At 63.7% G+C, this 56,204-nt stretch carries 55 protein-coding genes and 1 riboswitch (2 of these 56 only partly in view); of the genes, 33 read left to right on the top strand and 22 right to left on the bottom strand.

Annotation, left to right across the window (positions count from 1 at the left end; genetic code table 11):
• The 6 genes from SLT36_RS07710 to SLT36_RS07685 form a co-directional block, all read left to right on the top strand.
• Positions 1-300: the 3' portion of a glycosyltransferase family 25 protein gene (locus SLT36_RS07710; RefSeq protein WP_432286651.1), read on the top strand. Its footprint begins 159 nt before the window's first position; 300 of the gene's 459 nt are visible here — the last part of the coding sequence; the start codon falls outside the window, past its left edge; the stop codon is at positions 298-300.
• Positions 301-437: 137 nt separating this feature from the next.
• Positions 438-1,232 carry a polysaccharide pyruvyl transferase family protein gene (locus SLT36_RS07705; protein WP_432286650.1) on the top strand — a complete coding sequence of 265 codons (795 nt, stop codon included), beginning with the start codon at positions 438-440 and terminating at the stop codon, positions 1,230-1,232.
• A 50-nt stretch (positions 1,233-1,282) separates the two neighbouring features.
• Positions 1,283-2,026, top strand: coding sequence for an SGNH/GDSL hydrolase family protein (locus tag SLT36_RS07700; protein WP_432286648.1), 744 nt, complete (start codon positions 1,283-1,285; stop codon positions 2,024-2,026).
• A gap of 91 nt (positions 2,027-2,117) precedes the next feature.
• On the top strand, positions 2,118-2,309 hold the full coding sequence (locus SLT36_RS07695) for a hypothetical protein (RefSeq protein ID WP_432286646.1): 192 nt from the start codon (positions 2,118-2,120) through the stop codon (positions 2,307-2,309).
• Positions 2,310-2,968: 659 nt separating this feature from the next.
• On the top strand, positions 2,969-4,705 hold the full coding sequence (locus tag SLT36_RS07690) for a hypothetical protein (protein ID WP_432286644.1): 1,737 nt from the start codon (positions 2,969-2,971) through the stop codon (positions 4,703-4,705).
• A 79-nt stretch (positions 4,706-4,784) separates the two neighbouring features.
• Positions 4,785-6,139, top strand: a protein-coding gene (locus SLT36_RS07685) for an IS3 family transposase (RefSeq protein ID WP_432286643.1) whose coding sequence is annotated in 2 segments (ribosomal slippage) — positions 4,785-5,261 and positions 5,264-6,139 — 1,353 coding nt in all. Because the reading frame shifts where the segments join, the coding sequence is not laid out codon by codon here.
• A gap of 60 nt (positions 6,140-6,199) precedes the next feature.
• On the opposite strand, the gene SLT36_RS07680 is transcribed toward SLT36_RS07685, so the two are convergent.
• The 5 genes from SLT36_RS07680 to SLT36_RS07660 form a co-directional block, all read right to left on the bottom strand.
• A complete protein-coding gene (locus SLT36_RS07680; RefSeq protein ID WP_432286641.1) occupies positions 6,200-6,949 on the bottom strand; it encodes a F0F1 ATP synthase subunit A in 750 nt (249 codons plus the stop codon).
• Positions 6,950-7,242: 293 nt separating this feature from the next.
• Entirely contained in the window at positions 7,243-8,640 is a 1,398-nt protein-coding gene (gene lpdA / locus SLT36_RS07675; protein WP_432286640.1) for a dihydrolipoyl dehydrogenase, read from the bottom strand.
• Positions 8,641-8,644: 4 nt separating this feature from the next.
• Positions 8,645-9,946 (bottom strand): dihydrolipoamide acetyltransferase family protein, encoded by a 1,302-nt coding sequence (locus SLT36_RS07670; protein ID WP_432286639.1) that lies wholly within the window; start codon positions 9,944-9,946, stop codon positions 8,645-8,647.
• Between the two features lie 2 nt (positions 9,947-9,948).
• A complete protein-coding gene (locus tag SLT36_RS07665; RefSeq protein ID WP_432286638.1) occupies positions 9,949-10,962 on the bottom strand; it encodes an alpha-ketoacid dehydrogenase subunit beta in 1,014 nt (337 codons plus the stop codon).
• Between the two features lie 3 nt (positions 10,963-10,965).
• Positions 10,966-12,201, bottom strand: a complete 1,236-nt coding sequence (locus SLT36_RS07660) for a 3-methyl-2-oxobutanoate dehydrogenase (2-methylpropanoyl-transferring) subunit alpha (protein WP_432286636.1) — start codon at positions 12,199-12,201, stop codon at positions 10,966-10,968.
• 188 nt (positions 12,202-12,389) lie between these two features.
• A riboswitch (TPP riboswitch) is annotated at positions 12,390-12,506 on the top strand.
• A 109-nt stretch (positions 12,507-12,615) separates the two neighbouring features.
• On the opposite strand from SLT36_RS07660, the gene thiC reads away from it, so the two are divergent.
• The 6 genes from thiC to SLT36_RS07630 are packed head-to-tail and all read left to right on the top strand — an operon-like array spanning position 12,616 to position 17,731.
• Entirely contained in the window at positions 12,616-14,442 is a 1,827-nt protein-coding gene (gene thiC / locus SLT36_RS07655) for a phosphomethylpyrimidine synthase ThiC (RefSeq protein WP_432286634.1), read from the top strand.
• Positions 14,439-15,428 carry a glycine oxidase ThiO gene (gene thiO / locus SLT36_RS07650; protein ID WP_432286632.1) on the top strand — a complete coding sequence of 330 codons (990 nt, stop codon included), beginning with the start codon at positions 14,439-14,441 and terminating at the stop codon, positions 15,426-15,428. Before thiC ends, thiO begins: the two co-directional genes overlap by 4 nt.
• A complete protein-coding gene (gene thiS / locus SLT36_RS07645) occupies positions 15,412-15,609 on the top strand; it encodes a sulfur carrier protein ThiS (protein ID WP_192314237.1) in 198 nt (65 codons plus the stop codon). Before thiO ends, thiS begins: the two co-directional genes overlap by 17 nt.
• Positions 15,610-15,612: 3 nt before the next feature.
• The gene (locus SLT36_RS07640) at positions 15,613-16,386 is read left to right on the top strand and encodes a thiazole synthase (protein WP_432286631.1); all 774 of its coding nucleotides are present in this window, start codon (positions 15,613-15,615) and stop codon (positions 16,384-16,386) included.
• On the top strand, positions 16,383-16,988 hold the full coding sequence (locus SLT36_RS07635; protein ID WP_432286630.1) for a thiamine phosphate synthase: 606 nt from the start codon (positions 16,383-16,385) through the stop codon (positions 16,986-16,988). Before SLT36_RS07640 ends, SLT36_RS07635 begins: the two co-directional genes overlap by 4 nt.
• Positions 16,958-17,731: a hydroxymethylpyrimidine/phosphomethylpyrimidine kinase gene (locus SLT36_RS07630; protein ID WP_432286629.1), complete on the top strand. Its 774-nt coding sequence runs from the start codon at positions 16,958-16,960 to the stop codon at positions 17,729-17,731. Before SLT36_RS07635 ends, SLT36_RS07630 begins: the two co-directional genes overlap by 31 nt.
• A 7-nt stretch (positions 17,732-17,738) precedes the next feature.
• Here SLT36_RS07630 and fghA read toward each other — a convergent pair whose 3' ends face one another.
• The 6 genes from fghA to SLT36_RS07600 all read right to left on the bottom strand — a co-directional run bounded on the left by fghA (position 17,739) and on the right by SLT36_RS07600 (position 24,295).
• Complete coding sequence (gene fghA / locus SLT36_RS07625) at positions 17,739-18,572, bottom strand: S-formylglutathione hydrolase (RefSeq protein WP_432286627.1); 834 nt, start codon at positions 18,570-18,572, stop codon at positions 17,739-17,741.
• A 258-nt stretch (positions 18,573-18,830) separates the two neighbouring features.
• The gene (locus SLT36_RS07620; protein WP_432286626.1) at positions 18,831-19,958 is read right to left on the bottom strand and encodes an S-(hydroxymethyl)glutathione dehydrogenase/class III alcohol dehydrogenase; all 1,128 of its coding nucleotides are present in this window, start codon (positions 19,956-19,958) and stop codon (positions 18,831-18,833) included.
• Positions 19,959-20,026: 68 nt separating this feature from the next.
• Positions 20,027-20,674, bottom strand: a complete 648-nt coding sequence (locus SLT36_RS07615; protein ID WP_432286625.1) for a glutathione S-transferase family protein — start codon at positions 20,672-20,674, stop codon at positions 20,027-20,029.
• A gap of 9 nt (positions 20,675-20,683) precedes the next feature.
• Positions 20,684-22,450: a Rieske 2Fe-2S domain-containing protein gene (locus SLT36_RS07610; RefSeq protein ID WP_432286624.1), complete on the bottom strand. Its 1,767-nt coding sequence runs from the start codon at positions 22,448-22,450 to the stop codon at positions 20,684-20,686.
• Positions 22,451-22,491: 41 nt separating this feature from the next.
• A complete protein-coding gene (locus SLT36_RS07605; RefSeq protein WP_432286622.1) occupies positions 22,492-23,397 on the bottom strand; it encodes an aromatic ring-hydroxylating dioxygenase subunit alpha in 906 nt (301 codons plus the stop codon).
• Positions 23,398-23,428: 31 nt separating this feature from the next.
• Entirely contained in the window at positions 23,429-24,295 is an 867-nt protein-coding gene (locus tag SLT36_RS07600; RefSeq protein WP_432286620.1) for an aromatic ring-hydroxylating dioxygenase subunit alpha, read from the bottom strand.
• Positions 24,296-24,539: 244 nt separating this feature from the next.
• Here SLT36_RS07600 and SLT36_RS07595 point away from each other — a divergent pair, with 244 nt between their 5' ends.
• The 5 genes from SLT36_RS07595 (at position 24,540) to SLT36_RS07575 (ending at position 30,160) form a co-directional block, all read left to right on the top strand.
• On the top strand, positions 24,540-25,310 hold the full coding sequence (locus tag SLT36_RS07595) for a GntR family transcriptional regulator (protein ID WP_067957483.1): 771 nt from the start codon (positions 24,540-24,542) through the stop codon (positions 25,308-25,310).
• A gap of 46 nt (positions 25,311-25,356) precedes the next feature.
• Entirely contained in the window at positions 25,357-26,451 is a 1,095-nt protein-coding gene (locus SLT36_RS07590) for a BMP family ABC transporter substrate-binding protein (RefSeq protein ID WP_432286618.1), read from the top strand.
• A 196-nt stretch (positions 26,452-26,647) separates the two neighbouring features.
• Complete coding sequence (locus SLT36_RS07585; protein WP_432286617.1) at positions 26,648-28,189, top strand: ABC transporter ATP-binding protein; 1,542 nt, start codon at positions 26,648-26,650, stop codon at positions 28,187-28,189.
• On the top strand, positions 28,173-29,240 hold the full coding sequence (locus tag SLT36_RS07580; protein ID WP_432286615.1) for an ABC transporter permease: 1,068 nt from the start codon (positions 28,173-28,175) through the stop codon (positions 29,238-29,240). Before SLT36_RS07585 ends, SLT36_RS07580 begins: the two co-directional genes overlap by 17 nt.
• Complete coding sequence (locus SLT36_RS07575) at positions 29,240-30,160, top strand: ABC transporter permease (RefSeq protein ID WP_432286612.1); 921 nt, start codon at positions 29,240-29,242, stop codon at positions 30,158-30,160. Before SLT36_RS07580 ends, SLT36_RS07575 begins: the two co-directional genes overlap by 1 nt.
• 34 nt (positions 30,161-30,194) lie before the next feature.
• Here SLT36_RS07575 and SLT36_RS07570 read toward each other — a convergent pair whose 3' ends face one another.
• The 4 genes from SLT36_RS07570 to SLT36_RS07555 form a co-directional block, all read right to left on the bottom strand.
• Positions 30,195-31,670 (bottom strand): M81 family metallopeptidase, encoded by a 1,476-nt coding sequence (locus SLT36_RS07570; protein ID WP_432286611.1) that lies wholly within the window; start codon positions 31,668-31,670, stop codon positions 30,195-30,197.
• A 41-nt stretch (positions 31,671-31,711) separates the two neighbouring features.
• The gene (locus tag SLT36_RS07565) at positions 31,712-32,539 is read right to left on the bottom strand and encodes a carbohydrate ABC transporter permease (RefSeq protein ID WP_432286610.1); all 828 of its coding nucleotides are present in this window, start codon (positions 32,537-32,539) and stop codon (positions 31,712-31,714) included.
• Positions 32,536-33,405 (bottom strand): carbohydrate ABC transporter permease, encoded by an 870-nt coding sequence (locus tag SLT36_RS07560; RefSeq protein WP_432286609.1) that lies wholly within the window; start codon positions 33,403-33,405, stop codon positions 32,536-32,538. Before SLT36_RS07560 ends, SLT36_RS07565 begins: the two co-directional genes overlap by 4 nt.
• 74 nt (positions 33,406-33,479) lie before the next feature.
• Positions 33,480-34,715 (bottom strand): ABC transporter substrate-binding protein, encoded by a 1,236-nt coding sequence (locus SLT36_RS07555; protein WP_432286608.1) that lies wholly within the window; start codon positions 34,713-34,715, stop codon positions 33,480-33,482.
• A 191-nt stretch (positions 34,716-34,906) separates the two neighbouring features.
• Here SLT36_RS07555 and SLT36_RS07550 point away from each other — a divergent pair, with 191 nt between their 5' ends.
• From SLT36_RS07550 to SLT36_RS07510, 9 genes are all read left to right on the top strand, one after another.
• The gene (locus SLT36_RS07550; protein ID WP_432286606.1) at positions 34,907-35,677 is read left to right on the top strand and encodes an SDR family oxidoreductase; all 771 of its coding nucleotides are present in this window, start codon (positions 34,907-34,909) and stop codon (positions 35,675-35,677) included.
• Positions 35,678-35,682: 5 nt separating this feature from the next.
• On the top strand, positions 35,683-36,747 hold the full coding sequence (locus tag SLT36_RS07545) for an ABC transporter ATP-binding protein (RefSeq protein ID WP_432286605.1): 1,065 nt from the start codon (positions 35,683-35,685) through the stop codon (positions 36,745-36,747).
• Positions 36,744-37,625, top strand: a complete 882-nt coding sequence (locus SLT36_RS07540) for a MurR/RpiR family transcriptional regulator (RefSeq protein WP_432286604.1) — start codon at positions 36,744-36,746, stop codon at positions 37,623-37,625. Before SLT36_RS07545 ends, SLT36_RS07540 begins: the two co-directional genes overlap by 4 nt.
• Positions 37,626-38,099 carry a hypothetical protein gene (locus SLT36_RS07535; protein WP_432286603.1) on the top strand — a complete coding sequence of 158 codons (474 nt, stop codon included), beginning with the start codon at positions 37,626-37,628 and terminating at the stop codon, positions 38,097-38,099.
• Between the two features lie 155 nt (positions 38,100-38,254).
• Entirely contained in the window at positions 38,255-39,094 is an 840-nt protein-coding gene (locus SLT36_RS07530; protein ID WP_432286601.1) for a MurR/RpiR family transcriptional regulator, read from the top strand.
• A gap of 31 nt (positions 39,095-39,125) precedes the next feature.
• Positions 39,126-40,235 carry an ABC transporter substrate-binding protein gene (locus SLT36_RS07525; protein WP_432288275.1) on the top strand — a complete coding sequence of 370 codons (1,110 nt, stop codon included), beginning with the start codon at positions 39,126-39,128 and terminating at the stop codon, positions 40,233-40,235.
• Positions 40,236-40,342: 107 nt separating this feature from the next.
• Complete coding sequence (locus tag SLT36_RS07520) at positions 40,343-42,088, top strand: ABC transporter permease (RefSeq protein ID WP_432286599.1); 1,746 nt, start codon at positions 40,343-40,345, stop codon at positions 42,086-42,088.
• The gene (locus SLT36_RS07515; protein WP_432286598.1) at positions 42,085-43,179 is read left to right on the top strand and encodes an ABC transporter ATP-binding protein; all 1,095 of its coding nucleotides are present in this window, start codon (positions 42,085-42,087) and stop codon (positions 43,177-43,179) included. The genes SLT36_RS07520 and SLT36_RS07515 overlap by 4 nt, the downstream gene beginning before the upstream one ends.
• Complete coding sequence (locus SLT36_RS07510) at positions 43,179-43,784, top strand: histidine phosphatase family protein (RefSeq protein WP_432286596.1); 606 nt, start codon at positions 43,179-43,181, stop codon at positions 43,782-43,784. The genes SLT36_RS07515 and SLT36_RS07510 overlap by 1 nt, the downstream gene beginning before the upstream one ends.
• 344 nt (positions 43,785-44,128) lie before the next feature.
• Here the strand turns inward: SLT36_RS07510 and SLT36_RS07505 are convergent, their stop codons facing one another.
• From SLT36_RS07505 to SLT36_RS07475, 7 genes are all read right to left on the bottom strand, one after another.
• Positions 44,129-44,524 carry a c-type cytochrome gene (locus SLT36_RS07505; protein ID WP_432286595.1) on the bottom strand — a complete coding sequence of 132 codons (396 nt, stop codon included), beginning with the start codon at positions 44,522-44,524 and terminating at the stop codon, positions 44,129-44,131.
• A gap of 140 nt (positions 44,525-44,664) precedes the next feature.
• Positions 44,665-45,045, bottom strand: a complete 381-nt coding sequence (locus SLT36_RS07500; RefSeq protein ID WP_432286593.1) for a cytochrome C oxidase subunit IV family protein — start codon at positions 45,043-45,045, stop codon at positions 44,665-44,667.
• 9 nt (positions 45,046-45,054) lie between these two features.
• Positions 45,055-45,777, bottom strand: coding sequence for a heme-copper oxidase subunit III family protein (locus SLT36_RS07495; protein WP_432286592.1), 723 nt, complete (start codon positions 45,775-45,777; stop codon positions 45,055-45,057).
• A gap of 12 nt (positions 45,778-45,789) precedes the next feature.
• Entirely contained in the window at positions 45,790-46,494 is a 705-nt protein-coding gene (locus SLT36_RS07490; protein WP_432286591.1) for a cytochrome c oxidase subunit 3, read from the bottom strand.
• Complete coding sequence (gene ctaD / locus SLT36_RS07485) at positions 46,491-48,263, bottom strand: cytochrome c oxidase subunit I (protein WP_154385645.1); 1,773 nt, start codon at positions 48,261-48,263, stop codon at positions 46,491-46,493. Before ctaD ends, SLT36_RS07490 begins: the two co-directional genes overlap by 4 nt.
• 70 nt (positions 48,264-48,333) lie before the next feature.
• The gene (locus tag SLT36_RS07480; RefSeq protein WP_432286589.1) at positions 48,334-49,179 is read right to left on the bottom strand and encodes a cytochrome c oxidase subunit II; all 846 of its coding nucleotides are present in this window, start codon (positions 49,177-49,179) and stop codon (positions 48,334-48,336) included.
• 238 nt (positions 49,180-49,417) lie between these two features.
• Positions 49,418-49,615 carry a heavy-metal-associated domain-containing protein gene (locus tag SLT36_RS07475; protein WP_067957421.1) on the bottom strand — a complete coding sequence of 66 codons (198 nt, stop codon included), beginning with the start codon at positions 49,613-49,615 and terminating at the stop codon, positions 49,418-49,420.
• Here SLT36_RS07475 and SLT36_RS07470 point away from each other — a divergent pair.
• The 7 genes from SLT36_RS07470 to cueR form a co-directional block, all read left to right on the top strand.
• A complete protein-coding gene (locus SLT36_RS07470) occupies positions 49,590-49,823 on the top strand; it encodes a hypothetical protein (RefSeq protein ID WP_432286587.1) in 234 nt (77 codons plus the stop codon). The genes SLT36_RS07475 and SLT36_RS07470 overlap by 26 nt on opposite strands.
• A 63-nt stretch (positions 49,824-49,886) precedes the next feature.
• Positions 49,887-52,409 (top strand): heavy metal translocating P-type ATPase, encoded by a 2,523-nt coding sequence (locus tag SLT36_RS07465; RefSeq protein ID WP_432286586.1) that lies wholly within the window; start codon positions 49,887-49,889, stop codon positions 52,407-52,409.
• Positions 52,410-52,516: 107 nt separating this feature from the next.
• Positions 52,517-52,780 carry a glutaredoxin family protein gene (locus SLT36_RS07460; protein WP_182573799.1) on the top strand — a complete coding sequence of 88 codons (264 nt, stop codon included), beginning with the start codon at positions 52,517-52,519 and terminating at the stop codon, positions 52,778-52,780.
• 2 nt (positions 52,781-52,782) lie between these two features.
• Complete coding sequence (locus tag SLT36_RS07455; protein ID WP_432286584.1) at positions 52,783-53,796, top strand: 2Fe-2S iron-sulfur cluster-binding protein; 1,014 nt, start codon at positions 52,783-52,785, stop codon at positions 53,794-53,796.
• 41 nt (positions 53,797-53,837) lie between these two features.
• Positions 53,838-54,272, top strand: coding sequence for a hypothetical protein (locus tag SLT36_RS07450; RefSeq protein ID WP_432286583.1), 435 nt, complete (start codon positions 53,838-53,840; stop codon positions 54,270-54,272).
• Between the two features lie 71 nt (positions 54,273-54,343).
• Complete coding sequence (locus SLT36_RS07445; RefSeq protein WP_432286581.1) at positions 54,344-55,903, top strand: multicopper oxidase family protein; 1,560 nt, start codon at positions 54,344-54,346, stop codon at positions 55,901-55,903.
• 118 nt (positions 55,904-56,021) lie between these two features.
• Positions 56,022-56,204, top strand: the 5' end (the start) of a protein-coding gene (cueR, locus tag SLT36_RS07440; RefSeq protein WP_067957402.1) for a Cu(I)-responsive transcriptional regulator. 213 nt of this gene lie beyond the right edge of the window; only the first 183 of its 396 coding nucleotides appear in the window; it begins with the start codon at positions 56,022-56,024; the stop codon falls past the right edge of the window.

The following is a 56,204-nucleotide window of genomic DNA, read 5'->3' as shown; positions in this document are numbered from 1 at the left end:
ACCGGCGGGGAACTCGGGTGCTTCCTAAGTCACATCGAGGCGTGGAAGGTAGTTGCCAGTGGCACCGATGAATTCGGGTGCATATTTGAGGATGACGTTCATCTCGCCCCTGACGCGACGCGGTTTCTGAAGGATTCCAACTGGATCCCTCAAGGGCTCGACCTGATCGAGCTCGAAACAACGTTAAACCCTATAGTGCCGCTATCGCCTCGAACTTGGCAGGACTGGTTTTATGCCGCTGTGATGATCACTGCGCTGCTAGTTGTCGCCTGCCTGACAGCGACAGCGCTGCTTGGATAGCGCAATTGCGCTTGTGGAGCGCGACCATGAAGCCGTGGACCTGCTCGAGGCAATTTGCGCCAAGCGGAACGGGAGCAGGCTGACGAAGACATTCAAAAGGGTGGAACTACAGCTTCGGCTTATGTATGGACTTCCTAATGAAACGAAGGCCGCTAAAACTGTACTGGGACGGTGCGCTCGTCCGCCCCAACTTTGGGGACACCCTCTCACCCAAGCTGATCGAGATGCTCTCAGGCAGAGATGTTGCCTACGCAAGCATATCCCGATGCGATATGGTTTCAATTGGTAGCATCCTTGATGACGTCATTGCTGGCCACCGCAAGCGCTTGGCGAAGCTTCGTCTCAACCGAATTGTTGTCTGGGGATCGGGGTCGTTCGGAACAGAGCGAACCACCGGCTGGCGGTGGTTGGACATTCGCTCTGTTCGCGGTCCTAAGACGCGCGACTTGCTCGGGCTCGGGAAACAGGTTCCGATGGGCGATCCAGCGATACTCATTGATCGACTTACTCCCTCAACAGCGAAGGCGCATCGATGGGGCATAATTGTGCACCCCGAAGATGGTGACTACGCCATGGTGCGAACCATGTTGAATGAGACACCGAACTCAACGGCTATCAATCTTGGGACAGAAGACGTCATCGGCACCGCACGAGAAATCGCCTCATGCGACTTCATAATGTCGTCCAGCCTTCACGGCCTGATCGCCGCCGATGCTCTAGGCGTTCCAAGCGTGTGGATGCACCTACGCGATATAGGCGGGCATTGGAAGTTCTACGATTATTTCGCGAGTGTTGGCAGAGCTGAGAGGGCGCCAATTCTATCAGCAGCGGATCTGCGCAACTTTGAAGACCAGGCCGACATCGCCGATCAGTCCGTGCTTGTCCAACGGCGGCTAGACCTGGATGCTTCGTTCGCTTCGCTGAACCTGTGAGGGTGGTGGAACGCGCGTCAGCGACTGTGCTATGAGGCGCTATGGTTCTAATGACGCTCGGCGACAGCCACTCTCTATTCAGCTTTGCCGGTATTGCTGAGGCCAAGATTTATTGGCGTGGGCCGAGGACAATGCATCGGGCCGCTCGCGATGGCATCGCGTCATTGGTTCCTAAGAACTGCCGGCCGGTTAGCGGTGATGTACTTGTGTTGTCGTTTGGTGAAATTGACAGTCGCGTTCATGTAGCGCGGGTCGCACGTCGAAACGGTCGATCTTCTGTCGAGGAAGCCGATGCACTTTGCGACAGGTTCCAGGCGGCGCTGGATCAATTTAAGGCAAGGTGCCCGGCGCGTTTGGCATTGGCATGCATCGGCCCGTTCAATCCGGCCTATCTGGAGTATGAGGGGTACGAAAATGAAGAGGCATGCCGGGCCAACGCGAAGGCGATCCGCGACAGGATGAACGACCGCATGGCAATGATGGGCGTTGCTTTCGTGGATTTCCGGGCGGGCTACAGCAACCCAGATGGCTCAATCATCCCGTCGCTCTCGGACAATAACGTCCACATTGACCCTCGGCATTCTGAGCCGGTCCTGGCAGCTTTGAAGCAAGCCCTAGGAGTCCAGTTCAATCTTCGGCAACCGCCGTGGCCGCCGGACAGTCTCGCTGAGAAGCCTTATCAGTCGTCGTGGAAGCGGTTCCGCCGTGCCGTGCGGGCTAAGGTGAAGGGATGGTTCTTCAGAGTTTTCCCGCATTTCGGAAAAACTCATCGACTGCCGCCGCAGGGAAACTGAGCGCAGCGAACCCTGACTGCTCCCATTTATTTCCCCGGGTCGATGACGCCTCCGAATTGGAGTCCGCCGAGGCAGCGCTACTGAGGAATTGATGACGGACGAAGAACAAGAGAAGGTAACAAGCGAATTTCTCGCCATGATTGGCCAGTACGTCATCGTTTTTCAGTGGATTGAATCTAAAATAGAGCAAAGCTTGCTACTCTGGTGGGATCATGACAACTGGGCGCAGTCAAAACAACGGCTAGCAGATATGACGAACAACCAGAAAGTTGACGCTGTCTAGAAGGAATTTAAAGAAAATCCCACCAATGCAAGGGGACGAAGTCGAGAGATTGGGTCAAACGATTTGGCGAACTTGTTGCTCGGCTTCACGCCGAACGACAGCGCCGCAATCGATTAGTCCACTCCCATTATCTGTTCGACTTCCTTAAGATCGGTCATCCTGTTCTTCAGGTCGACCCGAAAAGCGGAAATTCCGATATTGGCCCCGACGCCCAGAGCAAGATATTGGGAGAGCTGGCACAACTGAGTATCGACATCAGCCGTGCGCATCTCCAAGTGGTTCACGACTACCGTGCGGACGAACCAATCTAGATGAGCGACGCGACATAGACGCAACATGGACGCCTACGCGCCCTGCATGACAAGGGATTGAGGAAGCTTCCTAATCTGTAGGTCACAGGTTCGATTCCTGTCGGGATCACCACTCCATTCTCTCCCAATATCGCAGATGTGTTTGAGTGCGGCGCAATCGCATTTTGCATGCCCTTGGCGATCTGTGTATCCAAATTCATTCACCTCAATACTCATCTATGCCAACTGCTCATAGCTGTGTGCTGAAAATTCACTTTTCTGACTGACCGAACTTTCCTCAACTGACCACTCCGCCATAGGCCCTAAGCGAGGAACGCGGGCTGGCGGCCAACCGTCGGGAGGGACGTCATGACACCTAGGATTATCGCGATCGGCTGTTCGGTGCTGGCGCTGACGGCCGGCGTGGCTCGGGCCGCCGACTGGGGCAGCAAGGTGCCGACGGAGATCAACATTGCCGACCCCTACCTCAAGCAGTGGAACGCGTTGACCTACGACAAGGCGCCGCCGGCGCTGGAGCCGGGCAAGGATTATGGCATGGCGGAGGACGGCACGTTCCGCGCGCCACGCGCCACGCCCTTGGGCGACAGCCCGGCCTTTCCCGGCCAGCTCGAGGCCTGGGACGACAACAGCTACAGCCACAATGTCGAGGAGATCGCGTTTTATCCTGGAGTAAGCTCGCCCTGGCATGCCTGGCCCGACGTCGCCGACTTCGACGGCAAGCGCTACATGTATGTGCATGACCGCGACTATATGCGCGTGCTCGACATCACCGACCCGGCCAAGGCCAAGGTCGTCTATTCCAAGGGCGGCGTGTGGGGGCCGGAGGGCTCGAGCGAGGATTGGGACGCCAAGACAGTCCAGGACTATTTCGGCGGCATCACCATCGCCTGGAGCGAAAAACTCCAGAAGAACGTCGTCGTCGCCTCCTACGAGATCGGCCGCTTCGGCATTCTCGACAACAAGCGCACCCAGCCCGACATCGTCGAGACCTTGCGCAAGTACAATTCGCTCAAGGGCTTCAAGGTCTACGAGATGAACGGGCCGACGCCCGACGACTGGAAACTGATCGCCACACGCACCACCGACACCAAGAACCCCGATGCGCCGATCGGGGAGCAGGAGGGTTCGGGCTCGCTCGACGCGCCGGCCTGGTTTGGCGGCAAATACATGTATTTGTCGGCTGCACCCGACGATTCCTACGCGCTGACCGAATATCCCGATTACCTGCATTCGCCGGGCTACCAGGTCTGGGACATGTCGGACCCGGCCAATCCGGTCTTTGTCAGCCAGGTGACGGTGCCCGGCCAGGTGGTCGGCGACAAGGCGAGCGAAGACGCGTACCTCATGAACCCACGCGCGGGAAACCGGACGTCGTGGATGGGTTCGCGCATGCCGCCGTTCCTGCCGACCCCGGTCGAGAAGGGTGGCAAGGTGGCCTTCGGCGCCATGGGCGGCCTGGGGCTCTACACCTTCGATCTCGCCAATCCCGACAAGCCCGAGATCAAGGGGCATGTGAGTATTGCGCCGAGCTTTGCCGGCACCGAGTTCGACAATGTCGACACCAGCCAGTACGCGCGCACCGGCTACGTCTTCGCCAATGGCTATCCGATGAACTCGAACTGCTACGAGCCCTACAAGGACGTGCTGGTGATCGACGCCAAGGACGTCGCCGCACCCAAGGTGGTGGCGACCTTGCCGCGGCCTGTCCCGCCGAAGGAAGCCAGGTTCACCGACTATTGCCAGCGCAAGGGCAGCTTCGGACCGAAGCGCTCGGGCACCACGCACCAACCGGGCCATGGTCGCAACGGCATCGTGCCTTACGCCTTCTATAATGCCGGGCTGCAGATCTTCGACGTCGAGGATCCCGCACAGCCGAAGATATCAGGCTATTTCGTGCCGCGTTCCCCGACGACATCTGAAATGCCCGACTACACCTTCGACAATGCCAGCTTCGCGGTGTTCACCGAATATGACCGCAACATCATCTGGCTGTTTTCGGTCAATGGTGTGCATGCGCTGAAAACGCCGCTGCTGGGCGAGCCCAAGATGGGGATGAGCGACCAGGTCTGGCCGCCGCGCAACTGAGCCGGCAGACGATCCAGAACAAAACCCCGGTCTCATGAACTGACCCCCGAAAGTTGGACACAACCTTCGGGGGTTTTGCATGTCCAAACACAGTGCGCGTTTCAAGCGCTCGGTTGTCGATAGCTATTTGTGCGGGGATGAAAGCTACGCGAGTGCGGCGTCGAAGCGTGGAGTTGACGCGGCGACTGTCCGCAAGTGGGTGGCTTTGTACCAGGCGCATGGCTGGGCGGGCCTGTCGGGCAAATACGATCATTACGACGCGACGTTCAAGCTGTCAGTGCTCGAGCGGATGTGGCGAGAAGGTCTGTCGTATCGCCAGACGGCGGCGTTGTTCAATATCCGCAATGCCAGTTGCCTGGCGGGCTGGGAGAAGCGCTATCATGCGGGTGGGATAGAGGCACTCGGCCGACGTCCCGGAGGACGCCCCATGTCGAAGCCGCCGGCCCCCGCAGTGCCTGTTGCACCCAGTGACGAAGCCAAAAGCCGGGAAGAACTGCTGGCCGAACTGAAGCAACTGCGGATGGAGAACGCCTACCTAAAAAAACTGGAGGCCTTAACGCAGGGACACGCGCCCAAAAAGCACAAGCCGTCCAGGCGTTAAGGCCGTTGCATCCGCTTGAGGGCCTGCTCGATCTGGCGAAGCTGCCGCGCAGCACGTTCTATTACAGGCAAAAGGCGGCCTCGCGCCCGGACCGCCATGTGGCGCTGAAGGAGGCGATCAAGGCCATCTTCGACCGCCACAAGGGCCGCTACGGCTATCGCCGGGTGACCGCGCAACTGCGCCAGTTGGGTCAAGGCGTCAACCACAAGACCGTCCAGAGCCTGATGGCCGAGATGGGATTGAAGTCACTGGTCAGGCCGAAGAAGTATCGTTCCTACAGGGGCGAGGTTGGGCGGACCGCTCCCGATCTGTTGCAGCGCAAGTTCAGCGCCGACCGCGCCAACTGCAAATGGGTGACCGACGTGACGGAGTTCAGCGTGGCCGGCGACAAGCTCTACCTGTCTCCCATCATGGACCTCTACAATGGCGAGATCGTCGCCTTCGAGACGGCGCGCCGCTCGCGCTTCAAACTGGTGGACAATATGCTGACCAAAGCCTTCGCCCGGCTCAATGAGGACGAACGGCCGACCCTGCATTCCGATCAGGGATGGCAGTACCAGATGTCGGCATTCCAGCGCAGGCTGGAAACCAGAGGCCTTGCACAAAGCATGTCACGCAAAGGCAATTGCCTCGACAACGCACCGATGGAGAGCTTCTTCGCCACGCTCAAGTCCGAGCTCTTCCACCCGGAAAGGTTCGAAACTGTCCAAAGCCTCGATAAGGCCATCGAGCGCTACATCGACTATTACAACCACCGCCGCATCAAACTGAAACTGAAAGGGCTGGCCCCTGTGCAATACAGGACCCAGCCCTTAAATCTACCAGCTCAATGAACCGTCCAACTTTACGGGGTCAGTTCACTCAAGCCGGGGTTTTTGTTTGGCAGCGCCCGTTCAGTGCCCGGGGTGCAGGGCGTCGTTGAGATACATGCAGGTCAGCATGGTAAAGATGTAGGCCTGGATCACCGCCATCAACAGTTCGAGCGCTGTCAGCGCGACAGTCATGGTGAGCGGCAGCACGGCGGCGAACATGCCGAGCGTGCCCATGCTGCCGAGGCTGACGACAAAGCCGGCAAAGACCTTGAGCGTGATGTGCCCGGCCAGCATGACGGCAAACAGGCGCACCGAATGGCTGATCGGCCGCGAGATATAGGAGACGATCTCGATCGGCACGATGATCGGCGCCAGTGCCAGCGGCACGCCGGATGGCAAAAACAGCCGGAAGAAGCCGAGCCCGTTTTTCCAGATGCCATAGAGCGTCACCGTGCCAAACACGATCATCGCGAAGGAAAAGGTGACGATGATGTGGCTGGTCACCGTGAAGGCATAAGGAAACATGCCGGCCAGATTGGCGATCAGAATGAAGACGAACAGCGAAAACACCAGCGGGAAAAATGTCATGCCGCCTTCGCCGGCATTTTCGCGCAAGGTTTTGGAGACGAATTCGTAGATCAGCTCGGTGACCGACTGTAGCCGCGTCGGCACGAGCGCGCGGGCGCTGGTCGACAAAAGCAGGAACAGCCCGCCGAAGACCGCGACCCCGACCATATAGGCGGCGGAGTTGGTGAAGGCGATCTCCTGGCCGGCAAACTCGAACAGGGTGAAGATCGGCTTGATTTCAAATTGCTCTATTGGTCCCGCCACGGCGCCTCTCCGGTCTGGTCAATGCGAAAGCGCGCCCCGGAACTGAATCCGGAAGCCTGATAGAGGTGAGCGCACAGCGTATTCCGCCGTGCGGAGGCTGCATGTTTTCGCTGTTTCAAGGTGTGAATAGGTTCGGGTGACAAATCTGCGGCGCCATCTCTTGGATGGGGCCGTCCCCGAACGTACTAGGCACTGGTCGTCCAGTGCGTGGGCTTGTTAGCCCAGCTTGGCTGATTGGGCAAGGCCGGAAGGGACGCGGCGCAAGGCCGCGTCCCCGATATCAAGATTGGGCATCAGATGTGCAGCGCATGGCCCAGCGTGCGCAGTGCTGCCTCCAGGAACGCCTCGCCCTGAGTCGGGTGGGCATGGATGGTGCCAGCGATATCCTCCAGCCGCGCGCCCATCTCGATCGCCAGGCTGAAGGCCGCGGAAAGCTCTGAGACGCCGGTGCCGACCGCCTGGATGCCGAGCACCAGATGGTTGTCCGCGCGGGCAACGATACGCACGAAACCGTCCTCGCCCATGAGCGTCATTGCCCGGCCATTGGCCGAGAACGGGAACTGCGCGGTCTTGATCTCCATGCCCAGTGCCTTGGCCTCGTCGGGCGAGAGACCTGCGGTGACGACCTCCGGATCGGTGAAGCAGACGGCGGGGATCGAACGCTTGTCCCAACTGCGCTTGTGGCCGGCAACGATCTCGGCGACCATTTCGCCCTGGGCCATGGCGCGGTGCGCCAGCATCGGCTCGCCGGTGACATCGCCGATGGCGTAGATGCCGCGCATCGAGGTGCGGCACTGCTCGTCGATGCGGATGAAGCGGCCGTCGCGGTCGAGGTCGATCTCTTCGAGGCCCCAGCCTTCGACCAGCGGCTTGCGCCCGACAGTCACCAGCACCTTGTCGGCCGCAATCTTCTGCTCGCTGCCGTCGGCGGCCTCGACCAGCAGCGCATCGCCCTTGGCTGAAAGCCCCTTGGCCTTGGCGCCTGTCAGCACCTTGACGCCGAGCGCTTCAAGCCTCTTGGCGACGGGCCGGGTCAGCTCGGCATCATATTGCGGCAGGATGCGCGGCAAGGCTTCGACGACTGTGACTTTCGAACCGAGCTTGGCAAAGGCAGTGCCGAGCTCAAGGCCGATGTAACCGCCGCCGACGACGGCGAGCGCTTGCGGCACCTGCTTGAGTGCCAGCGCCCCGGTCGACGAGATCACCGCACCGCCGAAGGGCAGGAACGGCAATTCGACCGGCACGGAACCGGTGGCAATAACAATGGTTTCGGCGCGGATCACCTGCAGGCCGGTTTCGGTGTCGACCTCGACGGTCTTGCCGTCGCGGAAGCGCGCCCAGCCCTGCACCGACTTGACCCGGGCCTTCTTGAGCAGGCCGGCAACGCCTGTCGTCAGGCGGCCGACGATGCGATCTTTCCAGGCAACGGTCCTGGCGAGATCGAGTGCCGGCGCTGACAGGCTGATGCCGAGCGGGCTTGTGCCCGACGCCATCTCCGAGACCTTGAGATATTCGTCGGCGGCATGGATCATCGCCTTGGAGGGGATGCAGCCGACATTGAGGCAGGTGCCGCCGGGCTTGACGGCTTCGACGATGACGGTGTCGATGCCGAGCTGGCCGGCGCGGATGGCGCAGATATAGCCGCCGGGGCCGGCGCCGATGACGAGAAGCTTGCAGGAGATTTCCTTCACAGCCTCAGCCCTCCACGAAGATCATTGCCGGCGCTTCGAGCAGCGCCTTGAGGCGCTGGACGAAGACCGCTGCGTCCCAGCCGTCGATGACGCGATGGTCGAAGCTGGAGGACAGGTTCATCATCTTGCGCGGCACGAACTGGGTGCCGTCCCACATCGGCCGGATCATGATCTTGTTGACGCCGACGATCGCCACTTCCGGGTGGTTGATGACGGGCGTGGTGGCGACGCCGCCCATCGCACCCAAGGAAGTGATGGTGATGGTCGAGCCGGTCAGCTCCTCGCGCGTTGCCGTGCCCGCCTTGGCGGCGTCGGCGAGGCGGTTGACCTCAGCGGCACAATCCCAGAGGTCGCGCGCCTCGGCGTGCTTGACGACTGGCACCATAAGGCCGCCGGGGGTCTGCGCCGCCATGCCGATATGCACGCCGGCATGGCGATGGATGATGCCGGCATCGTCGTCATAGATCGCATTGAGCTGCGGCTGCTCCGCCACCGCCTTGACCAGCGCCCGCATCAGGAACGGCAGGATGGTCAGCTTGGCGCGGTCAGGTTTCTTCGAGGCGTTGAGCTTGGCGCGCAGCTCCTCGAGTGCGGTGACGTCGACCTCCTCGACATAAGTGATGTGCGCGATGCGCGACTTGGCCAGCGCCATCTTTTCGGCGATGCGGCGGCGCAGGCCGATGACCTTGATTTCCTCGACGCCGGTCTTTTCCTGAAGGCCGGCGACGACGACGGCAGCACCACGGGCGGCGAACGCATCGAGATCCTCGTGGGTGACGCGACCGGCGGGACCGGTACCCGGCACCTGGCGCAGGTCGATGCCTGCCTCCCTGGCACGTAGCCTGACGGCAGGAGAGGCTAGCGGACGCTCGCCTTCCGGACGCGGCAGGCCGGTCGTGGCACGCGGCACAGGCTTGAGGGCTGCTGTGGCAGCGGCAGGCTTCGGGGTGGTCGGCGTTTTTTCTTCTTCTTTCTTAGCCGGCTCAGAAGAGGCTTTGGCAGCTTCTGGCGCCTTGGCCTCCGGCTTGGATTCGGCGGCCGGCTCTGCGGTCGACGGCGCATCACCGGCGACCTTTATCCTGACAATCGGCGAGCCGACCGGAACCGTGTCGCCGATCTCGGCGCCGAGCCAGACAATTTCGCCGTCGACCGGCGACGGGATCTCGACCGTCGCCTTATCGGTCATGACGGCGGCAAGCACCGCGTCCTCGCGCACGAGGTCGCCGATCTTGACGTGCCATTCGACAAGCTCAGCCTCGGCCACGCCTTCGCCGACATCGGGAAGCTTGATGACATGTTCGCCCATGCTCAGGCCTCCATCGTTTCGATCAAAGCTTCGCCGACACGCTTGGGTCCGGGGAAGTAGTCCCATTCCTGGGCATGCGGATAGGGCGTGTCCCAACCGGTGACGCGGGCGACGGGTGCTTCGAGATGGTAGAAGCAGTTTTCCTGCACCAGCGACACGAGCTCGGCGCCGAAGCCGGAGGTTAGCGTCGCCTCATGCACCACCACGCAGCGGCGGGTTTTCTTGACCGAGGCGACGATGGTCTCGAGATCGAGCGGCAAAAGCGTCCGGAGGTCGATGACTTCGGCATCGATACCTGTCTCCTCGGCCGCCGCCTGGGCGACATAGACCATGGTGCCATAAGCGAGAACGGTGACGGCGGAACCCGGCCGGCGGATCTCTGCCTTGCCGAGCGGGGTGGTGTAGTGCCCATCGGGCACCTCGCCCAACTCATGCTTCGACCATGCCGTGACGGGACGGTCGTGACGGCCATCGAAGGGGCCGTTGTACAATCGTTTCGGCTCCAGAAAGATCACCGGATCCGGGTCTTCGATCGAGGCGATCAGCAGGCCCTTGGCGTCGAGCGGATTGGATGGCACGACCACCTTGAGACCGGAAACATGGGTGAACAGCGCTTCAGGGCTCTGGCTGTGGGTCTGGCCGCCGAAGATGCCGCCGCCTGTCGGCATACGGATGACGATCGGACAGGTGAACTCGCCATTGGAGCGGTATCGCAACCGTGCCGCTTCCGAAACGATCTGGTCATATGCTGGATAGACGTAGTCGGCGAACTGGATTTCGATACATGGCTTGAGGCCATAGGCAGCCATGCCGACGGCGGCGCCGACGATGCCAAGTTCGCTGATCGGCGCGTCGAAACAGCGCTCCCGACCGTATTTCTGCTGAAGACCCTGGGTGCAGCGGAAGACGCCACCGAAATAGCCGACGTCCTCGCCGAAAACGACGACGTTGTCATCGCGGCCCATGGCGACATCCATGGCGCTGCGGATGGCCTCGATCATTGTCATGCGCGGCATCGGCTACACTCCCGCCTTCTGGCGCTGGCGACGGAGATGCGGCGGCATCTCGGCATAGACGCCCTCGAACATGTCGCGCGTCGACGGCTTGCCGCCGGCATGCAGCGTGCCGTGGCTCTCGGCTTCCTTCTGCGCCGTGATCACCGCCTCGAGGATTTCCGCCTCGGTCTGCTTGTGGCGCTCGTCCGACCACAGGCCGCGCTTGATCAGGTGGTTCTTCAGCCGGATCACCGGGTCACCCAGCGGCCAGGCATCGGACTCGGTCTTGGGCCGGTAAGCGGATGGATCGTCTGAAGTGGAATGTGCGCCGACACGGTAGGTGACATATTCGACCAGCGTCGGCCCGAGATTGAGCCTAGCCCGCTCGGTCGCCCATTTCGCCACCGCGTGGACGGCGAGATAGTCGTTGCCGTCGACACGCAGGGCAGCGATGCCAAACCCAAGCCCACGCGCCGCAAACGTGCCGGAGCCGCCGCGGGCGATGCCCTGGAAGGTCGAGATCGCCCACTGGTTGTTGACGATGTTGAGGACGACGGGCGCCTTGTAGGTCGAGGCGAAGACAAGTGCGGCGTGGAAGTCGCTCTCGGCGGTGGCGCCGTCACCGACCCAGCCGACAGCGATCTTGGTGTCACCCTTGATGGCGGATGCCATTGCCCATCCCACCGCCTGGATATACTGGGTGGTCAGGTTGCCGGAAATCGAGAAGAAACCGTGATCCTTGGCCGAATACATGATCGGCAGCTGGCGGCCTTTCAGCGGATCCATTTCGTTGGAATAGATCTGGTTCATCATGTCGACCATCGGATAGCCGCCGGCGATCAGCAGGCCGGCCTGGCGGTAGGTCGGGAAGTTCATGTCGCCCTGAATGAGCGCCTTGCGGAAGGCACAGCTGACCGCCTCTTCGCCCATATGCTGCATGTAGAACGAGGTCTTGCCCTGGCGTTGCGCCATCTGCATGCGCGCGTCGAAGGAGCGCAGCGTCATCATGTGGCGCAGCCCTTCGAGCTGCTCCTCGTCGGTCAGCGTACCGGCCCATGGACCTACGGCATCGCCTTCGCGATTGAGCACGCGGATGATCGAATAAGCCAGGTCGCGGATCGTCCTGGGATCGACGTCGACCGGCGGCCTGTCGACCGAACCCGCCTTGGGGATCGGCACATTGGAGAAGTCGGGGGTGCCGCCCGGGCGCACTTCCGGCTCGGGCACATGGAACTTCAGCGGCGCGGGATTGTCCGTCACGGATGCTCCTCCTGTCGCGTGCGCAGGCCAATTGGTCCTCCCTGCGCGGCAGACAATTTATGTCAGTAACGCTGACCTATTATCCGATCGTCTTCGAAACCGCAATGGGTCTCGATGCCCCCGACTTTGGCATTCTCTCGGCCTCGGCGAAAGGCCGTTGACACGACGCCGGTTCCGCCTCCATGCTTAGGGCTCACCAGGGGGGTCCCGACAAGGGGCTGAGATTCTGCTGGCTCGCGCAGCGCAGTGACCCGTTGAACCTGATCCAGTTCATACTGGCGTAGGGACGGTGCGAGGCGCAGCAGGCCGGATATCCGGCTCAGGCATTCGGGCTCATTCTTGCCCGAAGTCCCCAGGCAAAACCTCTCCTCCTTCTCATCGCATGGACTGGGTCTCCAACAAGGAGGCTCACTCATGAATGCCCACACCCCATCCGTCACTGTTGGCGAACTTCCCGCGTCGCGGAAGGTCTACAAGCCAGGCAAGCTCCATCCCGACATCCATGTGCCGATGCGCGAGATCTCGGTTCATCCGAGCGCCGGCGAGCCGCCGGTCACCGTCTATGATTCGTCAGGCCCCTACACCGACACGTCGGTGACAACAGACATAGAGCGCGGCCTGCCGCGGCTGCGCGAAGACTGGATCATCGCCCGCGGCGACGTCGAGCGTTATGAAGGCCGCGCGGTCAAGGCTGAGGACAATGGCTTCGTCTCGGGCGAAAGGCTGACGCCGGAATTCCCGGTTCGCAACGCCCCGCTGCGCGCCACCGGCGGCCGCGCCGTCACCCAGCTCGCTTATGCCCGCGCCGGCATCGTCACGCCCGAAATGGAATTCGTCGCCATCCGCGAGAACCTCGGCCGCGAGCAGATCCGGGCCAAGCTTCAACGCGACGGCGAGAGCTTCGGCGCCGTCATTCCCGATTTCGTCACCCCGGAATTCGTCCGCGACGAGGTCGCCCGCGGCCGCGCCATCATCCCCTCCAACATCAACCACCCGGAGAGCGAGCCGATGATCATCGGCCGCAATTTCCTGGTCAAGATCAACGCCAATATCGGCAATTCCGCCGTCACCTCGTCGATGGCCGAGGAGGTCGAGAAGATGGTGTGGGCGACGCGCTGGGGCGGCGACACGGTGATGGACCTGTCCACCGGCCGCAACATCCACAACATCCGTGACTGGATCATCCGCAACGCGCCGGTGCCGATCGGCACGGTGCCGCTCTACCAGGCGCTGGAGAAGGTCGGCGGCATCGCCGAGGACCTGACCTGGGAGGTGTTCCGCGACACGCTCATCGAGCAGGCCGAGCAGGGCGTCGACTATTTCACCATCCATGCCGGCGTGCGGCTCGCCTACATCCACCTGACCGTTGACCGCGTCACCGGCATCGTCTCGCGCGGCGGCTCGATCATGGCCAAATGGTGCCTGCATCACCACAAGGAGAGCTTCCTCTACGAGCATTTCGAGGAGATCTGCGACATCTGCCGAACCTATGACGTCGCCTTTTCGCTCGGCGACGGCCTGCGCCCAGGTTCGATTGCAGACGCCAACGATGCCGCCCAGTTCGCCGAACTGGAGACGCTGGGCGAACTTACCAAGATCGCCTGGGCCAAGGACTGCCAGGTGATGATCGAGGGCCCCGGCCACGTGCCGATGCACAAGATCAAGGAAAACATGGACAAGCAGCTAGAGGTCTGCGGCGAAGCGCCCTTCTACACGCTTGGGCCTTTGACCACCGACATCGCGCCCGGCTACGACCACATCACCTCTGGCATCGGCGCTGCAATGATCGGCTGGTTCGGCACGGCCATGCTCTGCTACGTCACGCCCAAGGAGCATCTTGGCCTGCCCGACCGCGACGACGTCAAGGTGGGCGTCATCACCTACAAGATCGCAGCACACGCCGCCGACCTCGCCAAAGGTCATCCGGCCGCCAAGGTCAGGGACGACGCGCTGTCGCGGGCACGCTTCGAGTTCCGCTGGGAGGACCAGTTCAACCTGTCGCTCGACCCGGAGACGGCGCGTTCCTACCACGACCAGACCTTGCCCAAGGAAGCACACAAGGTGGCGCATTTCTGCTCCATGTGCGGCCCCAAATTCTGCTCGATGCGGATCTCCCACGACATCCGCGCCGAGGCGCAGAAGGAAGGGCTGGCAGCGATGGCGGCGAAGTACCGCGACGGCGGCGACCTCTACATGCCGGTGGAAAGCGCCGAACCCGCGGAGACGGCAGGCCAGCCATGAAGGTGCTGATCCGTGGCGCGGGCGTCGCCGGGTTGACGCTCGCGCATGAGCTGGCGACACGCGGCGCAAGCGTGACCGTGGTCGACATCAGAAGGCAGATCGCCGGCAATGCCTCATGGCAGGCCGGCGGCATGCTGGCGCCGTGGTGCGAACGCGAGAGCGCCGAAGAAACGGTGCTTTCGCTCGGACGCGGTACCGCCGACTGGTGGTCCGCCGCCCTGCCCGAGCATGTCATGCGCAACGGCACGCTGGTCGTGGCGCCGGCTCGGGACGTGGCCGAACTCGACCGCTTCGGCCGCCGAACGTCCGGCTTTCGCAAGGTTGACGCCGATACGATCGCAGCACTCGAGCCCGACCTCGAAGGACGTTTCGGACGCGCACTGTTCTTCACCGAGGAGGCGCATCTCGATCCGCGCAAGGCGATGCTCGGGCTGCAGCAAAAGCTGGTGCAATTGGGCGTGCGCTTCGAGTTCGGCTACGGCGCCGTGCAGGCACCCGGCGAGCCTGACATCGAGGCCGACTGCACAGGCCTGGCAGACCCGAGGCCGGGCCTGCGCGGCGTGCGCGGTGAGATGCTGATCCTCAGGACGTCTGACATCTCGCTGGCACGCCCGGTGCGGCTCTTGCATCCGCGCGTGCCCGTCTATGTCGTGCCGCGCTCCGGCAACCTGTTCATGGTCGGCGCGACGATGCTCGAAAGCGACGTGACCGGGCCGACTACCGCGCGTTCAGTGATGGAACTGCTCAACGCCGCCTATGCGCTGCATCCGGCTTTCGGCGAAGCTGAACTCATCGAGACCGGTGTCGGTGTGCGGCCAGCCTTTGCCGACAATTTGCCGCGTGTCGAGCGCGACGGCAACACGATCCGCATCAACGGCCTCTACCGCCACGGCTTCCTGCTCGCGCCTGAGATGGCGCGGCAGGCCACCGACATGATCCTGGGCCACAAGACGAAAAGGGAGCTCGCCCATGAAGCTCACCGTTAACGGCGAAAGCCACGAGGTCGCGGCCGGCACGCTGGCGGCGCTGCTGACTGAGCTCGACTACGAGGGCAGTTGGCTGGCCACCGCGCTGAACGGCGAGGTGGTCCCGGCAAGGGAGCGCGACGACTGCGCCCTGGCCGACGGCGACCGCATTGAGATTCTTGCGCCGATGAAGGGAGGCTGACCCGTGCTCGAACTCTACGGACAACAGGTTTCGTCCCGCCTGCTCCTCGGCACCGCACTTTACCCCTCGCCCGCGATCATGGCGGACGCAATCAAAGCGTCGGGCGCCGATATCGTCACTGTCTCGCTGCGCCGCGAGACTTCCGGCGGCAAGACAGGTGGAAAATTCTGGTCGCTGGTCCAGTCGCTCGGCGTCCGGGTATTGCCCAACACCGCCGGCTGCCATTCGGTCAAGGAGGCGGTGACGACGGCGCGCATGGCCCGCGAGGTGTTCGGCACCAATTGGATCAAACTTGAGGTCATCGGCAACCACGACACGCTACAGCCCGACGTGTTCGGCCTGGTCGAGGCGGCCAAGATCCTGGCTGCCGAAGGCTTCGACGTCTTCCCCTACACGACCGACGATCTGGTCGTCGCCGGGCGCTTGCTCGATGTCGGCTGCAAGCTGCTGATGCCCTGGTGTGCGCCGATCGGGTCCGCGCGCGGGCCGCAGAACCTCGATGCCCTGCGCAGCCTGCGCGGTCATTTCCCCGATGTGCCGCTCATTGTCGATGCCGGCATCGGCCGCCCGTCACATGCGGCCACCGTCATGGAGCTCGGCTACGACGCCGTGCTGCTCAACACGGCAGTTGCCAAGGCAGGTGATCCAGTCGCCATGGCCGCGGCTTTCGGCAGGGCAGTCGAGGCCGGTCGCCAGGCATTCCTCGCCGGCCCGCTCGAAGCGCGCGACATGGCCGTTCCCTCAACCCCCGTCATCGGCATGGCAGCATTCTCATGAAGCTCGACCCGTTTTACCTGATCGTCGATTCCGCAGCGTGGATCGAGCGGCTGGTGCCGCTGGGCGTCAAGCTGGTGCAACTGCGCATCAAGGACATGGACGAAGCCGGCCTGCGCCGCGAAATCCGCACGGCGAAGGCCGTCTGCGAACGCCACCGCTGCCAGCTCGTCGTCAACGACCACTGGCGCCGCGCCATCGACGAGGGCTGCGACTTCGTTCATCTCGGCCAGGAAGACCTCGCAGAAGCGGATGTCAAAGCGATCCGCCACGCCGGCATGAAGCTCGGCCTCAGCACCCATGACGACGCAGAACTCGACACAGCACTTGCCGCCGCGCCCGATTATGTCGCGCTTGGTCCCGTCTATCCGACCATCCTCAAGGCGATGAAATGGGCGCCGCAAGGGCTCGACCACATCGCCCTCTGGAAACGGCGCGTGGGCGCGACACCGCTGGTCGCCATCGGCGGACTCAATGTCGACCGCATAGCAGGCGTCTTCGCGCACGGCGCCGACGTAGCTGCCGTCGTCACCGACATCACGCTCAACGCTGATCCCGAAGCGCGGACGCGCGAATGGCTGGCAGCGACGGCCCAGTGGCGATGACCTCGCATGTGCTCATTGTCGCCGGCTCGGATTCGAGCGGCGGCGCCGGCATCGTCCGCGACGTCGAAACGGTATCGGCTTTCGGCCTGCGTAGCAGCGTCGCCGTCACCGCAGTCACGGTGCAGACCCATGCCCGCGTCGAGCGCATCGAGCAGATGCCGCCCGACCTCGTTGCCCAGCAGATGCGCGCGGCCTTTGCCGCCAACCCAATTGCAGCGGTCAAGATCGGCATGCTGGGAACGGCGGCGACGATCGACACCGTCGCCTCGGTGCTGGCAAGCAGCCTGCCGGTCCCCATGGTGCTCGACCCGGTGCTCGCCTCGACCTCGGGACGTAAGCTGCTCGCAGGGAACGCCATCGACGCGCTCAAGCGCAAGCTTGTGCCGCTTTGCACGTTGGTGACGCCCAACCTGCCCGAGCTGGCACTGCTGACCGGCCGACCGCTCGCCGCGAGCGAAGGCGACATCGCCAGTCAGGCCGCAAAGCTGTTCGACACCGGCGCGCCCGCGATCCTCGTCAAGGGCGGTCACGCAACGGGAGCGACAGCGACGGACCTTTTGTTCCTGCCGGGACGCGAGCCGATCCGCTTCGAGGCGTCACGCATCGCGGTCGCCATGCGCGGCACCGGCTGCATGCTCGCAAGCGCGATAGCAGCCCATCTGGCACAATATGAGACGCTGGAGATCAGCATCGGCAAGGCGAAGCGGCACGTCTTCGCCAAGCTGCTTGCGTCAAGGCCGTGACGGCGGCTCAGCCCAGACGGGCCGCGTGCCACGTCAAATGATCGTCCATGAAGGTCGAAATGAAGTTGTAGGAATGGTCGTAGCCGTCCTGCATGCGCAAGGTGAGGCCGATGCCTGATGTCTTGCAGGCCTCTTCAAGCAGCCAGGGGCGCAGGCCCTCCTGCAGGAAGCTGTCGGCCGAGCCCTGGTCGACAAGGAATTCCGGAAACCGCTTGCCGTCCTCGATCAGAAGCGTCGTGTCATAGGCGCGCCATGCAGCTTCATCAGCACCGAGATACTTCTCCAGCGCCGGCTTCGACCAGCCGGCGGTCGACGGCTGTGCGATGGGTGCGAAGGCCGAGCAGCTCTTGAAGCGCTCCGGGTTCTTGAGTGCGATGGTCAGCGCGCCGTGCCCGCCCATCGAGTGGCCAAAGATCGCCTGGCGCGACATGTCGGCCGGGAAGTTCGCCGCGATCAGCGCCGGCAGTTCCTCGGTGATATAGGAATACATCCGGTAGTTCGCGGCAAAGGGCTGCTGCGTCGCGTCGACATAGAAGCCGGCGCCCGAACCGAACTGCCAGTTGTCCTTTTCGTCGGCCACGCCGTCGCCGCGCGGGCTGGTATCGGGACAGACGATGATCAGGCCAAGCTCAGCGGCGAGGCGACGGTATTCGCCCTTGTCCATGACATTGGCATGGGTGCAGGTGAGACCCGAGAGATACCACAGCACCGGCACGGGTCCGTTCTTGGCTTGCGGCGGCACGAACACCGCAAAGGTCATGTCGCAGGCGCAAGCCTCGGAGGCGTGGGAATAGACGCCCTGGATGCCGCCATGCGACTTCGACGTGGAAACGGTCTTCATCTGCTCTGCCTTCTCGTCAAGAATTACTGCCCCGGCATAACCTCGGGGGCGGCGACCTGCAACCGTTCAAAGAGATGCCGGCGGCGCGGCCGAGGGGTTGTGGAAACCTCGGACGCACCGCCGGTCGACGCCACGGCTCCGGGAACACGCGGGCCAAGCTGGGAGGCTTGAAGGCCGGCGAAAAGCCGTGGCGTTTGGGGAGCCGGCCATGGGGGCCTGGCCGGCTTTGGGAGCTCAGGAGATGGGGAGCACGGGACGCTAGTAGACGACGACGCTTCTGATGCTTTCGCCCGAATGCATCAGGTCGAAACCCCTATTGATGTCTTCGAGCTTGAGCGTATGGGTGATCATCGGGTCGATCTGGATCTTGCCCTCCATGTACCAGTCGACGATCTTCGGAACGTCGGTGCGGCCGCGTGCGCCGCCAAAGGCGGTGCCTTTCCAGCTCCGGCCGGTGACCAGCTGGAACGGCCGTGTCGAGATCTCCTGGCCGGCGCCGGCGACACCGATGACGATCGACTCGCCCCAGCCGCGATGGCTGGCTTCCAGCGCCTGGCGCATCACCTTGACGTTGCCGGTGCAGTCGAAGGTGTAGTCGGCGCCGCCGATCTGGTCGGCACCACGCTTGGTCATGTTGACGAGATAAGGAACGATGTCGCCCTCGACCTCCTTCGGATTGACGAAATGCGTCATGCCGAACTGTTCGCCCCAGGCCTTGCGCTCATTGTTGATGTCGACACCGATGATCATGTCGGCACCGGCAAGCCTGAGGCCCTGCAGCACGTTGAGGCCGATGCCGCCGAGGCCGAAGACGATGGCCGTCGAGCCGATCTCGACCTTGGCGGTGTTGATCACCGCGCCGATGCCGGTGGTGACGCCGCAGCCGATGTAGCAGATCTTGTCGAAGGGGGCGTCGGGATTGACCTTGGCCAGCGCGATCTCGGGCAGCACGGTGAAGTTCGAGAAGGTCGAGCAGCCCATGTAGTGAAAGATCTTGTCCTTGCCGATCGAGAAGCGCGAGCTGCCGTCCGGCATCAGGCCCTGGCCTTGGGTCGAGCGGATCGCTGTGCAGAGGTTGGTCTTGCGGCTGAGGCAGGACGGGCAGGAGCGGCATTCCGGCGTGTAGAGCGGAATGACGTGGTCGCCCTTCTTGAGCGAGGTGACACCCTTGCCGACATCGACGACGACGCCTGCACCCTCATGGCCGAGAATGGCCGGGAAGATGCCTTCGGGATCGGCGCCCGACAGCGTGAACTCGTCGGTGTGGCAGATGCCGGTCGCCTTGATTTCGACCAGCACCTCGCCCTCGCGCGGACCCTCGAGATCCACCTCCATGATCTCGAGCGGCTTTCCGGCTCCAACGGCAACGGCGGCGCGGGTTTTCATTTTCTACTCACTCCCAAATCTGGATTGTCAGCCTTGCATGTCGCCGGCTTGAATGTTGTCTTCTGACTTCAGGCCGCCTTGGCAGGCCCTGCGGGGAACACGCCGGACATGACCGTGAAGCCCTTGATGCGTTTGACACGATCGCACCAGCGGCGGATCGCCGGATAGTCCTGTCTCGGTATGCCGCCCTCTTCCGACAGCATGATGTAGGGGAAGCAGGCGATGTCGGCGATCGTCGGGTGTGACGCCGAGCAGATCCAGCCGCGCCCCTCCTGCTCGCCGAACCACAGATGCTCGTCGAGGATGCGGAACAGCCGGTGCGCGCCAGTGCGGGCCGCCTCGACGTCGAAGTCGTAGAACAAAGCGTCGTGCAGGCGGGCGGCGGATGCGGTGGCGGTGATGCCGTCGGCGAAGGCCAGCCACTGGCTGATCTCGCCGAGCAGGGCGGGATTGTCGCGCGGGTACCAGGTGCCCGATGTGTCATACTTCGAGGCGAGGTAGACGAGGATCGCCTGGGCATCGCGCAGGACGAGCCCGTCGTCGTCGATGACAGGCAGCTGGCCGAGCGGATTGATCCTAAGGAACCAGTCCGACTTGTGCTCGCGGCCGGGATAGAAATCGATCGGCACCGTCGTCCAGTCGACGCCGAGCATGGTCATGAACAGGCGCAGCTTGTAGCAATTGCCCGACAGTTCGTAGTCGTAGAGCGTGATCATCAAAAACTCCTAGAGGTCGAGCACAAGCCGCGCCGACTTGGCACGCGACACGCAGGTCATGATCTTGGTGCCGGACTTGCGCTCGGCGTCGTTGAGATAGACGTCCTGGTGGTCGGGCTCGCCTTCGATGACAGTGGCGAGGCAGGTGCCGCAGGCGCCCTGCTCGCAGGAAGACGGCATGTCGATGCCGGCGTCGCGCATCACCTCGATGATCGTTTTGCCGGCGGGCACCGTCAACGTCATGCAGGAGCGCGCCAGCGCCACCTCGAAACTGGTGCTGTCGTCGATGACATTGGTGTTCTTGAAATATTCGTAATGCACCGCCGTTTCGGGCCAGCCCATCTCGGCCGCGATATGACGCGCCGCCTCCAGCATCGGGCCGGGACCGCAGAGATAGACATGCTTGTCTGGACCGTAGCCGCTGAGGATCTCGCGCAGCTTGGCGCCGGTCTGCTCGGGCGAAAGCCCGAGATGCGGCTTTAGCGAGGCGCCGAGCGTCCTGGTCTTCTCCGGGAAGGCGAGCTGCGCTTCGTTCTGGGCAAAGTAGTGCAGCTCATGCACCAGGTTCTGGTTGTTGAGCGCCTGGGCCATGGCGAGCAACGGCGTGATGCCGATGCCGCCGGCGATGAAGATGGTCTTCACCGCGTCGCGGCGCAGCGGGAAATTGGTGCGCGGCTCGGAAATCGCCAGCACGTCGCCTTCGCGCACCGTCTCGTGCAGGCAGGTCGACCCACCCTTGGAATCGCGCTCCAGCTTGACGCCGATGACGTAGCTGTCGCTTTCGCCCGGGCCGTTGGTGATCGAATACTGCCGGATCAGCCCGTTGGGCAGGTGCACGTCGATATGGGCGCCGGGCTGGAAGGTCGGCAGCAGGCCCTTGATCGGCCGAAGCTCGAAGCCGGCGATACCATCGGCGGCCGGCCACTTCCTGGCGACCTCGACACGGATCGTCGCCTTGCGGCCGTGCTTGGTCTCCTCGGGCATCTCGGCGAGTTCGGGCGAGACACGCTCGATCACCGGCTCCAGCGGCGCCGGTGCCGGCTCGCGCGCCGCCTCGGCCTCGACCGCCAGACGCAGCCTGGAGAGCAGCTCATTGTGATGGCGCAGCACGGCAAGGCGCGCAGCGCCTTCGACCTGGCTGTCGAGCACGCCGCGAATCACCGAACGATTGGAATCGACCGGCTGGACAAAGAAGACGGCGAGCGTGCCGGCTTCGTCCTGGTGCGAACGCAGCGCCACCGAAAAGGTGGTGGAAGCCTCGACCGTTACCCTGGCGGCGGAGCCGTCGATCTTGCCGCTCGGCTGGAAGCGATAGCCCTTAAGCCTGGCTGCGACCACGTCAGCCGGCGCATTGACCGGAATGCCGCGCAGCGCCAGCAGCTCGCCCTCGGCCAATCCCTTGACCTCTGGCACATCGCCTTGCGGCTCTTCCGCCGACCAGACGAGGCCATAGCGCTCGACGGCGGCGAAGGTACGGTTGGTGATGGTGCGTGCCGGCGCGTCGGCCGGGTGGGCGGGGATGTAGGTGCAGCCGGCGGTGCGGTTTGAATAGCGCCAGCCATGGTACTGGCACTTCAGCTCGCGGCCATCATTGATGCCGATCGACAGGCGCACGCCGCGATGCAGGCAGCGGTTTTCCCAGATGTTGACGTAGCCGTCGTCGGCGCGCCAGACGGCGAACTCGCGGCCGAGCAACTGGCCGTGGAAAACGTGACGCAGCGGAAGATCGTGCGCCGCGGCAATGGGGTGCCATCTGGATTTGGCTAGGTCGAGCATGTGTTCCTCGCTGAAATTCTTCGGTTGGCGCCCTCGGGCGCTCAGCTGGCGGCTGGGATGACCCCGTAGGTCACGCCCTTCTGGCTCAGCCAACGGCGATAGGCGATTGCCGACTTGTCGGCACGGATCGGGGTCTCGGAGCGTGGATCGAGCGGCAGGCGCTTGGGCAGCTGGTTTTCCAGGATCGGCTTGTCCTGCCCGAAGATCGTCTGCTGGAAGCGCTTGATGACCTTATCCTCATTGTCCTCGTCGAGAACACACAGCAGCATGTGGGCGCGGACATGCTCCTGGTCGATAGGCTGCAGGAAGACCGCGATGACGTCGAGGCGGCTCTCGTCGAGCGGGCTCGATTTGTAAAGCACCGAGCAATAGGGATGCGGCACGCGGTAGATGTAGTCGACGTCGGCGCCACCGTCGGAGGTGGTCGAGGCCATCGGCTGGTAGAAGCGGCAGCGTGTCGCCAGGATCTCGTCGCGATCGACCGAAATCTCGACGTCGTACTCCTTCACCTCAGTATGTGGCTCGACGCCGAGGATGTCGGTGTGGACATAAGGAAAATGCCCCATGTCGAGGAAGTTCTCGATCGCCCGCGGCGCCGAGACACTGACGCCGATGGAGGCGGCGTTGAGCTTGCGCCTGTCTGCCTCGGCATATTCTGGGATCGGAAACAGGTCGGCCGGCGGCGTGCCGAGCGACGTCCAGAGATAGCCATAGGCGATCTTGACCGGCAACTTGCCGTCGACGTTGCCGATGTCGACCGGCGTGCCCGACGCCTGCCCCGGACGTGCGCGCCAGACAGCGGCTCCGCCATTCCCGTCGGTGGCAAAGCTGAGGCGTTCTTCAAGCAGCACGGTTTCGTTGACCACGCCCGCCGACACTTCGGCGAGTGCCGCAAGCGGGTGCCAGAGGTTGAGGATCACCGGATCCTTGCATCTCGTCTCGGTCATTTACTCTTCCTTCGTGAATGGGCGCTTGGGGTTATGCCCGCGCCGGTATTGCGCCGTAGGTGACCGGTTTGTCGCGCAGCCAGCGCCGGTACAGCACAGCGACGGCATCCGCCCGGATGGGCGTTTCAGCGCGAGGGTCGAGTGGCAGGCGCCTTGGCACCTGGTTCTCCAGGATCGGCTTGTCCTGGGCGAAGATCAGCTGCATGAAGCTGCGAATGCCAGCCTCGTCGATCCCATCCTTGAGGTAGGCAAGGAAGGGATGGGCAATGCAATTCTCCTCATCGACCGGCTGGACGAACAGGGTGATGACGTCGAGCCTGTCCTTCTGCACCGGATTGCTCTTGTAGAGCGCCACCGTGTAGGGCCGGCTCACCTTGTAGATGTAGTCGACGACAAAACCTCCCTTGGCCGTCGGCGAAGCCACCGGCTGGTAGAACTTGCATTCGGTCGCGACCAGCTCGTCGGCGGCCGTCAGCTCGACCTTGTAGGGCGCGACCTCAGTATGTGGCTCGTCGCCGAGCCAGCCGGTGTGAACGAAGGGGAAATGGCCCATGTCGAGAAAGTTCTCGACCATCCTCAAGCCCGACACCTTGACCGCGATCGAGCCACCGGTGACGAGATACCGATCGCCTTCCTCGGCCTCCGGCACAAAAACGATGTCGCGCTCGGGCTTGCCGAGGCAGGCCCAAAGGAAACCGTAGCGCTTGGTTGACGTGACCAGGTCTCCGGTATCGTTGCGGACAACTTCCTCGTTGTAGCGCCCGCGGCAATGGATGGTGATGTCGACGCCCAGCAGACGGGTCTGAAACGGCGCGCCGACCGACAGGTTGGCGAGGTCCGCAACCACATGCCAATCGTTAAGCAGGACTCTGTCGCTACAAAGGGCTGCTGTGCTCATCGCACCCTCCCTGTTGGCTAGCACTTCCCCGTGAACCTAGCTCTGTTATGTCCTCATTGGAAACACAGGATTGGATATCAATCAATAAGAAATTGCATGCCGATGTGAGAATTTTGGTTGACAGGCGCCAGCGATTGAATACCGATATGGAAACCGTAACCCGGGATATGCGACGCCGCCGGCGTGGCGCGAACCAGGGCTGGCCGTCAAGCAAGCCAAAGGCGCTGGCGGGGAGGAGAACGCCATGAGCAACCGCTCGCAGGCCATTGCCGACATACTGACGCGGGCGATCCTCGATCACCGCCTGGTGCCCGGCTGCAAGCTTGGCGAGCGCGAGCTGTCGGAGGTCTTCGACGTCAGTCGCATCGTCATCCGCCAGTCGCTGATCCGCCTTGCCGACGACGGCCTTGCCCAGATCGAGCGCAACCGCGGCGCCTTCGTCGCCCGTCCCAGCATGCAGGACGCGATGGAGATCTATGACGCGCTGACCCTTGTCGAACAGGGCGTCGCCGCCCAGTTGAGCGACCGTCTCGGGCCTGCCGGCTGGGCCGAACTGCGCCAGCATGTCGAGCGCCAGCGCAAGGCCGTGGCTTCAGGCAACGACGCACTCGCCGACGTGCTCGGCCAGGAATTCCACACCGTCTTCGTGCGCCTCAGCCGCAACAAGGTGATGCAGGAAATTCACGCCCAGCTGGTTCGCCGCACCACCTTGCTGCGTTCGCTGATCACCGCCGACTTCGACTATTGCAACCTGCTCGACGACCACGCCAAGCTCATCGAACTTCTCGAAAAGGGCCGGCTCAAGCCGGCAATGGAGCTGATCGACGCGCACCACCGCTCCGTCGTGCGCGGTTACATCATGGACCGGCAGGTGTTTCCCGAGCTGACGCCGCGCGAAGCGCTCGAACCCTATCTCGACGGCAAGGCAGGCGAGCCGCCGAAACCGGCACCAAGAAAGAAGGCAGGAGAGAATGGCGGGGCACGGACGCACACCCATGTCCACGTCGTAAAATAGACCCGGCACAAAGCCGGGCGCATCCAACCAACAGAGGGTTACCACCATGTTCAATCTGACCAGACGGCAATTTCTGCAATATTCCGGTGCCGCGGGCGCGGCACTCGGCACCAGCGGCCTTGCCGGCATCGCCAGCGCCCAGGAGCCGCTCAAGATCGGCGTTGTCTATGTCTCGCCGATCGCCGACATCGGCTGGACCAAGCAGCACAGCCTTGGCGTCGATGCCATCAAGGCCGAGTTCGGCGACAAGGTGGCGCTCACCGTCATCGACAACATCTTCATGCCGCAGGACGCCGAACGCGTCTTCCGCGAGCTCGCCGCGTCCGGCAACCAACTGATCTTCGGCACCTCCTTCTCGCATGGCACGCCGATGCAGAAGGTGGCCCCGCGCTTCCCGAAGGTCGCCTTCGAGCATTGCTCCGGCATCGTCCACCTCGCCAATCTCGGCACCTTCGAGGCCAAGTATTACGAAGGCACCTTCGTTGCCGGTGCCGCCGGCGCGCATATGAGCAAGAATGGCAAGATCGGCTTCATCGGCGGCTTTCCGATCCCCGACATCGTCGGCCCGGCCAACGCGCTTCTGCTCGGCGCCCAGAGCGTCAATCCCGAGGCCACCTGCAACGCCATCTTCCTCAATTCCTGGTTCGATCCGGGCAAGGAAAAGGAAGCCGCCAACACGCTTTTGTCGCAGGGCTGCGACGTCATCTGCTCGATGACCGATACCGCCACCGGCGTGCAGGTTGCCGGCGAAGGCGGCGCATGGTCGATTGGTTACGCCAGCGACATGGCCAAGTTCGGCTCGGGCAAGCAGCTCACCGCTTTCACCCTCGACTGGTCGAGCGACTATGTCGGCGCAGCCAAGGGCGTTGCCGCAGGCACCTGGAAACCCGAGGCGCGCTGGGATGGCCTCGCCGGTGGCGTCGTCAAGATGGCGCCTTACAACGAAGCGATCCCGGCCGACGTGATCACCAAGCTGAAGCAGCTCGAAGCCGACATCGGCTCCGGCAAGATTCACCCCTATGCCGGCGAACTCAAGGACCAGGAAGGCAACGTCAAGGTCGCGGCCGGCAGCGTGCTGGCCGATGCCGACATCCGCGGCATGAACTGGTTCGTCAAGGGAATGATCGGCAAGCTCGCCTGATCCTCCCCTCGCAACCGCTAGCAATTCCACCGGGGCGCTACAGCGCCTGGTGTCCAGTTGGACACGCAAAGGACGCTGTAGCGCTTAAAACGGGTGCACGATCCTTCCCGAAAATCGGTTCCGATTTTCGGGGTCATGCACCGTCCCGGTCGGTCTATGGCTGCGCACCGTCCAACCCTCACGGCAGGACCCGGCTATGCCCCCACGCCTCGAATTGCGCAACATCACCAAAAGTTATCCCGGCATCATCGCCAATGACGACATCTCGATGTCGATCATGCCAGGCGAAATCCACGCCGTGCTCGGCGAAAACGGCGCCGGCAAATCGACCCTGATGAAGATCATCTACGGTGCGGCACAGGCAGATTCCGGCGAGATTTTCTGCGACGGCAAACCGATCGCCGCCCACACGCCGGCGACCTCGCGGGCGCTCGGCATCGAAATGGTCTACCAGCATTTCGCGCTGTTTGAATCGGTCACCGTGGTCGAGAACATCGCGCTTGCCGTATCGAGCACCTTCGACCTCGACACGCTGGCGCGCCAGATCACTGAACTGTCGAACCGCTACGGCATGCCGATCGACCCCTATCGCCGCGTCCACGACCTGTCCGTCGGCGAGCGCCAGCGGGTCGAGATCGTGCGCTGCCTGCTGCAGGCGCCGAAGCTTCTGATCCTCGACGAGCCGACCTCGGTGCTGACGCCGCAGGCCGTCGTCAAGCTGTTCGAGACACTGCGCCAGCTCGCCGCCGAAGGCTGTTCGATCGTCTACATCAGCCACAAGCTCGATGAAGTGCAGGAGCTCTGCGACACCGCGACAGTGCTGCGCAACGGCAAGGTCACCGGCACAGCACGGCCCAAGCAAAGCACCTCGGCGCAACTCGCCCGGCTTATGGTCGGCGCCGAGCTGCCCGAAATGCACGTCTCGCCCTCGGTGCCGAGCGACAAACCGGTGCTCGAGGTGCGCGGGCTCACCGCCCCTGCCCGCGACAAATACGGCGTCGAACTCAAGAACGTCTCCTTCGAGGTACGCGGTGGCGAGATCGTCGGGCTTGCCGGCGTCTCCGGCAACGGCCAGGCCGAGCTGATCTCGCTGCTCAGCGGCGAACGGACACATGCCAATGCACTGTCGATCCAGATCGGCGGCAAGGCTGCGGCCCATCTCAACGCCAGCGAAAGGCGCAAACTCGGCATGGCCTTCGTGCCGGAAGAGCGGCTTGGCCGCGGCGCGGTGCCGCCGCACGCGCTGTGGCAGAACGCCGTGCTGACCGCCCACCGCTCCGGCCTGGTGCGCAACGGTCTCGTCGACCGCAAGCAGGCAAACAGCTTCGCCGCCAAGATCATCGAGCGTTTCAAGGTCAAGGCCAACGGCCCGCAGTCGAGCGCCCAAAGCCTGTCGGGCGGCAATCTGCAGAAGTTCATCGTCGGCCGCGAGATCGCGCTCGAGCCAAAGCTGTTCCTGGTGGCGCAGCCGACCTGGGGCGTCGACGTCGGCGCTGCCGCCTTCATCCGGCAGACGCTCGTTGACCTCAGCCGATCGGGTGCGGCCGTGCTGGTGATCTCGGAGGAGCTCGACGAGCTGTTCGAGATCTGCGACCGGCTGCTCGTCATCTGCCAGGGCCAGGTCTCGCCACCACTGATCAGGACAAAAACCAACCGCGAGGAAATCGGCCTGCTGATGACAAGGGTCGACCGCGGCAACGGCACCAACGGGAGAGGCGAAGTTGCGATTCAGGATTGAACAAAGACCGGAACCATCCGCCAGGATGCGGGTGGCGGCGCCGGTCATCGCGACCGGGCTTACGCTTCTCGTCGGCTCGCTGTTGTTTGCCGTGCTCGGCTATGACCCGCTGGCAACACTGCAGGCCTTCTTCATCGCCCCGCTCAACTCTTTGAACGGGCTGTCCGAGTGGTTGCTCAAGGCCTCGCCGCTCATCCTCATTGCCTGCGGCCTCGCCGTCGGCTTCCGCGCCAATGTCTGGAACATCGGCGCGGAAGGACAATTGATCATCGGCGCCATCGCCGCATGCGGTGTCGGCCTGTTTTACCCCAACCCCGACAGCTGGCTGCTGCTGCCGCTGATGTTCTTTGCCGGCGCCATCGCCGGCATGGCATGGGCCGCCATCCCCGCCTTCCTCAGGGCGCGGATGAACACCAACGAAATCCTTGTCACGCTGATGCTGACCTATATCGCGACGCTGCTTTTGTCGTGGCTGGTCCACGGCCCGTGGCGCGACCCGGCCGGGTTCAACTATCCGCAGACGGCGCTTCTGTCGGCGGCGGCGATGTTCGAGCCGTTCGACTATTCCTACCGCCTCAACGCCTCGGTGTTCATAACAGTCGTTGCCGTGTTCCTGATGTGGCTGTTCACCGACCGCAGCTTCCTCGGCTACAAGATGTCGGTCAGCGGCGCGGCACCGCTCGCTGCCCGCTACGCCGGCTTCCGTGAATCTTCGGCTGTCTGGACCGGCCTGCTTGCAGGTGGCGCTGCCGCTGGCATCGCCGGCATGGCCGAGGTCTCCGGTCCGCTCGGACAGCTCTCGCCGCAAATCTCGCCCGGCTACGGCTTCGCGGCGATCATCGTCGCCTTCATCGGCCGTCTTAACGCTTTTGGCATCGTGCTGGGCGGATTGCTGATGTCGCTCTTGTTCCTCGGCGGCGAAGCAGTGCAAATGAACCTCGGCCTGTCGGCTGCGCTCACCCGCATCTTCCAGGGCATATTGCTGTTCTTCTTGCTTGCCGCTGACTTCTTCATCTTCTACCGGCTTCGCCGCATTCCGGAGCATGCCTGATGGACTTGTTCATTGCCATCTTCACCGGCACCATCATTGCCGCAACACCATTGATCTTTGCAGCGCTCGGCGAACTCGTCGTCGAGAAATCGGGCGTCCTCAACCTCGGCATCGAAGGCATGATGCTGATGGGTGCCGCCTTCGCCTTCTGGGCCATCGTCGCCGGGCTTCCGATGCCGGTCGCCATCCTGGCAGGCGCACTTGCGGGTGCCGCCGCATCGCTGCTGTTCGGCGTCCTGGCGCTGACCTTCCTGACCAACCAGTATGCCGCCGGCCTGGCGCTCGCCATCTTCGGCTCGGGCGTGTCGGCCTTCCTCGGCCGCAATTTCGGCTCGGCGCCGATCGACGCACTGAAGAAGATCTACATCCCCTATCTCTCCGACATTCCGGTGATCGGGCCGATGCTGTTCCGCTTCGATCCGATGGTCTATTTCGCCATCATCATGTTCGCCGTCATCAGCTGGTTCCTGTACCGCACCAAGGGCGGGCTGGTGCTGCGCACCATCGGCGAGTCGCCCGAGACGGCGCATGCCATCGGCTATCCGGTGATCAGGATCCGCTATCTCGCCGTGCTGTTCGGCGGGCTGATGGCCGGTCTCGCCGGCGCCTATCTGTCGGTTGCCTACACCCCGCTCTGGGTCGAGAACATGACCGCCGGCAAGGGCTGGATCTCGCTGGCGCTGGTTGTCTTCGCGACATGGCGACCACTGCGCGTGCTGCTCGGCGCCTGGCTGTTTGGCGGCATGACCATCCTGCAGCTGCAGGGCCAGGCGCTTGGTATCGCGGTGCCCTCGGAACTGCTCTCCGCCCTGCCTTATCTCGCAACGATCGTGGTGCTGGTCATCATCTCGCAGAACCGCCAGATGCTGGCGCTGCACTTCCCGGCCTCGCTGGCCAAGCCGTTCCGTCCAGCGACCTGACGAAACGACAGGCGGGGCTAAGCGCCCCGCCGCCTCACACAGCCCAGGGATCGCTGACCCTGGGCCAGATCGGACGGACAAGCTTGGTGTAATTTGTGACGCGCGGATTGCTCGGATAGGAGCTTGGCGCATCGACATAAATGATCTCGGCCGCAACCGGCGCAAAGCCGGCGTAGAAATGGTTGGTCGACTTGACCAGCAGGATGTCCTTGTCCGCCGGATCGACGCCAAGATTGGTGAAGATATCGGGTTCGAAAGTCTGGGTGCGGTTGGTGTTGAGGATGACGTCGACCTCGGTGCCCACGATCCGCACCAGAGCCGTCAGCCCAAGCGTGACGCGGCTCGGCCCGAAACTCTGCCAGCCTTCCTCGACGGTCTTCAGCACCTGAACCCTGGCGTCGATCGGCTCGCCGGCCTGCGGGCCTGCCTTGCCGCCGAAGCGCAGGTCGATGATGGCACCTTCGCCGGCGGCATGGCAGAAGGTCACCGCGATCGGATCCCAGATGGTGGCGACGCCGACCTTGTCGAGGCCGCGCTCCAGCATCCGGCGCAGAACGAAGGTACCGTCGCCGGCAACGCCGCCGCCGGGATTGTCCCAGACATCGGCGACGACGGCAGGCTTGGCTGGATTGGCCTTGCGGGCGGCAAGCGCCCGGTCGATGCCGGCGTCAGTGTCGAGCATCTCCATCGCCGTCTTTTCGCGCATGGCATAGAGTTCGCGGCCGAGCTTTTCGGCCAGCGCATCGCCCTTGGCCTTGTCATTGTCGGTGACGACGACAATACGCGAGCCCATCTCCGGCACGTCGGAGCCCATGAAGCCATGGATCACCGACACCGACAGGATGCCGTCCTTGCCATGCAGCGCCTTGATGCGATCGACGAAGGAGCGCATCGGCTCGCGGCTGGTCGGCAACACCGTGATCATGCGGCAGTCGAAGGTCGAGATGACTGGCTTTATCTCGCCGCGCGCCGCGGCCAGTCCAAGCTCGACGACATGTTCGCCGCGCTCATAGAAATCGGTATGCGGGAACTCGAGGAAGGCCGCGAGCACGTTGCAGGCGGCGACACGCGTCGGCGTCAGGTGGCTGTGCGGATCGAACTCCGAGGCAACAACGACGTCGGGCCCGACCATGTCACGGACCCGGGCAAGCAGGTCGCCTTCGCAGTCATCATAACCCTGCGCCACCATGGCGCCATGCAGGCCGAGGATGACAGCATCGACAGGCATGGCAGCCCGGAGCTGGCCAAGGATTTCGTCGCGCAGCGCCTCGAAGGTCTGGCGCTGCACCAGCCCGCCCGGCTCGGCCCAGGTCGCGGTGCCCTCGATGACAGTCAGGCGATCGGCCTCGGCGCGACGGCGCAGCGCCACGATCGGCGACGAGCACAAGGTCGGCGTTTCTGGATGCTGGCCCGGACCGGCGTAGAACGCCATCTCGAACGAGGCACGGTCTGTCGGCACCGGCGAGAAGGTGTTGGTTTCGGTCGCCAGCGAGGCGGTGAAGATGCGCATATCAGTTTCGTTTCTTTGTTGTTGGGAGGCGGAGTTTGCGGTCACTTGACGGCGCCGAGCGCCAGGCCGCGGACGAGGTAGCGCTGCAGCCAGACGAACAGGATGGCGACCGGCACGGTGGCGACGAGCGTTGCAGCCATGACGTAGTGCCATTCGACGGTATAGCGGCCGGCGACGAGCGAAAACACCTGGATCGGCAGCGTGTAGCTTTCCTGGCTGCGCAGCATGGTCAGCGCGACGACGAACTCGTTCCACGCATTGATGAAGGTGAAGATGGCGGTGACGGCGATTGCCGGCACGCAGAGCGGCAAAAACACCTTGCGCAGGGTCAGCCAGCGGCTGCCGCCTTCCATCCACGAGGCTTCCTCGAGATCGCGCGGGATGGTGTCGAAATAGCTCTGCAGCATCCACACCGTAAAGGCGATGTTGAAGGCCATGTAGACACCGCCAACGGCATTCAGGCTTTCGACCAGGCCGAAGGAGGCAAGCAGCCGGAACAGGCCGAGCACCAGCACGATCGGCGAGATCATCTGCGAGACGAGCAGGAACTGCCGGAAAGCGCCGTGCCCGGCAAAGCGGAAACGCGACATGGCATAGGCGGCGGGGATCGAGACGAGGATCGCGCCGATGGTGGCGATCAGCGAGACGCGCAGCGAGTTGACCAGCGCCTGGCCGAAACCGGCCGCGACCCACATGTCGTAGAAATTGCGCCAGCGGAATTCGCTCGGCCACCAGCTTGGCGTCAGCACTTCCTGGGCCGGCTTGACGGCGGTCAGGAACATCACCGCGAACGGAAACAGCGTGACCACGACCAGCGGCGCGAGCAGCGCCCAGGCGATGAAGGTGCGCTTGAGCTTCGGCGAGATCATGCCCGTTCTCCCCGCATGGCGAGCCTGATGTAGATGACGGTGAAGACGAGCAGGATCGCCAGCATCACCAGCGAGACGGCCGAGGCCTCGCCGAGTTTGCCGACACGGAAAGCCAGCTTGTAGAGATGGGTGACGAGGATGTCGGTCGAATTGGCCGGCCCGCCTTGCGTCATCACCCAGATGATCGGGAACGAATTGAAGACATAGATCGTGTTGAGCACGATGGCGATGTTGACGAAGGGTTTGAGCAGCGGAAAAGTGATCCGCTTGAACTGCTGCACCGGCCCCGCACCTTCGAGGGCGGCGGCTTCGTAGAGGTCGTCGGGGATCGACGACAGCCCACCCAGGAAGATGGTGGTGGTGAACGGCACCGTCACCAGGATGCCGATCATGATTTGCATCGGGAATGCGGTCGCAGCACTAGCCAACCACTGGATGTTCTGGTCGGCGAGGCCGAGCCCGCGCAGGGCAGAGTTCAGCATGCCGCTTTCGCCGTTCAGCGCCCAGCGCCAGACGATGGCCGTCATCGTCAGCGACACCGCCCAGGGCAGCATGACGATGACCCGCGCCACCGAGCGGCCGTAGAAGTCAGTGTTGAGGATGACCGCCACCGGGATCGAGACCAGGAGCGCGCCGCCAACCACGGCGGCCGTCCAGACGCCTGTGCGCAGCAGCGCCTTGATGAAATCGGGATCGGCGATCAGCGCCGAGAAATTGGCAACGCCGTTGAAGTCGCGCAGCTGGCCGAAGCGACTGACGTCATGGGTGGCGATCTGGATCAGGTCGACGACGGGCCAGAAGATCACCACCGCGGCCAGGATCAGGCTCGGCAGCGTCAGCAGATATGGCAGGGCGCGATTGTGCATGAGAGCCTTGGCCGGAGCACGGGAAAGGGAACCGGCGGCGCACCCAGTGCGCCACCGGCGGAAGGGAGAAGAGACTACTTCTTCAGGATGCCGTCGGCCTTGGCCGCTGCTTCCTTGAGAAGGGCTTCCGGATCGCCCTCGCCGAGATAGACCTTCTGCATCGCATCAGAGGTGATCTGGGCGATTTCTTCCCAGCCCGGAATGACCGGCGCGAAGCGGGCGTCGGGCAGGAGTGCCGTGAAGGCGGCGAGGTCGGCGTTGTTGACGTAGTAGTCCATCTTGGCCTCTTCCTTGTTCACCGGCAGGAAGCCCTCGCCCTGTGTGAACTTGGCGCGCCAGTCGGTCTGGAACAGGAAGTCGAGCAGCTTCCAGGCCTCTTCCTTGTTCTTCGAGTTCTTGAACATGACGATGGAATCGGTGACGCCATAGGTGCCGCGTGCACCCGTCGGTCCGGCCGGGATGGCAGCGACGCCATATTTCAGGTTCGGCGCTTCTTCCTTGATCTGGTTGGACAGGAAGGGCGCGGTGATCATCATGCCGACCTTGCCCTGCTTGAACAGGTTCTGCACGTCCTCACGCGCATAGGAGGTGACGCCGGGTTGGGTCAGCCCCTCGTCGATCAGCGACTTGTAGAGCTTGGCCGCCTCGATGGCGCCGGCGCTGTCGAGGCCCGAGCTGCCATCCTTGTCGAGGATCTCCGAGCCTTGCGACCACATCGCGTAATAATAATAGACGTCGGTCTCGATTTCCTTGCCCTGCAGGCCGTAGCCATAGTTCTCGCTGCCCAACGCCTTGATCTTGGCGGCAGCGTCCTTGAGCTCGGCCCAGGTCGCCGGCGGGTTGGCGACGCCGGCCTTTTCGAGCAGTTCCTTGTTGTAATACATGGCGCGCGCCGAAGCGGCGATCGGCAGGCCGTAGGTCTTGCCGTCCATGATTGAGGGCGACAGGAAGGTATCGATGAAACGGCCCTTGAAGTCGGGCGTGATGTAGCTGTCGAGCGGCTCAGCGACGTCCTGCTGGACGAAGTCGATCAGCCAGCGCGTACCGATGATCGACAGGTCCGCATTGGTGCCGGCGGTGATGTCGGTGGTCAGCTTCTGCAGCAGCACATCCCACGGCACGACCTCGAACTTGACGTCGATGCCGGGATTGGCCGCCTCGAACGCCTCTTCCACTTCCTGGAAATAGGGGCCGGTCTTCGAGCTGTATTCGGCGACCGTCACCCGGACCTCGCCGGCATTCGCCTGGGCCGCCAAGGCGAGCACGCTCAACCCGGCCAGCAGGCCGCTCTTCCACTTTGAAATCGCCATGTCGGTGCTCCCTTGCTCCCGCGGGCGCAGGCCCGCTCCTCCAGCGCTTCAACGCGTCTGTTTGATTAAGTGACTTTCTTACATTATCGGCGATTTTCGGCATATCAAGCGATTTTCTTTGTTGCTTAATTACATTTTCAGCCATAGTCCTGAAGGCAGAAAGCGGCCAAGATCGCTGTGGGAGCACAGAATTGAACCTAGACGACGAGTTTCGGGAAAAGTCCGTCCTGATTACCGGAGCCGGCGGCGGCCTCGGCCGGGTGCTGGTAACTATTTTTGCCGCGCGCGGCGCCCGCGTCATCGGCTGCGACCAGTCCATCGAGGCGATGGACGGGCTCGATCTCGCCGGCCGCCACAGCTTCGACCTGACCGATCGCGCCAGACTGGAAGCCGCCTCGCGCAAGCTGGTCGAAGCTGACGGCGTGCCCGACATCGTCATCAACAATGCCGGCTGGACGCGCGCTGAAACCGTGCCGGCGCTGGACCAGGAGCGGGTCGAGACCGAGATCGACCTCAACCTGACCGGCGTCGCCAGCCTGACCAACGCGCTGCTCAAGCCGATGGTGGCGCGCGGCTCGGGCGCCTTCGTTTTCATCTCCTCGGTCAACGCGCTGTCGCACTTCGGCAATCCGGCCTATGCGGCTGCCAAGGCCGGCATCAATGCCCTGTCGCGCGCCATTGCTGTCGAGCACGGCCGCCAGGGCATCCGCGCCAACGTCGTCTGCCCGGGCTCTATCCATACGCCCGCCTGGGATCATCGCCTTGCCAAGGACCCCGCGATCCTCGGCAAGCTGCAGCGGCTCTATCCGCTTGGCCGCATCGTCAATGCGCAGGAGGTGGCCGAAGCGGTCGCTTTCCTCGCCTCGCCGCGCGCCTCAGGCATTACCGGCACGGTGCTGCCTGTCGACGCCGGGCTGACCGCCGGCTGCCTGCCTTTCATCGACGACATATTGGGAGCGTGAAGACCATGACCGGCGTGACCTTCCGCAACCTGTCCAAGTCGTTCGGCCAGCACAGCGTGCTCGACAACATCAATCTCGACATTCCGAGCGGCGAGTTCGTCGTGCTCGTCGGCCCCTCCGGCTGCGGCAAGTCGACCTTGCTGCGTATGCTGGCTGGGCTCGAACCGATCAGCCATGGCGACCTTCTGATCGGCGGCGTGCGCGCCAACGACCTGCCGCCGCAGAAGCGCAACATCGCCATGGTGTTCCAGTCCTATGCGCTGTTTCCCCATCTCACCGCGGCCGAAAACATCGGCTTCGGCCCGAAGATCAGAGGTGAGGCAGCGGCGGCGATCGATGCCAAGGTGAAGAACGCCGCTGCCATCCTCAACTTGCATTCCTATCTCGACCGCTATCCGCGCCAGCTCTCCGGCGGCCAGCGCCAGCGCGTCGCCATGGGCCGCGCCATCGTGCGCGAACCCTCGGTGTTCCTGTTCGACGAACCGCTTTCCAATCTCGACGCCCAGTTGCGCGTCCAGATGCGCACCGAGATCAAAGCGCTGCATCAGCGCTTGAAATCGACGGTGGTTTACGTGACACACGATCAGATCGAGGCCATGACCATGGCCGACCGCATCGTCGTCATGAACCAGGGAAGGATCCAGCAGGTGGGTGCACCGCTCGAACTCTACGACAGACCGGCCAACAAGTTCGTCGCGAGCTTCATCGGCTCGCCGTCGATGAGCTTCGTCTCGGGCAGACTCGGTGCGGCGGGCGCCTATTTCGAGACGGCCGACGGCGAAAGACTGGCGCTGAACGGCGGCCGCGCGTCGGCCTTCGCAGGCGCGGTCGAGGCGGGCATCCGGCCGGAGCACTTCGTCATCAGTGGCACCGGTGCGGCGATGAAGCTCAGGATCGACGTCGTCGAGCCGACCGGTTCCGAGACGCACATCTATGGCGCGGTCGGCGGCGAGCAGGTGCGCGCCGTGTTCCGCGACCGCGTGTCGGTCAAGCCGGGCGAGACGCTGCCGGTGACCGCCGATCCCAGGAACATCCATCTTTTCGACAAGGCAACCGGCCTGCCCGTATGAGCAACATCGCCGACATCATCACCCGGCTTCAGGTCATGGCGCAGGACGGCTCCAAGTCCGACAAGCGCCTGGCCAGCCTTGTGCTGTCGGATCTCGACTTCGCTTCCAAGGCCGCCATTTCGGAGATCGCCGCGCGTGTCGGCGTCAGCGAACCGACGGTTACCCGCTTCTGTCGCAACCTCGGCTGCGACGGCGTGCGCGATTTCAAGTTCTTCCTGGCGCAGGCCATCGCCATCGGCGGCCAGTATCTCAAGCCAGAGCCGCTGAGCCGCGACGCACGCGAGCAGCGCATCGCCTCCGCCGTCACCGAAGCCGCTGTCGTGGCGATCCAGCGCGCCTCGGACAGTCTCGACATGGGCACGCTGATCTCGGTGGCCGAGCGGCTTTCGACCTCTCCGCACATCTTGTGCTTCGGCTCCGGCGGCATCTCATCGATGATGGCGACGGAGCTGCAGAACCGCCTGTTTCGCCTCGGCCTGTCTGCCGTGGCCCAGGTCGACGGCCAGCTGCAGCGCATGTATGCGGCGGTCGCCAGGCCCGAAACGACCGTCGTTGCCTTCTCCGTTTCCGGCCATGCCAAGTCGGTGATCGATGCCGTGCAGGTCGCCCGCCAATATGGCGCGCAGACCGTGGCCATGACCGCGCCCGGATCGGCACTGGCCAAAGTCGCCGACATCGTCATCCCGTTCCAGCCGATCGAGGACGGCAACATCTACAAGCCAACCTCGTCGCGTTTCGCCCTGCTCGCCATCCTCGACATGATCGCGACAGCCACCGCCGAATCCCGCGGCACCAACGTGCTCGAAGGGCTGCGCCGCATCAAGCAGAGCCTCAGCATGCTGAAGGTCGACGACCCCAGACTCCCTCTAGGTGACTGAATGAACTCCAGGCAGAACCCCTTCTCCGACGACACCGACCGCGCCCGGATCTGGGAGATGCTTGTCGAGCGCGACATCGCAGCCTTCGTCGGCCAGGACTGGTCCATGGTCGCAAACGACTTCGACGAACAGCGCTTCCTCGGCATCCATGCCCACAATGCAGCCAATCCCGACGAATGGAACGCTGCCTTCCCGACGCTTTCGGTCTATCGCGACGAGTGGCTGCGCCAGGCGGCCGAGACGGCTGCCACCGCCTATGCCGAGCCGCTTGCCGACGGCATCTTCCGCGCCACGAACCTTACCGAGATCGACATATCAGGCGATGTTGCCCTGGCGCGCAAGAAGTTCGACGGCACCATCCGCCGCGCCGACGGCAGCGACGACGTGCTGAACTGGCAGACGCTCTACTTCTGCCGCAAACAGGAGGGCCGCTGGAGGATCACCGGCTTCGTCGGCTACATGAAATACAAATAGGCTTGCGGCCTGTCCGAACTCTCCAGGCGCCCCGGGGCGCCTTTTTCGTTTTCCGCCATCTGGTCCCTGCAAGGCAGAAAGTCTGATCTTGCAGTCTTTACGCTTGACTGCAAGATATCTTGCATCTTAAAAGTCGAGTGCAATATGGATGCAAGATGATGACGCTGCTGGATCGCATCAAAAGCCATTCGACCCGCCTAACCGGGGCCGACCAGCGGCTCGTATCGGCGCTGCTCGAAAACGCCGCCGAGGCAGCCTTCCTCTCGAGCGCCCGGCTTGCCGAACGCGCCAGCGTGCATGAGGCGGCAACGACCCGCCTCGCCCAGAAGCTCGGCTTCAAGGGCTATCCAGAACTGCGCTCACAGCTGCAGCGCGAGCTGGTCGAGAGCCAGGACGCCGCCGAGCGAATGCGCCGCTCCGTCGCCAAGGTCGAGCATGGCGACTTCCTGCTCGACCTGATCGGCAGCGAGATCGCGGCACTCGAGCACCTCCGCCTTGCCGTTTCGCAAGACAGCATCAACCGCGCCGCCGACATGATCGTCGATGCCAAACGCATCTTCCTGTTCGGCCAGGGCCATGCCCAGTCGATCACCCAGTTCCTGCGCCGCCGGCTCGACCGCTTCGGCATGACCACCATCGTGCTCGAAGGCCGTGGCCGCGACATCGCCGAGCGCGTCGTCGGCATGCAGCAGGGCGACCTCGTGCTGGCGCTCGCCTTCCGCAAGCAACCGGCGAGCTACGCACCACTGGTCGAGCATTGCCACGCGCAGAGCGCCAAGGCGGTGCTCGTCACCGACCTCGCCGGCACCATGATGCAGCCGGCTGCCGACCTCGTGCTGGCGGCACCGCGCGGCCGCTCGGGCAGCGAGTTCCAGACGCCGACGGTGCCGTTCGCCATCGTCAACGCCATTCTTCTGACCATCGCCGGCCGGCACCAGACCCGCGTCATGGGCGCGCTGGAGCGCCTGTCCGGCCTGTTCGACGAATTCGATTGAGAAAACCTGGGAGGGAAAGATGCTCAAGTCGATGAAATGGGCGCTGTTTGCAGCGGCCACCATGCTGCCCCTGACGGCCATCGCCGCCGAGCTCGACGCGATGAGCGTCAAGGAACTGCTGCCGCTGGCACAGAAGGAAGGCAAGGTCACCGTCTTCTCGCTGTCGAGCCGTATCGCCAAGGTGGAGAAGGCGTTCGAGGAAGCCTATCCCGGCATCGACCTGGTCGGCATCGACATGAGCTCGGTCAAGCAGATCGCGCGTGTCGTCGCCGAGCAGACCGCCGGCGTCAACGCCGTCGACGTGCTCTACATCGCCGACACGCCGGTGGTCTATGAGGACCTGGTCAAGACCAACCGTGTCGTGCCCTACATCCCGCCGCGTGTGGCGGCCGAGCTCGCCGATGAGCACAAGGTGCCGCTGCTGACCCAGCGCCTGTCGACCAAGGTTTTGATGTACAACGAAGTTGCCAATCCCAATGGCGCGCCGGTCAAGAACCTGTGGCAGCTGACGACGCCGGAATGGAAGGGCCGCGTGCTGATGGTCGACCCGCTGCAGCGCGGCGAACTGCTCGACCTCTTGGTCGAGTTCTCGCTCCGCCCCGACGAAATGGCCAAGGCCTATGAGGCGCAGTTCGGCAAGCCGATCACTGTCGACAGCGACCTCCAGGGCGCAGGCGAACAGTTCGTCCGCGACCTGTTCGGCAACGACCTCGTCCTGGTGCCCAATTCCGACGTCATCAACAAGGCGATCGGCGACAAGACCGCCAAGAACCCGCCAGTCGGCTTCGCCACCTATTCCGACCGCCGCGACAACGAGAAGGAAGGCTGGGCACTGCAGGTCGCCAACGACGTCGAGCCATCCAACGGCATCCTGTTCCCGGCGGTACTCGCACTGGTCGACAAGGCGCCGAGCCCTGCGGCGGCGCGCCTGCTGATCGACTTCATGATGGGCGACGATTCTGCCACCGGCGGACCGGCCTTCGAGCCCTTCAACGTCGCCGGTGACTATGCCGTGCGGCCGTCGATCAAGGACAACGCCGACTCCGTGCCGCTCAAGGAGCTCAAGGCCTGGCGCATCGATCCGGTGAAGACAGCCGCTGCCCGCAAGCGTATCGCAGACCTGGTGCTGACGCTGCAATGACTGCGGCCGGACCGGCGCCTTGGGGGAGGCGCCGGTCCGTTCTCCGTGCCGAGCTGTCCGCCCCGCGTCGCCGCGGACCGAGCCCCGCAATTCCTGGAAAGAATGTCATGTCCGCCGTAACAACATCCGTGTTGTCCCGGAGAGGCTTTTTGCGCTCCGAAACACTTGTTCCCATCATCCTGATCCTTGTCGTCGGCATCCTGGTCATCGCGCCGCTGGTCAAGATTGTCCTGTCGACACTGACCATCGAAGGCCTTGACGCCTGGCAGGCGGTGCTGGCCTCGAAAATGTCCGAAAACCTGTGGTGGCGTCCGCTCCTGAACACCGTGCTGCTCGGCATCGGCGTTGCCATGGGCTGCCTTTTGATGGGCGGCTTCCTCGCCTGGCTGGTCGTGCTCACCGACGTGCCGGCGCCAAGGACGCTCGGCCTGCTTGCCACTCTGCCCTTCATGATCCCGAGCTTTGCCGCGGCCCTTGCCTGGGGTGCTTTGTTCCGTAACAGCCGCCTCGGCGGCTCGGTCGGCTTCTTCGAGGCGAACGGCTACATCGTGCCCGACTGGCTCGCCTGGGGCCTGTTGCCGACATTGATCGTGCTCATCGCCCACTATTATTCGCTTGCTTTCACCGTCATCTCGGCGGCCTTGAGCTCCATCGGCGCCGATCTCGTCGAGGCAGCGCAGGTCGCCGGCGCCAAACGCTCGCGCATCTTTTTCGGCATCATTCTGCCCGTCGTCACGCCGGCGCTGATCGCCGCGGCGTCGTTGACCTTTGCCGGTGCCGTCTCCAACTTCGCCGCCCCTGCCCTGCTCGGCCTGCCGGTCAGGATGCAGACGCTGTCGACGCGCCTGTTCGGCATGATCGAGACCGGCCAGACCGAACGCGGCTTCGTCATCGCACTGCTTTTGATCGTCGTCTCCGCCTCCTTCCTCTGGCTCGGCGAGCGCCTCGTCGCCGGCCGCAAGAACTTCGTCACCGTCACCGGCAAGGGCGGTCGCACCAAGCGCTTTCCGCTCGGCAGATGGCGCTGGCCGCTGTTTGCAGTCGCCGTCCTGCTCTGCCTGCTCACCACCTTCCTGCCGGCGCTGATCCTCACCGCCTCCAGCTTCGCCTTGCAGAACGGTTCGCTGTTCTCCAACTGGACGACGCATTTCTGGATCGGCGAAGGCGGCACCGACATGGCCCAGGGCCAGGCCGGCATCTTCCGCAATCCGGTGCTGATCGAGGCGCTGTCGATGACGCTGAAGCTGGCTGTCACGGTGGCGATCACCACCATGGCGCTCGGCCTGGCGCTGGCCCACACCATCGCCCGCAACAAGGGCAGCGTGCTCGCAACCGTCCTCGGCCAGGTTTCGTTCACCCCGATCCTGATCCCCTCGATCGCCTTCGCCGCCGCTTACATCGCGCTGTTCGGCGCGCCGATCGGACCGTTGCCGTCGCTCTACGGCACCTTCCTCCTCCTGGTGCTTGCAGCCTCTGCGCATCTCTTGCCTTATGCCGTGCAGTCGGGCCGCTCGGTGCTCGGCCAGATCTCGGCCGACATCGAGGAAAGCGCGCGGCTGACCGGCGCCGGCTTCTTCCGCCGCATGGGCGCTATCATCATGCCGCTTGCCATCCGCGGCCTGCTCGCCGGGGCGCTGCTGGTCTTCGTCAAGATCGTCCGCGACCTGTCGCTGGTGGTGCTTTTGTTCACCTCGACCTCGCCCGTTCTCAGCATGCTCGCCTACCGCTATGCCGCCGAAGGCTTCATGCAATTTGCCAATGCCATCACCATGGTGATCCTCGTCCTCTGCGTCATCGCCACGCTCCTGGCGCACCGTCTGCAGAACCGTGTCCAGAAGTGGAAATCCGCATGAACCCCGCCAACGGCAATCCGGCTGCGATCGCGATCCGCAACGTCAGCAAGCGTTTCGGCAGCTTCACCGCCGTCGACAATGTCGACATCTCGGTGCCGCAGGGCGCGTTCCTGGTGCTTGTAGGCCCGTCCGGCTGCGGCAAGTCCACGCTGCTCAGGATGCTCGCCGGACTGGAAACACCGAGCGAAGGCGAGATGGCCTTCATGGGCCGCACCGTCTCCGACGGCACGCGCGGCCTTGTCGCCGACGCCGGCGGCCGCGACGCCGGCCTCGTCTTCCAGAGTTATGCATTGTGGCCGCATATGACGGTCGCCGGCAACATCGACTGGCCGCTCAAGGTGGCCAAGTGGAGCAAGGCGGATCGTGCCGCGCGCGTCGACGAAGTGCTCGGTCTGCTCGGCATCTCGGCGCTGAAGGAACGCTACCCGGCCGAGATCTCCGGCGGCCAGCAGCAGCGCGTGGCGATTGCCCGCACCATCGGCCCCAAGCCGAGCATCCTGTTGTTCGACGAACCTTTGTCCAACCTCGACGCCAAACTGCGCATCGAGATGCGCAGCGAACTGATGCGCATCCACCGCGCCACAGGTGCCACCTCTGTCTACGTCACCCACGACCAGGTCGAGGCGATGACAATGGCGAGCCATGTCGCTGTGCTCAACAATGGCAAGGTCGACCAGTTCGGCGCGCCGCTCGAGCTTTTGGAGAACCCGCGCACGACCTTCGTCGCCACCTTCCTCGGCACGCCGCCGGCCAATCTCATCTCGGTGACGAAACAGGACGGTGGCCTCGTCTATGATGGCCTGCGGCTGACCGATGCGCAGCGCGCCAAGGCGCATGACGGCGTCCAGCTTCTCTACCGCGCCCATGACATCAAGGTCGGCGACATCGAGGGCCAACCTGCGATCACCGCGCGCTTCGAGGAAGCCGCCCCTATCGCCGGGCGCACGATGGTGACGGCATTTTCCAACGGCCAACGGCTGACCGCCATGGCCGACGGCTATTTCAGCGCGGCGATCGGCGACGAGATCCGCCTCAGTTTCCTGGGCGAGCCGAGCGCGGTTTTTGCAATGACTGGTGAAAGGATCGACTGATGAGATTGATAATGGTGCGCCATGGCGAGACCACCTGGAATGCCGAGCACAGGCTCCAGGGCCACGACAACGCGCCGCTATCGCCGCGGGGCATCAGGCAGGTCGAGAGTTTTGCGTCTTTCGCCAGGGCGATGGCGCCCGACCGCGTCGTGGTCTCCGACCTCGGCCGTACGCGCCAGACGGCAAGCCTGCTCGGCTATGGCGACGCGCCGCTCGACCCGCGCCTGCGCGAGATCGATATGGGCAACTGGACCGGCCGCATCAAGCATGAGCTCGAGGCCGAGCGTCCGCACGAATATCTCGCCTGGCGCGCCGGCACCTTCACACCCGACCGGGGCGAGCCATGGACGGAGTTCTGCGCCCGCATCGTCGAGGGCCTGCGTGATTGCCTGAAGACCTGCAGCGGCGACACGCTGGCCATCGTGCATGGCGGCGTCATCCGCGCCGCCTGCCACGCCTTCCTGGGATTGCCGCCGTCGCGCGTCGTGCCGGTGACGCCGGGAACCGCGACGATCCTTAGTTTTGACGCGGCCGACGCGCCCACGGCCCGGCTCGAGGCCTACAACATCGCCGCCGTCACGCCCGACTTCGACGCACCCGACTAGCCGATGGCATGTGTGATGAAGGAAGTCGCGCCTCAGGAAATGGCGCGGCTTCCGAGGCCCCCCGGAAAGCCGCAGTTTCCCCCTCGAAGAGGCACCAATAGCTAGATGTTTAAAACGCAGATCTAGAATACGGAGCGTAGGCAACATCGCGACGCACCCTTGCAATGCCGCCCGGACAATGCATCTGCATTCGCCGGGCGCTGGGGGACGCCAGCCAAGCCATGAACACTATTTGAGCGGCGGCGGCATCCCCCGTTTGGGGCACACCGCACAATAAATATGCATTTCTTGCGGGAAACTGCCCGCAGGAGAGCTGCCTGCGAGCACCCGGCTGCCGTAGGCGGCTACTTCGACATCTCTTCGATATATGCAATCACATTGGCAATGTCGGTGTCTTCCTTGAGACCCGGGAAAGCCATCTTGTTGCCCGGCACCTTCTCTTTCGGTGCCTTCATGTAGGCGGCGATGTTGGCCTCGTCCCAGACGAGCCCGCCGGCGCCGGCCTGTTTCATCGCATCGGAATACTTGGCTTCAAAGCTGGGCAGCGTGCCCGCGGTGCGGCCGATGACACCGTGCAACGACGGGCCGACCTTGTTCTTGTCGACCGCCAGGTCGTGGCAGGCCATGCATTTGGTGAAGACTTTCTTGCCGGCGGCCGCATCGCCCGCCGCATGAACCGGATTGGTGGCTAGAACCGAAGCTGCAAGAAGGGCTTGAGCGCCCCATGCCGTCAGTTTCATGGCTATCTCCTCACTGTGGCCGGCGCATTGCGCCAACGGGCGCGATACTAATCCGGCGCAAGGCAACGCGCCATGCGCCATTCCGTTGCAGCTTGCCGTTGCAACTGCCGCGGCAAGGAAGGGCGGCTGGCGGACGTGGCTTATCCCGCGCCGAAGGACAGCACGCGGGTGATTTCGGTGTAGCGGGATTCGATCACCATGATTGCGACGAAGACCAGGATCACCAGCGGCGGCACGATGATGGCATAGGCAAGCGCGAGCCGCTCCCACGCCATGTGCATGAACACAGCGACGATCAGCCCCGCCTTCAGCATCATGAAGATCAGGATCAGGCCCCACCGGAGCAGGCCCTGCAGGGCGAAATAGTCGACCGCGTAGGAACAGGCGCTGAGGATGAACAACCAGCCCCAGACGACGAGATAAAGCTTGATCGGGTGCTGCTGCCCCTGTGCATGCGCGCCCGCCTGGATGGGTGCTGCCTGTCCATGCAGGCCGTGATCCTGCGCCTCTGCCTGTGCCATCGCTTCACCTCACCAAAGATAGAAGAACGCAAAGATGAACACCCACACCAGATCGACGAAGTGCCAGTAGAGCCCCATGATCTCGACGCTCTCATACTGGCCCCGCCGGCTGGTGAAGAACCCGCGCGCGCCCGTCTCGTAGTCGCCGCGCCAGACCTTGCGCGCGACGATCAACAGGAAGATCACGCCGATCGTCACATGGGTACCGTGGAAGCCGGTGATCATGAAGAAGGTCGAGCCGAACTGCGCGGCACCCCACGGGTTTTCCCACGGCCGCACGCCCTCGCTGATCAGCTTGGTCCATTCGAAGGCCTGCATGCCGACAAAGGTCGCGCCGAGGGCCGCCGTCAGCAGCATCAGGATCGCCGTTTTCTTGCGGTCGCGGCGATAGCCGAAATTGACCGCCATCGCCATCGTACCCGAGGACGAGATCAAGACGAAGGTCATGATCGCGATCAGGATGAGCGGGATGTCCTGGCCGAACAGATGCAGGGCAAAGACCTCACTCGGGTTCGGCCACGGCACGACCGTCGACATGCGCGCGGTCATGTAGGACAACAGGAAGCAGCCGAAGATGAAGGTGTCGCTGAGCAGGAAGATCCACATCATGGCCTTCCCCCAAGACACGCCCTTGAAGGCGCGCTGGTCCGACGACCAGTCGGCGATGAAGCCGCGCAGGCCCGGCGGGCGAGGCGCGGTGTGGTCGACATGTCCCAGCGAGGTCTCGGCCATCGGCGTGTCCTCCTAGCTCAGCAATCTGCGGCAGATGTCGATGAAGTCGGCGGCCCAGCCCATCAGCACGGCAAACAGCACCAGCCAGACGACGAGCAGCACGTGCCAGTACATCGCGCACAATTCGGTCGTCAGCACGAGCCGCGAAAGCCTGTCACCGCGCCATGCCCTGACATTGGCTCGGCCGAGCACGAACAGCCCGCCGATGATGTGCAGACCATGCATTGCGGTGATCAGGTAGAAGAAGCTGACCGCGGGGTTGTCGGCGGCGTAGTAGCCCCCGGCGGCAAGATCACGCCATGCCAGCAACTGTCCGCCCAGGAACGCCACTGAGGCCAGGGCCCCGGCCAGGAGCGCAAGCCTGAGATTGTCGACCTGGCCCTTGTGCGCGGCAACGACGGCGCATTGCAGCGCAGCGCTCGCCAGCACCAGCATGCCGGTGTTGAGCCACAGTAGCCAGGGCATCGGCGTCGCCTGCCAGTCGGCATAGGCCATGCGCATGAAGTAGGCGCTGATCAGCAGCGCGAAAATCGCGCCCACCACGGCGAGAAAAACGCCGAGTCCGATCTTCGCCGGATGCATCAGCGGCGCTTCCGTCTCGGGGAAGGCGGTGACCGGACCGACCTCAAGCCAAGGCTTCGACATCAGCCGCTGCCGCGCCAGCCACCAGCCGGCAATCGCGGTGACCAGGCCCAGGAAGATCAGGATGGCGCTCATGCGTGCCCGCCTTGCGTCACCGGGCGCGGGTCGTTCTGCGCGATGAAGTCCTCGGGCGCGCCGGGCACGCTGTAGTCATATGCCCAACGATAGACGACCGGCAGCTCCTTGCCGAAATTGCCGTGCGGCGGCGGCGTGCCGGCGGTCTGCCATTCCAGCGTCGTCGCCCGCCATGGATTGTCACCCGCCTCCTTGCCGTGGCGGATGCTCCAGAACAGGTTGAACAGGAACACCAGTTGGGCGAAGCCCACGGTGAGTGCCGCAACCGTGATGAACTCGTTCAGCGTGTGAACCGACGGCGGGATGAAGGCGGTGTCGCCGAGCTCGGGATAACGCCGGGGAACGCCGACCAGCCCGACATAATGCATCGGGAAGAAGATCAGATAGGCGCCGATGAAGGTGACCCAGAAATGGAACCGGCCCATGAACTCGTTGAGCATCCGGCCTGATATCTTGGGATACCAGTGATAGATCGCGCCGAAGACCACGAGGATCGGCGCCACGCCCATCACCATGTGGAAGTGGGCGACGACGAACATCGTGTCCGATAGTGGCACGTCGACGACGACATTGCCGAGGAACAGGCCGGTCAGCCCGCCATTGACGAAGGTGACGATGAAGGCGAGCGCAAACAACATTGGGATGGTCAGGTGGATGTCGCCGCGCCACAAGGTCAGCACCCAATTGTAGACCTTGATCGCCGTCGGCACCGCGATGATCAGGGTCGTGGTGGCGAAGAAGAAGCCGAAATAGGGGTGCATGCCGGAGACATACATATGGTGCGCCCAGACGACGAAGGACAGCGCGCCGATGCCGACGATGGCCCACACCATCATGCGGTAGCCGAAGATGTTCTTGCGGGCATGCGTGCTGATCAGGTCGGAGACGATGCCGAAGGCCGGCAACGCGACGATGTAGACCTCGGGGTGGCCGAAGAACCAGAACAGGTGCTGGAACATGATCGGGCTGCCGCCATTATGCGGCGACTGCTCGCCCATCTCGACGATCGCCGGCATGAAGAAGCTCGAGCCGATGGCGCGGTCGAACAGCATCATCACGCAGGCGACGAACAGCGCAGGAAAAGCCAGCAGCGCCATGACCGTCGCGGTAAAGATGCCCCATACCGTCAGCGGCAGCCGCATCAGTGTCATGCCGCGCGTCCGCGCCTGCAGCACGGTCACGACATAGTTGAGGCCACCCATGGTGAAGCCGATGATGAACAGGATCAAAGACACCAGCATCAGGATGATGCCCGGTCCCGTGCCGCCCGGCGTGCCAGACAAGATCGCCTGCGGCGGATAGAGCGTCCAGCCGGCGCCTGTCGGCCCGCCCGGCGCAAAGAAGCTTGCCACCAGCACCAGCACGGCGAGCAGGTAGATCCAGTAACTCAGCATGTTGACGTAGGGAAACACCATGTCCCTGGCGCCGACCATCAGCGGGATCAGGTAATTGCCGAAGCCGCCCAGGAACAGCGCGGTGAGCAGGTAGATGACCATGATCATGCCGTGCATGGTCATGAACTGATAATAGGCCTCGGGCGTGATGAAATCGAAGGTGCCGGGAAAACCGAGCTGCAGCCGCATCAGCCAGGACAGCACCAGCGCGACGAGCCCGATGGCCAGTGCCGTACCCGAATACTGGATCGCAATGACCTTGGCGTCCTGCGAGAAGACGTACTTCGTCCACCAGCTGTGCGGATGGTAGAGCTCCATCTCGCCCACTTCGGCCGGCGGGATGAGATCTGCTCCATGCGGCGTGACATCGACCATGCGTGCACCCTGTTGCTCTATGCCTCTGCTTTCGCGGTGAGGCCGCCTTCGAGCGGTCGCGCCGTGTCTCCTATTCCATGCTGGCCGTGACTTTGCCCCGGTCGACCAGCACGCCAACCTTGGCGGGGCCGCTCAACTGGGCAAAGGTCGACTGCTGCTGCAGCCATGTCGTGTAGTCCTGCGCGGTGTCGACCATGACTATGCCGCGCATGAAGCCGTGCCCGGTGCCGCAGAGTTCCGCGCATAGCACCTCGAAGGTTCCCGTCCGTGTCGGGGTAAACCAGAAATAGGTGACCATGCCCGGCACCATATCCATCTTGGCGCGGAATTCGGGCACGTAGAAATCATGCAGCACGTCGATAGAGCGCAACAGCATCTTGACTGGCTTGCCGATCGGCAGATGCAGGTCGGCCGCCTCGACCACGACGTCGTCCTGGCCGTTCGGGTCGTCGGGATTGATGCCGAGGGGATTGTCGGAGCTGACAAGGCGGGCATTGGAGGTGCCGAGCTTGCCGTCGGCGCCGGGCAGCCGGAAGCTCCACTGCCATTGCTGGGCAACGACCTCGACCTCGGTCGCATCCTTGGGCACGGTGACGAATTGCTTCCAGACATAGAGGCCAGGCGCCAACATCGCCGCCACGCCAATGGCGGTGATCGCTGTCAGCCAGGATTCGAGCTTCTTGCTTTCAGGCTCGTAGGCGGCCTTCTGCCCTTCCTTGTGGCGGAAGCGATAGACGCAATAGGCCATGAACAGAACGACCGCCGAGAAGACGGCGCCGGTGATCCAGAAGGTCGCAACGAGAGTGCTGTCGATGTAGCCCCAGTTGGAGGCTATCGGCGTCCACCACCAAGGGCTCAGCACGTGGAACAGCACCGAGCCAATGACAACAAGAACGAGTACGAGCGCTATGGCCATCCTCTGTCCTCCCGGCATTCCAGGGGACGCTGTCCCTTGAGGAAGGCCAGCCGCATCATAGCTTGATTTGGCGCGGAAATACTAGGGGACGAGGGCGGTTGCAGGTTGCGTCATGTTCGCGCGGCCACTTGTGGCTGCGGAAACTCTTGCGCGGCAAGGCTTATGCTGTCGAAGGCGAAGTCAAACCAAGCGGGCGGCGCACCGCCCCCGGTCGCGCCGCCCTTCCGGAAGGCAGGCTTCAGACAGCCTGGGCCGGATAGCCAGCGGCGTCGAGCGCCTGGGCAACCTTGGCGGCATCCGCCGCGGTTTCGATCGAGACGGTTTGCGCCTTCAGGTCGATGTCGATGCGGGCGGCAGCGTCGACGCTCTGCACGGCCTTGGTCACCATGCCGGCGCAATGACCGCAGGTCATGTCGGGAACATTCATCTTCAGCATTCAGGAAATCCTTGGTTGGGCCGGCATCGCGCCGTTCCTGCAATTTGGTGTTTCCAGCTACAGGAAGGTCAATCGATTTGTCGATCACGGATATGTTACCGGCTTGGGATTGCGCGAAAACCTGGAAGATCCGGCATCCTCCATCAGGAAAGTTCAGTATTTTCAGCATGTTGACCAAATCGACGATAATCGCAAAAAGTTCTATTGACCTTCCCAACGCTGGAACCCTTAGACCTCTGGGCCGAAAGTGATTAACTAGAGGTCCGCACCGATGAACGCTCCCTTGAACCTGGCAACGACAAGACAAAGCATCCCGATCGCGGGCATGACCTGCGCGTCCTGCGTGCGCCGCGTCGAGAAGGCGATTGCGGCTGTCCCCGGCGTCGTCACGGCATCGGTCAACCTCGCCACCGAAAGCGCCGATGTGAGCTTCGACGCCGACGTAAATTCCGACGGCGTCATCGCCGCGATCCGCAATGCTGGCTACGATGTGCCGGCCGAGACGATCGAAGTCGAGATCGAGGGCATGACCTGTGCCTCCTGCGTGCGTCGGGTCGAAAAGGCCATCGCCGCAGTGCCCGGCGTGACGACGGCTTCAGTCAATCTTGCCACCGAACGCGCTACCATCGAGACGCTGGGCGGCACCGCCCGCTCGGCCATCGACGCCGCCATCCGCAAGGCCGGCTACGAGCCGCGCCGGACCGACGCGTCGGTCGCGGCCGCCAGCAGCGACAGCCGCGAAGAGGCGCGCAATCGCGAGTTCTCCCACCTCAAGCGCGACTTCGCCGTCGCCGCCACCCTCACTCTGCCGATCTTCGTGCTGGAGATGGGCCGGCATGCCATCCCGGCGCTGCACCATTGGTTGATGATGAACGTCCCCCAGCAGCAGCTCTACATCGCCTTCTTCGTGCTGGCGACCATCGTCCAGTTCGGTCCCGGCCTGCGCTTCTACAGGAAGGGTGTGCCGGCACTGCTGCGCTTGGCACCCGACATGAATTCGCTGGTCGTGCTCGGCTCCACCGCCGCCTGGGCCTATTCGGTCGTCGCCACCTTTGCATCGGGCCTGCTGCCGGCGGGCACCGCCAACGTCTATTACGAAGCGTCGGCCGTCATCGTCACGCTGATCCTGCTCGGTCGCGTGCTCGAGGCCAAGGCCAAGGGCCGCACCTCCGAGGCGATCAAGCGGCTTGTGGGCCTCCAGGCGAAGTCGGCGCGTATTGAGCGCAACGGCAGCTTCGTCGACGTCCCGCTCGATGAGGTTGTCTTCGGCGACGTCGTCCAGGTGCGTCCCGGCGACAAGGTTCCGGTCGACGGCATCGTGCTTTCAGGCTCGTCCTTCGTCGACGAATCGATGATTTCGGGCGAGCCCATTCCCGTCAGCAAGGGCGAGGGTGCGGAGGTCGTCGGCGGCACGATCAACAAGACCGGCAGCTTCACCTACCGCGCCACCAAGGTCGGTGCCGACACGCTGCTGGCTCAGATCATCCGCATGGTCGAAACGGCCCAGGGCTCGAAGCTGCCGATCCAGGCAATGGTCGACAAGGTCACCGCCTGGTTCGTGCCTGCCGTGATGGTGGCAGCGGCGGCGACCTTCATTGTCTGGCTGATCTTCGGCCCCCAGCCGGCCGCCACCTTCGCGCTGGTCAACGCCGTTGCCGTCCTGATCATCGCCTGCCCCTGTGCCATGGGTCTCGCCACGCCGACCTCGATCATGGTCGGCACCGGCCGCGCCGCCGAACTCGGCGTCCTGTTCCGCAACGGCGAGGCGCTGCAGTCGCTGAAATCGACCGAGGTCGTAGCGCTCGACAAGACCGGTACACTGACCGCCGGCAAGCCTGTCATGACCGATCTGGACGTCGCCCAAGGTTTCAACCGCACCAAGGTGCTGGCGCTGGTGGCAGCCGTCGAGTCCCAGTCGGAGCATCCGGTTGCGGCAGCCATCGTCGCAGCGGCCAAGGATGAAGGCCTTGTTCTGGCCGAGGTCGGTTCCTTCGAGGCGGTGCCCGGCTTCGGCGTCAGCGCCAGCGTCGGCACCCACAACGTCGCCGTCGGCGCCGACCGCTACATGGCCAAGCTCGGCATCTCGGTGCAGGGCTTCGCCGAGACGGCGATCCGCATGGGGCTCAAGGCCAAAACCCCGCTCTATGCGGCGGTCGACGGCAAGCTGGCTGCGGTGATTGCGGTCTCCGACCCGATCAAACCGACGACGCCGCAGGCGATCCGCGCCCTGCACGACTTGGGCTTGAAGGTGGCGATGATCACCGGCGACAACCGCCGCACGGCCGAAGCCATCGCCGCCCAGCTCGGTATCGACGAGGTCGTCGCCGAGGTGCTGCCCGACGGCAAGGTTGAGGCCATCAAGCGCCTGCGTGCCGGTGGCCGGGCAGTGACCTTTGTCGGCGACGGCATAAACGATGCGCCGGCGCTCGCCGAGGCCGATGTCGGTATCGCCATCGGCACCGGCACCGACGTTGCCATCGAAAGCGCCGACGTGGTGCTGATGTCGGGCGACTTGCTCGGCGTGACCAACGCCATCGCCCTGTCGAAGGCAACGATTGCCAACATCAGGCAGAACCTGTTCTGGGCCTTCGCCTACAACGCCGCTCTCATCCCGGTCGCGGCTGGCGTGCTCTACCCGGTCAGCGGCACGCTGCTGTCGCCGATGCTGGCGGCGGGCGCGATGGCAATGTCGAGCGTCTTCGTGCTGGGCAACGCGATGCGGCTGAAGCGCTTCAAGGCTCCGGCCCGTGCTATCGCCGCATCGGGAGCCCCGTCGCTGGTCCCGGCCGAATAAGTCAGTCCAGCGGCCTGCTTGGCGGCGCGTGCGACCGGAACCTTCCGGACGGCACGCTCGCAATGACGCAGGCCGCTCCTCCCCAATCTTCATCACGCGAGGCCAACATGCCGAACGCTCCCTGGATCGAGATCTACACCACGCCGACCTGCCCCGATTGCCTGGCACTGAAGCGCTGGTTGAATGCTGAGCAACTGCCCTTCGTCGAGCGCGACCTGCGCGATCCTGCTATCGCCGACGAAGCCAAACGCCGCACCGGCGTGCGCGTCGCCCCCATCACCATCATCGACGGCAAGCATGTCTTCTATGGCACCTTCGCCGTCCAGCGCGCCGAGATCGAGGCGCTGCTCGACCTGACACGGGCGGCCTGACAATGACCTTCCTGACCCTTCCCCAACAGGGCCGCCGCATTGCCGTCGGCGATAGCAAGACGATCCTGCAGGCAGCGCTCGATGCCGGCATCGCCTACCCCCACAGCTGCCGTTCCGGCCGCTGCGGCGCCTGCAAGTCGCGCCTGGTCTCAGGCCATGTCGAGCTCGGCAAACACTCGCCCTTCGCGCTCTCCGAACAGGACCGCGCCGACGGCTTCGTCCTTGCCTGCCGTGCAGTGCCGAGCGACGACGTCGTCGTCGAATGGCTGGCCGAAGCCTTCGCTGCTCAGCCAGCAGAGGCACAGCAGGCCGAGGTGGTCGCCATCGAGCGGCTGACGCACGATATCCTTTCGATCCGCCTCGCGCTCGCCGATCGTACAAGCTTCCGCTTCGCCGCCGGCCAATATCTGTCGCTGGCGGTGCCGGGTGCACCGGCCCGCAACTATTCGATGGCCAGCCGGCCGAACGAGGAGCTTGTCGAGCTGCATGTCAGGGCCGTGCCGGGCGGCTTGACCAGCGGCCGGATCCGGGCATCGCTCGTTGCGGGCGACACCGTCCAGATAGATGGCCCGGCCGGTTCCGCCTATCTCCGCGAGGCGCATTCAGGCCCGATCGTCGCCCTTGCCGGCGGCAGCGGCCTTGCGCCGATCAAGTCGATCGTCGAGACGGCGCTGCATCAGGGCATGGCCCAGCCGATCCATGTCTATTTCGGCGTCCGCGCCGAGCGTGACCTCTATCTGGTCGAGCATTTCCGTGCGCTGGAAAGACAGTTTCGCAACCTGAGCTTCATGCCGGTGCTGTCCCAGACCGCATCCGATGGCTGGCGTAGCGGCTTCATCGCCGATGCGCTGGCACAGGACCACAGCGACCTCACCGGCGCCAAGGCCTATGTCGCCGGACCGCCTGCGATGGTCGATTCCTGTTTCGCGGCACTTGGCGCGCTTGGGGTGCATGCCTTCGACATTCACGCCGACGTCTTCTTCACCCCCGAGGGCAGCGACAACAACGGCGCTTGACCTTGCGGGGGTGCAATCCCCATTAATAGGATATGCAATCCATGCGGCACGTCGCAGACACGACCCGTCCTTTCCTCGCCAACCGGCGCGGGCAGATTGGCGCGCGCATTGCCGTCATGGACGACGGCAGGGCCAAGGCGTTAAAGATCCTGCGGCTGATGTTGCCGCTGGCGCTGCTGTTCTTCCTCGCGCTCGGCCAGGCAGCTTCCGCGCATCAGGGCGGCAGCCAGCATCAGCCGCATGCTGTCCAGACCGTATCGCATCATGCCAAGGCTGACATTGCCTGCTGTGGCGACCTCACGCAGGACGAGAAGGCTTGCCTGGCGCAGTGCCTCCTCTCGTGCAGCTATTGCGCGCCGTTGCCTCTGCCCACGGCCTTCCCCGACCTGACAGCCATTTCGCCGGCTCCGGCCAGGACCGAACCGCTCCACGGATCGATCGCCTCGCCGCATCTCCGGCCACCGTCCCTCTCCTGAACTGACGCGTTTGGACGCGCACGCCCCGGCACATTCCCGTGCCGGGAGACATCAGTTTTGGAGACAATGAAATGAACACCCTTTCGCGCCGCGGCTTCCTCGCGGCATCAGCGGCAACGCTTTCTGCTGCCGCAGTCCCGTCCCTGCTCATGCCGGTCCGCCCGGCCCGTGCCGACGGCCACAAGGTCATCACCGCCGGCAAGCGCGTCATCGAGGTCAAGGGCAAGGCCGCCAATGTCTTCGGCCTTCATCAAGCCGACGGCTCTTCCGGCATCGTCATGAATGCCGGTGAGAACTTCCGCGTCCGGTTGAAGAACCTCATCGGCGAGCCGACCGTCATCCATTGGCACGGCCTCACCCCACCATGGCAGCAGGACGGCGTCGCCGGCATCTCGCAGGAGCCGATCCCCGACGGCGGCAGCCACGACTACGACTTCCCCCTCGCCCGCCCTGGCACCTTCTGGATGCATTCACATTTCGGCCTTCAGGAGCAGTTGATGCTCGCAGCTCCGCTGATCGTTCGCGACCCTGACGAAGCAGGCCAGGACGTGCAGGAGGTGGTGGTTCTGTTCCACGACTTCACCTTCCGCGACCCGCAGGAGATCCTCGCCGAACTCAAGGCGGGCGGCCACGACATGAGCGCCATGGCGCCCGCTTCCGCACCCGCGCCGGCAGCCGGCGGCCACGAGGGCCACAACATGCCCGGCACGGCAATGCCCAGCGGCCAGACAAGCCACGACACGATGGACCATGGCGCGATGGGCGCAATGCAGATGAGTGGCCAGGCAGCCGGCCAGATGGGCGGCCAGATGGGCGGCATGTCCCACCTGCAGGACGTGCAGTACGACGCGCTTCTGGCCAACGATCGCACCCTCGACAACCCGGAAACATTTTCCGTCGAGCCAGGCGGCCGTGTCAGGTTGCGCCTCATCAACGGCGCCGCCTCGACCAACATGTGGCTCGACCTCGGCAAGCTCCAGGGCAAACTCATTGCGGTCGACGGCATGCCGGTCGAACCGGTTGAAGGCACGCGCTTCGAGTTCGCCGTCGCCCAGCGACTCGACATCCTGCTCGAACTGCCGAAGCAAGCCTCTGCCTGGCCGGTCTTCGCCGTGCAGGAAGGTGGCCGCATGCGCACCGGTGTCGTGCTCGCCGCCAAGGGCGCGTCGGTCGGCAAGCTTGCCGACATGGCCGACGAGGATTTCCCCGCCGTAGGCGTCGACCTTGAGCAAAGGCTTCGTGCCACCAAGCCGCTGTCCGAGAAGGCAGCAACTCGCAAGCACACGATGATGCTCGGCGAAGGCCCCAAATATGTCTGGACGCTAGATGGCGCCATGCACGGCCAGGACAAGCCGCTGGCGGTGGCGAGCGGCGACCGTTTCGAGCTGACCTTCATGAACCACACCACGATGTCGCACCCGATGCATCTGCACGGCCACCATTTCCAGGTGGTCGCCGTCAACGGCAAGCGTTTTGCCGGCGCGATGCGTGACACGGTGCTGGTGCCGGCCAACATGGGCATGGTGACGATCGCCTTTGACGCCGACAATGCCGGCAAATGGGCGCTGCATTGCCACCATCTCTACCACATGGTTGGCGGCATGATGACGTCGATGGCCTACGCCGACTAAGCCGACCCCGCATGCCGGCGCGATTGGCACCGGCATGCGCCACAATTTTCTACTCAGCATCTTGAGCTTCCAGTTGCTGGAAGCCCTATATGACACCCAAGTTGATCGGGGAGTGACCATGAACATTGGTACCGCTTCGGAAAAGTCGGGCCTGCCGGCCAAGACCATCCGCTATTACGAAGACATCGGGCTTTTGCGCCCTGACCGCGCCGACAACGGCTATCGCGATTATTCGATGTCGGACGTGCACCGCCTGCGTTTCCTGCAACGCTCACGCAGCCTGGGTTTCTCCGTCGAGGAA

Origin of the sequence: Aminobacter sp. BA135 (genome assembly GCF_050859125.1) — a bacterium.
Lineage (GTDB): Bacteria > Pseudomonadota > Alphaproteobacteria > Rhizobiales > Rhizobiaceae > Aminobacter > Aminobacter ciceronei.
The sequence above is the reverse complement of the archived record's forward strand: the minus strand, read 5'-3'. Positions and strand labels throughout refer to the sequence as shown.

What these genes read in the sequence shown, in the direction of transcription:
- SLT36_RS07595 (WP_067957483.1), top strand. Translation starts at nt 24,540, where the DNA reads ATGAGCAACCGCTCGCAGGCCATTGCCGACATACTGACGCGGGCGATC.
- SLT36_RS07620 (WP_432286626.1), bottom strand. Translation starts at nt 19,958, where the DNA reads ATGAAAACCCGCGCCGCCGTTGCCGTTGGAGCCGGAAAGCCGCTCGAG.
- SLT36_RS07465 (WP_432286586.1), top strand. Translation starts at nt 49,887, where the DNA reads ATGAACGCTCCCTTGAACCTGGCAACGACAAGACAAAGCATCCCGATC.
- SLT36_RS07505 (WP_432286595.1), bottom strand. Translation starts at nt 44,524, where the DNA reads ATGAAACTGACGGCATGGGGCGCTCAAGCCCTTCTTGCAGCTTCGGTT.
- SLT36_RS07700 (WP_432286648.1), top strand. Translation starts at nt 1,283, where the DNA reads ATGACGCTCGGCGACAGCCACTCTCTATTCAGCTTTGCCGGTATTGCT.
- thiO (WP_432286632.1), top strand. Translation starts at nt 14,439, where the DNA reads ATGAAGGTGCTGATCCGTGGCGCGGGCGTCGCCGGGTTGACGCTCGCG.
- SLT36_RS07575 (WP_432286612.1), top strand. Translation starts at nt 29,240, where the DNA reads ATGGACTTGTTCATTGCCATCTTCACCGGCACCATCATTGCCGCAACA.
- SLT36_RS07510 (WP_432286596.1), top strand. Translation starts at nt 43,179, where the DNA reads ATGAGATTGATAATGGTGCGCCATGGCGAGACCACCTGGAATGCCGAG.
- SLT36_RS07490 (WP_432286591.1), bottom strand. Translation starts at nt 46,494, where the DNA reads ATGAGCGCCATCCTGATCTTCCTGGGCCTGGTCACCGCGATTGCCGGC.
- fghA (WP_432286627.1), bottom strand. Translation starts at nt 18,572, where the DNA reads ATGAAGACCGTTTCCACGTCGAAGTCGCATGGCGGCATCCAGGGCGTC.
- SLT36_RS07450 (WP_432286583.1), top strand. Translation starts at nt 53,838, where the DNA reads ATGCGGCACGTCGCAGACACGACCCGTCCTTTCCTCGCCAACCGGCGC.
- SLT36_RS07570 (WP_432286611.1), bottom strand. Translation starts at nt 31,670, where the DNA reads ATGCGCATCTTCACCGCCTCGCTGGCGACCGAAACCAACACCTTCTCG.
- thiS (WP_192314237.1), top strand. Translation starts at nt 15,412, where the DNA reads ATGAAGCTCACCGTTAACGGCGAAAGCCACGAGGTCGCGGCCGGCACG.
- SLT36_RS07460 (WP_182573799.1), top strand. Translation starts at nt 52,517, where the DNA reads ATGCCGAACGCTCCCTGGATCGAGATCTACACCACGCCGACCTGCCCC.
- SLT36_RS07610 (WP_432286624.1), bottom strand. Translation starts at nt 22,450, where the DNA reads ATGCTCGACCTAGCCAAATCCAGATGGCACCCCATTGCCGCGGCGCAC.
- SLT36_RS07670 (WP_432286639.1), bottom strand. Translation starts at nt 9,946, where the DNA reads ATGGGCGAACATGTCATCAAGCTTCCCGATGTCGGCGAAGGCGTGGCC.
- SLT36_RS07605 (WP_432286622.1), bottom strand. Translation starts at nt 23,397, where the DNA reads ATGACCGAGACGAGATGCAAGGATCCGGTGATCCTCAACCTCTGGCAC.
- SLT36_RS07530 (WP_432286601.1), top strand. Translation starts at nt 38,255, where the DNA reads ATGATGACGCTGCTGGATCGCATCAAAAGCCATTCGACCCGCCTAACC.
- ctaD (WP_154385645.1), bottom strand. Translation starts at nt 48,263, where the DNA reads ATGGTCGATGTCACGCCGCATGGAGCAGATCTCATCCCGCCGGCCGAA.
- SLT36_RS07535 (WP_432286603.1), top strand. Translation starts at nt 37,626, where the DNA reads ATGAACTCCAGGCAGAACCCCTTCTCCGACGACACCGACCGCGCCCGG.
- SLT36_RS07480 (WP_432286589.1), bottom strand. Translation starts at nt 49,179, where the DNA reads ATGGCCATAGCGCTCGTACTCGTTCTTGTTGTCATTGGCTCGGTGCTG.
- SLT36_RS07445 (WP_432286581.1), top strand. Translation starts at nt 54,344, where the DNA reads ATGAACACCCTTTCGCGCCGCGGCTTCCTCGCGGCATCAGCGGCAACG.
- SLT36_RS07635 (WP_432286630.1), top strand. Translation starts at nt 16,383, where the DNA reads ATGAAGCTCGACCCGTTTTACCTGATCGTCGATTCCGCAGCGTGGATC.
- SLT36_RS07690 (WP_432286644.1), top strand. Translation starts at nt 2,969, where the DNA reads ATGACACCTAGGATTATCGCGATCGGCTGTTCGGTGCTGGCGCTGACG.
- SLT36_RS07585 (WP_432286617.1), top strand. Translation starts at nt 26,648, where the DNA reads ATGCCCCCACGCCTCGAATTGCGCAACATCACCAAAAGTTATCCCGGC.
- thiC (WP_432286634.1), top strand. Translation starts at nt 12,616, where the DNA reads ATGAATGCCCACACCCCATCCGTCACTGTTGGCGAACTTCCCGCGTCG.
- SLT36_RS07500 (WP_432286593.1), bottom strand. Translation starts at nt 45,045, where the DNA reads ATGGCACAGGCAGAGGCGCAGGATCACGGCCTGCATGGACAGGCAGCA.
- SLT36_RS07515 (WP_432286598.1), top strand. Translation starts at nt 42,085, where the DNA reads ATGAACCCCGCCAACGGCAATCCGGCTGCGATCGCGATCCGCAACGTC.
- SLT36_RS07665 (WP_432286638.1), bottom strand. Translation starts at nt 10,962, where the DNA reads ATGCCGCGCATGACAATGATCGAGGCCATCCGCAGCGCCATGGATGTC.
- SLT36_RS07705 (WP_432286650.1), top strand. Translation starts at nt 438, where the DNA reads ATGAAACGAAGGCCGCTAAAACTGTACTGGGACGGTGCGCTCGTCCGC.
- SLT36_RS07695 (WP_432286646.1), top strand. Translation starts at nt 2,118, where the DNA reads ATGACGGACGAAGAACAAGAGAAGGTAACAAGCGAATTTCTCGCCATG.
- SLT36_RS07525 (WP_432288275.1), top strand. Translation starts at nt 39,126, where the DNA reads ATGAAATGGGCGCTGTTTGCAGCGGCCACCATGCTGCCCCTGACGGCC.
- SLT36_RS07495 (WP_432286592.1), bottom strand. Translation starts at nt 45,777, where the DNA reads ATGGCCGAGACCTCGCTGGGACATGTCGACCACACCGCGCCTCGCCCG.
- SLT36_RS07590 (WP_432286618.1), top strand. Translation starts at nt 25,357, where the DNA reads ATGTTCAATCTGACCAGACGGCAATTTCTGCAATATTCCGGTGCCGCG.
- SLT36_RS07600 (WP_432286620.1), bottom strand. Translation starts at nt 24,295, where the DNA reads ATGAGCACAGCAGCCCTTTGTAGCGACAGAGTCCTGCTTAACGATTGG.
- SLT36_RS07565 (WP_432286610.1), bottom strand. Translation starts at nt 32,539, where the DNA reads ATGATCTCGCCGAAGCTCAAGCGCACCTTCATCGCCTGGGCGCTGCTC.
- SLT36_RS07475 (WP_067957421.1), bottom strand. Translation starts at nt 49,615, where the DNA reads ATGCTGAAGATGAATGTTCCCGACATGACCTGCGGTCATTGCGCCGGC.
- SLT36_RS07615 (WP_432286625.1), bottom strand. Translation starts at nt 20,674, where the DNA reads ATGATCACGCTCTACGACTACGAACTGTCGGGCAATTGCTACAAGCTG.
- SLT36_RS07545 (WP_432286605.1), top strand. Translation starts at nt 35,683, where the DNA reads ATGACCGGCGTGACCTTCCGCAACCTGTCCAAGTCGTTCGGCCAGCAC.
- SLT36_RS07470 (WP_432286587.1), top strand. Translation starts at nt 49,590, where the DNA reads ATGTCGGGAACATTCATCTTCAGCATTCAGGAAATCCTTGGTTGGGCC.
- SLT36_RS07455 (WP_432286584.1), top strand. Translation starts at nt 52,783, where the DNA reads ATGACCTTCCTGACCCTTCCCCAACAGGGCCGCCGCATTGCCGTCGGC.
- SLT36_RS07540 (WP_432286604.1), top strand. Translation starts at nt 36,744, where the DNA reads ATGAGCAACATCGCCGACATCATCACCCGGCTTCAGGTCATGGCGCAG.
- SLT36_RS07630 (WP_432286629.1), top strand. Translation starts at nt 16,958, where the DNA reads ATGGCTGGCAGCGACGGCCCAGTGGCGATGACCTCGCATGTGCTCATT.
- SLT36_RS07555 (WP_432286608.1), bottom strand. Translation starts at nt 34,715, where the DNA reads ATGGCGATTTCAAAGTGGAAGAGCGGCCTGCTGGCCGGGTTGAGCGTG.
- SLT36_RS07520 (WP_432286599.1), top strand. Translation starts at nt 40,343, where the DNA reads ATGTCCGCCGTAACAACATCCGTGTTGTCCCGGAGAGGCTTTTTGCGC.
- SLT36_RS07560 (WP_432286609.1), bottom strand. Translation starts at nt 33,405, where the DNA reads ATGCACAATCGCGCCCTGCCATATCTGCTGACGCTGCCGAGCCTGATC.